The organism is Ferrimicrobium sp. (assembly GCF_027319265.1).
Classification (GTDB): Bacteria; Actinomycetota; Acidimicrobiia; order Acidimicrobiales; family Acidimicrobiaceae; genus Ferrimicrobium.
On sequence record NZ_DAHVNP010000051.1, the window covers coordinates 1 to 42,324 of the forward strand.

The 42,324-nt window shown below is 58.2% G+C and carries 33 protein-coding genes; 13 read left to right on the forward strand and 20 right to left on the reverse strand.

Annotated elements, in window-relative coordinates; genetic code table 11:
* Window positions 1-553: 553 nt before the first annotated feature.
* The gene (locus M7439_RS13060; RefSeq protein WP_367184981.1) at window positions 554-964 is read left to right on the forward strand and encodes an ATP-binding protein; all 411 of its coding nucleotides are present in this window, start codon (window positions 554-556) and stop codon (window positions 962-964) included.
* 238 nt (window positions 965-1,202) lie between these two features.
* Here the strand turns inward: M7439_RS13060 and M7439_RS07955 are convergent, their stop codons facing one another.
* Complete coding sequence (locus M7439_RS07955) at window positions 1,203-1,925, reverse strand: nuclease-related domain-containing protein (protein ID WP_298344467.1); 723 nt, start codon at window positions 1,923-1,925, stop codon at window positions 1,203-1,205.
* Between the two features lie 718 nt (window positions 1,926-2,643).
* Here M7439_RS07955 and ettA point away from each other — a divergent pair.
* A complete protein-coding gene (gene ettA / locus M7439_RS07960; RefSeq protein ID WP_367184982.1) occupies window positions 2,644-4,320 on the forward strand; it encodes an energy-dependent translational throttle protein EttA in 1,677 nt (558 codons plus the stop codon).
* A 227-nt stretch (window positions 4,321-4,547) separates the two neighbouring features.
* On the opposite strand, the gene M7439_RS07965 is transcribed toward ettA, so the two are convergent.
* Both M7439_RS07965 and M7439_RS07970 read right to left on the reverse strand, forming a co-directional pair.
* Window positions 4,548-5,213, reverse strand: a complete 666-nt coding sequence (locus M7439_RS07965; RefSeq protein WP_298344473.1) for a response regulator transcription factor — start codon at window positions 5,211-5,213, stop codon at window positions 4,548-4,550.
* Window positions 5,210-6,475 (reverse strand): sensor histidine kinase, encoded by a 1,266-nt coding sequence (locus M7439_RS07970; protein WP_298344476.1) that lies wholly within the window; start codon window positions 6,473-6,475, stop codon window positions 5,210-5,212. Before M7439_RS07970 ends, M7439_RS07965 begins: the two co-directional genes overlap by 4 nt.
* Before the next feature lie 204 nt (window positions 6,476-6,679).
* Between M7439_RS07970 and M7439_RS07975 the strand changes: the two genes are divergently transcribed.
* Complete coding sequence (locus M7439_RS07975; RefSeq protein ID WP_298344480.1) at window positions 6,680-7,114, forward strand: DUF6069 family protein; 435 nt, start codon at window positions 6,680-6,682, stop codon at window positions 7,112-7,114.
* A 708-nt stretch (window positions 7,115-7,822) separates the two neighbouring features.
* On the opposite strand, the gene M7439_RS07980 is transcribed toward M7439_RS07975, so the two are convergent.
* The gene (locus tag M7439_RS07980; protein ID WP_298344483.1) at window positions 7,823-9,148 is read right to left on the reverse strand and encodes an MATE family efflux transporter; all 1,326 of its coding nucleotides are present in this window, start codon (window positions 9,146-9,148) and stop codon (window positions 7,823-7,825) included.
* A gap of 501 nt (window positions 9,149-9,649) precedes the next feature.
* Window positions 9,650-11,851, reverse strand: coding sequence for a catalase/peroxidase HPI (gene katG / locus M7439_RS07985; protein WP_298344486.1), 2,202 nt, complete (start codon window positions 11,849-11,851; stop codon window positions 9,650-9,652).
* A 970-nt stretch (window positions 11,852-12,821) separates the two neighbouring features.
* Here katG and M7439_RS07990 point away from each other — a divergent pair.
* Together M7439_RS07990 and M7439_RS07995 are read left to right on the forward strand one after the other, a co-directional pair.
* Window positions 12,822-14,390 (forward strand): HRDC domain-containing protein, encoded by a 1,569-nt coding sequence (locus tag M7439_RS07990; protein ID WP_298344489.1) that lies wholly within the window; start codon window positions 12,822-12,824, stop codon window positions 14,388-14,390.
* Window positions 14,391-14,468: 78 nt separating this feature from the next.
* Window positions 14,469-15,956 (forward strand): serine hydrolase, encoded by a 1,488-nt coding sequence (locus M7439_RS07995; protein ID WP_298344492.1) that lies wholly within the window; start codon window positions 14,469-14,471, stop codon window positions 15,954-15,956.
* Between the two features lie 369 nt (window positions 15,957-16,325).
* On the opposite strand, the gene M7439_RS08000 is transcribed toward M7439_RS07995, so the two are convergent.
* Window positions 16,326-16,757: an OsmC family peroxiredoxin gene (locus M7439_RS08000; RefSeq protein WP_298344494.1), complete on the reverse strand. Its 432-nt coding sequence runs from the start codon at window positions 16,755-16,757 to the stop codon at window positions 16,326-16,328.
* Window positions 16,758-17,273: 516 nt separating this feature from the next.
* Here M7439_RS08000 and aspS point away from each other — a divergent pair.
* Both aspS and M7439_RS08010 read left to right on the forward strand, forming a co-directional pair.
* Window positions 17,274-19,043: an aspartate--tRNA ligase gene (gene aspS, locus M7439_RS08005; protein WP_298344496.1), complete on the forward strand. Its 1,770-nt coding sequence runs from the start codon at window positions 17,274-17,276 to the stop codon at window positions 19,041-19,043.
* A 2-nt stretch (window positions 19,044-19,045) separates the two neighbouring features.
* Window positions 19,046-20,179 carry an AAA family ATPase gene (locus M7439_RS08010; protein WP_298344498.1) on the forward strand — a complete coding sequence of 378 codons (1,134 nt, stop codon included), beginning with the start codon at window positions 19,046-19,048 and terminating at the stop codon, window positions 20,177-20,179.
* 5 nt (window positions 20,180-20,184) lie between these two features.
* Here the strand turns inward: M7439_RS08010 and M7439_RS08015 are convergent, their stop codons facing one another.
* The 3 genes from M7439_RS08015 to M7439_RS08025 all read right to left on the reverse strand — a co-directional run bounded on the left by M7439_RS08015 (window position 20,185) and on the right by M7439_RS08025 (window position 23,642).
* Window positions 20,185-21,462 (reverse strand): cytochrome P450, encoded by a 1,278-nt coding sequence (locus M7439_RS08015; protein WP_298344500.1) that lies wholly within the window; start codon window positions 21,460-21,462, stop codon window positions 20,185-20,187.
* 134 nt (window positions 21,463-21,596) lie between these two features.
* Entirely contained in the window at window positions 21,597-23,006 is a 1,410-nt protein-coding gene (locus M7439_RS08020; protein ID WP_298344501.1) for a M20/M25/M40 family metallo-hydrolase, read from the reverse strand.
* An 84-nt stretch (window positions 23,007-23,090) separates the two neighbouring features.
* The gene (locus M7439_RS08025; protein ID WP_298344503.1) at window positions 23,091-23,642 is read right to left on the reverse strand and encodes an MBL fold metallo-hydrolase; all 552 of its coding nucleotides are present in this window, start codon (window positions 23,640-23,642) and stop codon (window positions 23,091-23,093) included.
* A gap of 309 nt (window positions 23,643-23,951) precedes the next feature.
* Between M7439_RS08025 and M7439_RS08030 the strand changes: the two genes are divergently transcribed.
* Both M7439_RS08030 and M7439_RS08035 read left to right on the forward strand, forming a co-directional pair.
* Window positions 23,952-26,036, forward strand: coding sequence for a hypothetical protein (locus M7439_RS08030; RefSeq protein ID WP_298344505.1), 2,085 nt, complete (start codon window positions 23,952-23,954; stop codon window positions 26,034-26,036).
* 398 nt (window positions 26,037-26,434) lie between these two features.
* Complete coding sequence (locus tag M7439_RS08035; protein ID WP_298344507.1) at window positions 26,435-26,932, forward strand: isoprenylcysteine carboxylmethyltransferase family protein; 498 nt, start codon at window positions 26,435-26,437, stop codon at window positions 26,930-26,932.
* Between the two features lie 281 nt (window positions 26,933-27,213).
* Here the strand turns inward: M7439_RS08035 and M7439_RS08040 are convergent, their stop codons facing one another.
* The 6 genes from M7439_RS08040 to M7439_RS08065 all read right to left on the reverse strand — a co-directional run bounded on the left by M7439_RS08040 (window position 27,214) and on the right by M7439_RS08065 (window position 33,660).
* Window positions 27,214-27,834, reverse strand: a complete 621-nt coding sequence (locus M7439_RS08040; protein WP_308464452.1) for a response regulator transcription factor — start codon at window positions 27,832-27,834, stop codon at window positions 27,214-27,216.
* Entirely contained in the window at window positions 27,828-28,892 is a 1,065-nt protein-coding gene (locus tag M7439_RS08045; RefSeq protein ID WP_298344512.1) for a sensor histidine kinase, read from the reverse strand. Before M7439_RS08045 ends, M7439_RS08040 begins: the two co-directional genes overlap by 7 nt.
* 76 nt (window positions 28,893-28,968) lie before the next feature.
* On the reverse strand, window positions 28,969-29,694 hold the full coding sequence (locus M7439_RS08050; RefSeq protein WP_298344513.1) for an ABC transporter permease: 726 nt from the start codon (window positions 29,692-29,694) through the stop codon (window positions 28,969-28,971).
* Complete coding sequence (locus tag M7439_RS08055) at window positions 29,694-30,599, reverse strand: ABC transporter ATP-binding protein (protein ID WP_298344515.1); 906 nt, start codon at window positions 30,597-30,599, stop codon at window positions 29,694-29,696. Before M7439_RS08055 ends, M7439_RS08050 begins: the two co-directional genes overlap by 1 nt.
* A gap of 174 nt (window positions 30,600-30,773) precedes the next feature.
* The gene (locus M7439_RS08060) at window positions 30,774-32,567 is read right to left on the reverse strand and encodes an MFS transporter (protein WP_367184983.1); all 1,794 of its coding nucleotides are present in this window, start codon (window positions 32,565-32,567) and stop codon (window positions 30,774-30,776) included.
* Window positions 32,568-32,868: 301 nt separating this feature from the next.
* Window positions 32,869-33,660 (reverse strand): class III extradiol ring-cleavage dioxygenase, encoded by a 792-nt coding sequence (locus tag M7439_RS08065; protein ID WP_298344519.1) that lies wholly within the window; start codon window positions 33,658-33,660, stop codon window positions 32,869-32,871.
* A 156-nt stretch (window positions 33,661-33,816) separates the two neighbouring features.
* On the opposite strand from M7439_RS08065, the gene M7439_RS08070 reads away from it, so the two are divergent.
* Together M7439_RS08070 and M7439_RS08075 are read left to right on the forward strand one after the other, a co-directional pair.
* Window positions 33,817-34,626 carry a DMT family transporter gene (locus M7439_RS08070; protein WP_298344521.1) on the forward strand — a complete coding sequence of 270 codons (810 nt, stop codon included), beginning with the start codon at window positions 33,817-33,819 and terminating at the stop codon, window positions 34,624-34,626.
* Window positions 34,627-34,675: 49 nt separating this feature from the next.
* A complete protein-coding gene (locus tag M7439_RS08075) occupies window positions 34,676-35,506 on the forward strand; it encodes a sulfurtransferase (RefSeq protein WP_298344523.1) in 831 nt (276 codons plus the stop codon).
* 126 nt (window positions 35,507-35,632) lie between these two features.
* Here M7439_RS08075 and M7439_RS08080 read toward each other — a convergent pair whose 3' ends face one another.
* The 5 genes from M7439_RS08080 to M7439_RS08100 form a co-directional block, all read right to left on the reverse strand.
* Window positions 35,633-36,052 (reverse strand): hypothetical protein, encoded by a 420-nt coding sequence (locus M7439_RS08080; protein ID WP_298344525.1) that lies wholly within the window; start codon window positions 36,050-36,052, stop codon window positions 35,633-35,635.
* Between the two features lie 89 nt (window positions 36,053-36,141).
* Complete coding sequence (locus M7439_RS08085; protein ID WP_298344527.1) at window positions 36,142-37,233, reverse strand: substrate-binding domain-containing protein; 1,092 nt, start codon at window positions 37,231-37,233, stop codon at window positions 36,142-36,144.
* The gene (locus M7439_RS08090; protein ID WP_298344529.1) at window positions 37,230-38,249 is read right to left on the reverse strand and encodes an ATP-binding cassette domain-containing protein; all 1,020 of its coding nucleotides are present in this window, start codon (window positions 38,247-38,249) and stop codon (window positions 37,230-37,232) included. The genes M7439_RS08085 and M7439_RS08090 overlap by 4 nt, the downstream gene beginning before the upstream one ends.
* Window positions 38,236-39,039, reverse strand: coding sequence for an ABC transporter permease subunit (locus tag M7439_RS08095; protein ID WP_298344531.1), 804 nt, complete (start codon window positions 39,037-39,039; stop codon window positions 38,236-38,238). Before M7439_RS08095 ends, M7439_RS08090 begins: the two co-directional genes overlap by 14 nt.
* Window positions 39,029-39,997, reverse strand: coding sequence for an extracellular solute-binding protein (locus tag M7439_RS08100; RefSeq protein ID WP_298344533.1), 969 nt, complete (start codon window positions 39,995-39,997; stop codon window positions 39,029-39,031). The genes M7439_RS08095 and M7439_RS08100 overlap by 11 nt, the downstream gene beginning before the upstream one ends.
* A 208-nt stretch (window positions 39,998-40,205) precedes the next feature.
* Here M7439_RS08100 and M7439_RS08105 point away from each other — a divergent pair, with 208 nt between their 5' ends.
* Window positions 40,206-41,531 carry an FAD-binding oxidoreductase gene (locus M7439_RS08105; protein ID WP_298344535.1) on the forward strand — a complete coding sequence of 442 codons (1,326 nt, stop codon included), beginning with the start codon at window positions 40,206-40,208 and terminating at the stop codon, window positions 41,529-41,531.
* Between the two features lie 13 nt (window positions 41,532-41,544).
* Window positions 41,545-42,147, forward strand: a complete 603-nt coding sequence (locus M7439_RS08110; protein ID WP_298344538.1) for a bifunctional 2-polyprenyl-6-hydroxyphenol methylase/3-demethylubiquinol 3-O-methyltransferase UbiG — start codon at window positions 41,545-41,547, stop codon at window positions 42,145-42,147.
* The last annotated feature ends 177 nt before the right edge of the window (window positions 42,148-42,324 follow it).

Below are 42,324 nucleotides of genomic sequence, written 5' to 3' on the forward strand. Positions count from 1 at the left end.
CCAGGGCAACACCCGCAACTGGGACCCTGTTGTCTCCACCTCATTGGTTCCAGTGAATTCCGAGCCCAAAGCGTCGGCGGTGAGCTGATACCGACTAGGGTCTACAACATCCCCTCCCAGCAAGTACTCTGACGGGTTCCGATCGCGATGCCAATGCTGGGCTCAATATCCGTGACTGGTCGGCTACCAGTCCTGGTCTAGTTGAGGCCAGTGCCCTGTTCGTTCCCGGGCCCTTATCGGGTACAGGCGACAGTTCAGATGATGGGTTGACTCATCACCTGGAGAGAGGATGTAAGACCAGTAACAATGCTGGCCGTACTCGGAGAGGCAAGAACAACTCTTGGACAAGTGAGCATGAGAACCTTGTAAAGGGTGCGTCATTATGAGTGAACTCACTATTAGTCACTCAGGTGCAACGGTCACTCTAGAATCAACCTCGACACCTGAATTCCCGAACTTCGAGCATGAGAACCGTCTGCTGAGTTCCTAAAGCCCGTGGGAATGGGACCGATTCATGCCCTCTTGCGAGGACCCACTTAGTCATCGTCGATGATTGGGGGGGGTCTCGCCGACCTTACCGATCGAACCACTGGGTTCCACCGAGATCTTGGCTACCTTCGATGACCGAGGGGAGAACGGTTCAATCATCTGCTCACAGTTATCCCTCTCGGCACGGGAAGAGAGCTTTGAGGAAAGCACCGTGGCTGGGGCCATCATGGATCGTATGATTCATACCGCAATTCCCGTCGAAGGCAAGGGAGCATCTATGCACAAACAGCCGCGCCAAAGCAACCGCGCCAAAGCAACGGAGCCAAAGAAAGGAGGCGAGCGGACCAACAGATCCTGGTCCAGCGGTACCAAATCCACGACGGTAGCGAACTCTGAGACTGGGTCGTCCCTCCTGGCAGGCCTGGTCGACACCACGAGACGCCATCGCCGTGGAGGAGCCGCAATGATCGCATAACCGGCCTTAACGAGGGCTTTCTCGTACCCATGCGCCTGGAAACCCCGTCGATACGTTCGCCGTCAAGGACATCGACAAATCCCTCTCATTTTGCCTCTCGTGCACCCCACGCAGGCAGACTAGCCACATCCCCGCGTAACGGTTCCCCTTGTAGGGCGCCACCGAACCCTTGGCCAAGGACGTCAATCTTGCCTGCTGACACAAGCCCGATGAGCAACCGTCTTAGACGGATCCTATCTCATGCTGTTGGGAGTCTGGAGGCGATGCGTTCGGCAAGCACGTCCATACGTCGACGCCCAAGTGGGCCAGGTCGAAGTAAGAGTTGGGGCAGCACGGCCCGCCAACACACCACCACACCACGCACCATCCAGGGTCGATGATCAAACCAGCCAACGGTGGCGTCGACAAAACAGAGCGCTGGCCGCACCACCGCTTCACCGAGTAGATCGGCACAGGCCCGTTGCACCGCCTCGACCTGCCAGGTCATGGCGTCGACCAGTCTGGTCTCGTCCCGCCCACCGACGATGAGTCGTTGATCTCGCATGAAGAGGCCACCCTTGTCTACGAACTCAAGACGTTTGCCTGTTCGGACCTTCGTATCGATCACCCACACCCCGGATGACGTCACAACGATATGGTCGATGTTGCTACGACTCCTTGGCTTATGGCGGTCGTTGAGGACGATGATCCCCGGAATCGCGTCAAGCACATCACCGACTTTACCCTCGCCAACGGCACCGGTTGCCCAGACCTGAACATGCGAAGGTGCAGCTCGTATCTGCGCTTTTGGCGTCACGGCAGCGACAAGCCGTCCCGCCAGTGGGTGTTTGGCTTTGATCTGTGTTCGCCACTCTCGGTCAGCAGTGACGCGTGCCTCTTCCTGTCGCTGGTGGCGAACAGATCTTCTCTCTGCCTCCCGGGAGACTGATCGACCAGCCACCCCAGGATCAACTACCGGCACCGAAGGTTCCGCTAAAGCAGGCTCCGATGCCAACCCGGTGTCCGCCCTGGAATCGAGGCACGATCGACACGTCACCTTCTTTGCCACGGCATCCCATCCCGCACGCTCCCCCGCAGCCACGCTATTACCACAGGACACACAGGTGTCCGGCCTCCGCAGGACAAGTTCCCTCATGGCGACAATATCGGCGTAACGTCACTTTGACTGAAGATCATCCGCAGGGATTGGCACGATGAATCGGTTCAGCTGATACCCTTCGAGTCATAGGAAGGTCAGTGACCTCCGTGTCGAGATGATCAAAACTGATCAGATCGACTGGCTGGCGCAGTTCTATGGACGCGGCCCGGTACGCATCGGGCTCATCCATCTTCCGTTATCCCGAGCGTTCCCAAGTGCAACGTCGTAGCGCCTCGTTGGCGGAGACCAGCGACTCTAGAGACTGGGTTGCCTCGACGTGGGCAGATCATCTCTCACCCTTGGCCGGGTAACAGGGCTCTGTGCCGTGTAGCCGATCTCAGCTATCTCACCGATCTCACCAGCGAATCCGCGAGCCACGACGTTCATGTCGCGGGGTATCGCTCACCAAGTGCGGCACTGGACCCCGCATGCCCAGTCCATCCTCGTGGGGAGAGGAACGCACCTCTCCGATCGAGCTAATGCCCAAAGAGTTTTGATCCAGCTGCAGGAGATCTACCCGACACCAGCGAGACTGGTAGGCATGGCTCCTCAATACATCTTCTCGATGCGCGACATCGGTCGCTTCTATCCACCTGACAAGGAAGTCCTCAAAGGGATCAACCTGTCCTTCTACCCAGGTGCGAAAATCGGCGTGATCGGGGCAAACGGATCGGGTAAATCATCCCTCCTGCGTATTATGGCGGGTCTCGATGACGGTTTTAGCGGTGAAGCTCGCCTCACCCCTGGGTTCACAGTGGGCTATCTGCCACAGGAGCCCCAACTCGATCCAACCAAGGATGTCATCGGTAACGTCGCCGACGGCCTGGCCGAACAACGCGACCTGTTGACCAGGTTCAACGAGGTCTGTGAGGCCTTTAGCTCTCCTGATGCCGACTTTGATGCCCTCCTTGCGGAACAGTCAGACCTCCAAACTCGGATCGATGCCATCAACGGTTGGGACCTTGATCGCACGCTTGAGGTGGCGATGGACGCCCTTCGCCTCCCTCCTTCTGACGCCGATGTGACCACGCTCTCTGGAGGCGAACGTCGCCGAGTCGCACTATGCCGATTGCTCCTTGCCAAACCTGACCTTCTGCTCCTGGATGAGCCAACGAACCATCTTGATGCGGAATCGGTAGCATGGCTCGAGCGCACGCTACACGACTACGCCGGCACGGTAGTCGCCATCACCCACGACCGATACTTCCTCGACAACGTAGCCTCATGGATCCTCGAACTGGATCGCGGCAGAGGCATGCCTTGGGAAGGGAACTACTCCTCGTGGCTCGAACAAAAGCAGGCTCGCCTTGCCACCGAGGAGAAGGCAGACCGGGCGCGCCAAGCAGCGCTCGCTCGCGAACTCGAATGGATCCGGATGTCGCCAAGAGCCAGACAGAGCAAGGGTAAGGCTCGGCTCAACGCCTTCAATGAATTGGTGGCGGAGTCCGAGGCAGCCGACCAACGAGGCGACTCTTTGGAGATCGCCATTCCACCAGGACCTCGTCTCGGTGATGTGGTGGTCAATGCAGCGAGCCTTACAAAGGGGTTTGGCGATCGACTACTCATCGAGGACCTGAGCTTCTTGCTTCCCCCGGGAGGTATCGTGGGTGTCATCGGACCCAATGGTGCTGGTAAGACCACCCTGTTCAAGATGATCGTTGGCCAAGACAAGCCCGATGGGGGCTCCATTGAGGTCGGAGGTACGGTCCATTTCACCTATCTCGACCAGTCACGCGACAGTTTGGACGCAACCACTACCGTCTACGACGAGATCACGGGTGGCGTTGAAAGAATTGTCGTCGGGCACAGAGAGATCCATGCTCGAGCGTATGTATCGAGCTTTGGCTTTAAGGGAAGTGCACAACAAAAGAAGATTGGAGAGATCTCGGGCGGAGAACGCAACCGAGTCCAACTCGCAAAGGTGCTACGAAGTGGTGGTAATGTGCTCCTCCTCGACGAGCCAACGAATGACCTCGATGTCGACACACTCCGGGCGTTGGAGGATGGGCTGCTCAGTTTTCCCGGATGCATCGTGGTGATCAGTCACGATCGTTGGTTTCTCGACCGGGTCGCCACCCACATCATCGCCTTCGAGGGAGAGGCGGAAGTCCGCTGGTTTGAGGGCAACTTCTCAGACTACGAAGTCGACCGCCATCGAAGGCTAGGCACCGACGCTGATAAGCCCCATCGGATGAAATATAAGCCACTCACCCGCTAGGCAAACGAGCAGACCAACCCGCTAGATCGCGATCACTCCAGGCTCACGATGCCCTAGAGCTCCGGTCCACAATGATCACGAGGCGCTGGTGCTCCGCCAGTACGACAAGATGCCTCCTCCCGTTCCTTGTCCGACAGCACTATTGCTTCTGGTGAGAGAGACACCTCATGGGTATCTCGTCAGGTTCTGGGCGCAAACGACTCCCAACACCCATGGCCGTTGGATCCTCACGAAAGGGATGGCCGAATCAGGCCAGTCTCATAGGCGATCACGACGAGCTGGGCTCGATCGCGTACCGCGAGCTTTGACATGATATGGCTTACATGGGTTTTCGCCGTCAGCGGGCTGAGGTAGAGTTTCTCGGCAATCTCGGTATTGCTGAGCCCAGAACCAACCAACACAAGCACTTCTCGTTCCCGATCGCTCAAGATATCGAGTGCAGCCTGACTCGTGGGTGCAGGGGTACTTCTACTTGCGATAGTGGCGATCAGTGATCTCGTAACACTCGGGGAGAGTAGCGCTTCGCCCCGGTGGACGACTCGAACCGCATTGATAAGTTCAGAGGGTTCGCTATCTTTGACAAGGAAGCCACTGGCACCATTGCGAATTGCTTCCAGAATGTATTCGTCCTCCGCGAAGGTTGTCAGCACAATGATGCGGGTCTTGGCGAGGTCCGGGTCGCCTGCAATGATTTTTGTCGCTGCGAGCCCATCCAAGGTCGGCATTCGAATATCCATTAGGACCACGTCGATGGGCTGTGCACGCAACAGAGCGATCGCGGTGGCGCCTTCAGCCGCCTCCGCAGCCACCTCAATATCGTCGGCCGACTCAAGAAGTACTCTCAGCCCAGCGCGAATAAGCGCCTGATCATCAACGAGTAATAGGCGAATCATCGGCGACTGTCAGCGTCGCTGGCACCAGAATGCCCGGTATCGCTCAGCGTAAAGGTCGGCTGATCATCCCGGTTTCTCTCTGTATGCAGCGGCAAAACCGCCTCGATCCGAAAACCTCCATCCGCAAGAGGGGATGCAGTGAAGGTACCAGAGAGTGATCGCACCCGTTCCTGAATGCCGACAAGACCGGTGCCGGCTCCTTCCCGGAAGGTAGAGCTCGGACTCGTCGTGGTGTTGTGCACGTCGATCATTAACGAAGTAGGCGTGTAGGCAAGCGTCACGATGGTGGTCGGGTTTTCGGCATGCCGGACCACATTGGTCAGCGCCTCTTGGACAATACGGAAACTCGCCAGCGCAACCGCAGTTGGAAGCTCAGTGGCTTCGCCCTCAACCACCAACGAAGTGGGTACGCCTGCCTGATTCCAGTCCTTGACAAGCCTCCGGATCGCCGACAGATCGGGGACAATTTCGCCGTGATCTTCGTCTTGCCCTGGGGGTCGCATAATCGCCAAGATGGATCTGAGTTCGTGCAGGCCCGTCTTGGACGCTGAGCGAATCTCGGCAATCGCTTCTGAGGCTCGGCTTGGATCACTGTCGAGAAGGAGTTGAGCGGCGCTGGCTTGGATGTTGATCATCGCCATTGTGTGGGCGACGACATCATGAAGCTCACGGGCGATACGCATGCGCTCTCGGTTGATAATCAGGTGGATCTCCTCCTCGCGCGCTCGTTCGGCATCAAGCTGGCGTGCCCGAGCTTCGTCTCGCCACAGGTGTCGTGCCGAGACGACGCTGCCAAGCGCGAATGCGGCGACCATCTCGGGCCACATGGTCAGTCCAGGACCACCGATGAACCCGAATGGCCCCAAAAAGCCGTTGGCGACCCAGAGCGCGATGGTCCCGATCAACCCAAGGAGAGCCGCCTTGCGCCAGCTGTGTTCCTGGGCCACCCAAAACCCGGCCACGAGGATAGGAACGAGAGTCGCTCCGTTCAGCTGCCCAAGCACCGACCACCCGATAGCGGCGACGATAGTAACGAAGAAGACGGCCGTAGAGTGCCGACGCACAAAGAGAAGAGACATAGCCGCTGCGAGTGGAATCGCAAAGGCAACAAGTGGTGGTTGCGTAACAAGATGGAGGCCGGCATAATGATTCTGCGGATGAGCCTCAAACCAGGCCCCAACGAGCGCAAGGATGGCGACGAACCCGGTGCCAATGGGAATGGACCAGAGGCGTGATTGTCGTAGTTTGAAGAAAGTATTCATTGCTTATCTAGCGTAGGCCGCCAATTCGTCTGTCTACTACCACTGACGATGGTCCCTCACCTACTCCCTGAGGAGTACGAGAGAGCTCCACCTGGAGGACCGAGAATCGCATCTCATGGGTCATGACCGATGAGAGCGCTTGCCAATAGGTTATTGCCCAGCGATGCAGTGGGCATTTGCACAAACCCGAAGGAGGGGAAGTCGATGACGATAGTGGCGAATCGCGAGCAGGTAAGTAGTCCCATCAAGATGAGGATCTTTGCCGTTCATAATGCAGTATTGGCGGCAGTTCTTGTGTGGGTGGTCGAGGTACATGTACTTGGAATCCACCTTGGAATCCGCTTCGGTACCGGGACCGCAACGACACTAGGTCTTGCTCAAATAATCGGCGTCAGCCTGATGGTTTCGCTAGCAGGGTGGGCGCTGCTCTCCTTCATGGAGCGAAGGGTATCTCGTGCAGCTACCCTCTGGACGCTGATCGCAGTGGGAGTGGTGCTGGCCTCTCTCGCTCTTCCACTGACGGCAACCACATCTACCACGGCAATGATTGGATTGATTGTGATGCATCTTCTGGTTGGTGCTGGGTCCATCCCATTCATGTACCGCTCAAGTGCAACAAGGTCAGCACGTACCGCATGAGCATCGCTGCGTCACTCTGACGCGACCGGTGCACCGCAACGGCACCAAGTTGTTGTAGACGACGAGCCCTTCGAATGGAAGATCATCAGACTCAGGCATGGTCTGATATCCTCATTCGAAGGGCTCGTCCTTGTGCCGAATGGTCACCGATCGTTCCCGATACGGCATGCTTGACAAAGCATTCTGCTTTGAGAGGCCACACCCCTACCACCTCGGACAGCCAGCCCGCGTCATACATCGTGACCACATAATACATCGTGACCACGGCTCGCGGAGTCGAAACCGCACGAGGGGCGACAGCTCCATCCATCGCACAATCGACCAAGAGGTTCCCATCATCGACTCGCGAGCGGAAAACCGACCGCTATCTGAACCAAACGAACACCCATCAATTCGGGTGCCGCCACTCTCCACATCTGGGTGCACCGCTCTCTGCGGCTAGGAGGTTCCACTACGCGGTGGCCTGTTATCTCCCGCGATCAGAGCGCTCGTTCCCTGGCCATTCCACCTGAACTCGTTTGTCCGCGATGGCATACTGGACGCACCGAGTCTGTCCGTCTCCCCACCCTGGTACCGCCATGAGCGTCGATCCAGCGCCCGCAGCGGTCCGACAGATGCAGATCACCGATCTCGTCAGTCGTATATCCGCCACGAGCCTGGCCGGTTCTTGACCACTAACGTGGTCATCTGATTCGTCGAATGCGCCGATCAAACTGAATCCCTTGTGCCTGGCACCGCCCAAGTTCCACGCGCTGTGCGGAGCATCATCCCGAGAAAACGAATGACGATCGACGCCGCGAGTCCCGCCCAAATACCTCCCAATCCCCAGCCATATCCCAACGCAATCAGCGTCAATGGTACATAGACGCCAATCGTTGCAATGAGCGTGATCGTGCGTAAGAAACCAACATCACCGGCTCCGACAAGAACTCCATCCAGCGCAAAGACCACGCCCGCTACTGGTTGTAGTGCCACCAGCCACGGCCACAGCACCTGGATCTGTTGGCGGACCGGTGACGACGAGGTAAAGGCCAAAGGGACGAGCCACCAACCAGGGATCAGCACGATGGCTAAGGCAATTCCAGCGTAGGCACCATAGCGAGCGACTTGCCAGGCCAATCGTCGCGCTTCACGGGTATCATCTCTCCCCAGCGCGGCGCCTACCAACGACTGGGCCGCGATGGCGAACGAATCAAGAAGCAGTGTGGTCAACACCCAGCACTCCAACCCGACCTGAAAGGCGCCGAGCCTTGCAGTCCCCATCCGAGCAGCCACGCTCACCGCGACAAGGGCCGCCACCTGAAAGCCGACGGCGCGAATGAAGAGATCACCTCCGGTGCGCAGCTGCGCTTTCACGACGTTCATGCGTGGAGACCAGGGGCGTCGCTCAGTTCGAAGCACCAAAAGAAAGAGTACCCCGCCGATGACTTGCGCACCTAGATTCGCAATCGCAGAGCCAACGAGACCAAACCTCAGCGGATAGACGAGCACCGGAGAAGCCACCGCTGAGATAACGTTCGCCAGCACCACAATCTGGACAGGACGACGCGTCTCCTGTACTCCCCGCATCCATCCATTACCGGCCAACACGACAAGCATCCCAGGCACCCCAACGGCCGCTACGCGGAACCAGGTCACTGCGGCCCGGGCAGTGGGGCCGGCTCCACCAGCAAGTAATCGAATGAGTGGTCCGGCGAAGAGCTCACCGATCCCAACGGCGACGATACCCAGAACGAGAGCCAAGAACGTAGCCGCGATCCCCTCATCAATCGCATCACCACGACGACCGGCTCCGAACCAACGAGCTGCACGTCCCGTGGTTCCATAGTCCAAAAAGACGCCAAGCATGGCGACCAACGACACAAGTGTCCCCCCGATACCCAGAGCCCCTAGTGGCACAGCACCAAGATGGCCCACCACCGCAGTGTCCACAAGCACGAAGCAAGGTTCAGCAGCGAGAACAACGAAAGCCGAGGCGGCAAGACGCCACATCGATCCAGAGATCGCCTCTGGTTGGTTCTTATCGGGGCCCATATTCGCGAATCTAACGGGGGCTACCTCCGGTCCAGTGCGAAGGCATTCCGTTCCGTGCATCTTTGCCAAGACGACTCACGGAGATTTGCCGTCCACTTGCTGCTTGACCCAGCCTCGTTTGACTCGTTACCAAGCCAAAACCCGAGATGATTCAGTCTGGCGGACCTGCAGACCTCAGCCTCATCGTCTGGATTTTGGCGAGGTCACAACGGCAGCGGACTTCGGGTATACCGTCGGTTGGTTTGCAAAGCCGTTCCTGTTCCCACCTTCTCAAGGTCTGCAAGGCAACCCCAAATGAGCCTTGGCAGTCCTACTGACGGTGCATCGTTCCCGTTACCACTCATTTGCATCCGGTCTATTGGGGGAGGCCGCTACCGGTGCGAGCACCGCGAGGGGCGGCACCTCGCTGTGTCGGCCTTATCTCCATCGACACGGCCGACGAGGTCCAGCGTCTCGGCGATTGGATCGCAAACTCGTAGCTGCCGCGAGGGGCGAGCCTGGCTAGCGTAGATCGAACCGGTCCAGATTCATCACCTTGTCCCAGGCGGCCACGAAGTCACCTACGAACTTCTCCTTCGCATCGTCGCTCGCATAGACCTCTGCAATCGCTCTAAGTTGTGAGTTCGAGCCAAAGACCAGGTCCACCGCCGTGGCAGTCCATCTCGGCTCCCCCGTCGCCCGATCATGCCCTTCATAGACCTGGTCCATTGTCGTCGATGGTTGCCACTCGGTGGCCATGTCTAACAGGTTGACAAAGAAATCATTACTCAACACCTCAGGCCTCGTCGTGAAGACGCCATGTGGTGCGTTTGCAAAATTGGTGTTCAGAACCCGCATGCCGCCGACCAACACGGTCATCTCTGTTGCGGTCAAGGTCAACAGATCGGCCCGCTCTACCAGTAGATGCTCAGCAGGGAGCTTCTGATCAGCGAGTAGAAAGTTGCGAAATCCATCAAAACGTGGCTCGAGAACCGCGAATGACTCGACGTCAGTTTGCTCATCAGTGGCATCCGCACGACCCGGGGTGAACGGAACCATACATTCGACCCCAGCACTCCTTGCCGCCTGTTCGATGCCCACACATCCACCCAAAACGATCAGGTCAGCAAGGGAGATGCGCGTGGTCCCCGCCTGGGTGGCGTGAAAGTCACGTTGAATGTCCTCCAACGTCGCCAACACGTGAGCTAGTTCTGGAGGGTTGTTGACCTGCCAATCCTTCTGTGGTGCCAACCTGATACGAGCCCCATTGGCACCGCCTCGCTTATCAGTCCCACGGAATGTGGAGGCTGCCGCCCACGCGGTGGTCACCAACTGCGAGACCGAAAGACCGGATGCGCTTAGCATGGCCTTCAGCGTAGCAATCTCTTCGGCATTGACCAATGGGTCTTTTGGCATCGGAATTGGATCCTGCCAAATCTGGGTTTGTGCCGGCACCAAGGGACCAATGTAGCGAGTGACAGGCCCCATATCTCGATGAATCAGCTTAAACCAAGCCCTCGCAAATGCATCGGCGAACTCATCGGGATGCTCATAAAACCGTCTTGCTATCGGTTCATAGATCGGGTCCACCTTGAGTGCGATATCGGTCGTCAACATCACCGGGAAATGACGCTTGGAGGGATCATGGGCATCGGGTACCGCATCGCTGGCACCAGGATCCTTGGGGATCCACTGTTGAGCGCCGGAGGGACTCCGTGACAACTCCCAGTCATAGCGAAAAAGGTTGCCAAAGAAACCGTTGTCCCAATGCACCGGATCGTCGGTCCAAGCGCCCTCCAAGCCACTCGTCCATGCATCGGCACCCTTCCCAGTTCCGTAGAGGTTTCGCCAGCCAAGGCCTTGCTGCTCCAGCGGGGCGCCCTCTGGCTCGGGCCCGATATAGCGCTCTGCGTTCGGAACCGCGCCGTGGGTCTTGCCAAAGGTGTGACCACCCGCCACCAGTGCTACCGTCTCAACATCATCCATGGCCATACGAGCGAAGGTCTCTCGGATATCCTGGGCAGCAGCAAGTGGGTTTGGATCGCCGTTTGGACCCTCCGGGTTCACGTAGATCAACCCCATCTGTGCCGCCCCGAAGGGGTTGGCAAGCTCACGATCGTTGCTATAGCGATCGTCTCCGAGCCAAGTCTCCTCTGGGCCCCAATATGCATCCTCCTCTGGGCCCCAGATATCTTCGCGACCAAAGCCAAATCCGAACGTGCGGAATCCCATTGACTCAAGCGCGCAGTTGCCCGCAAAAACGATGAGATCCGCCCATGAAACCTTCTTCCCATACTTCTGTTTGATCGGCCAGAGCAAGCGACGAGCCTTATCGAGACTGGCGTTATCCGGCCAGCTATTGATTGGAGCAAATCGCTGGTTACCGGTCCCTGCACCACCACGTCCATCGGAGATTCGATACGTTCCCGCATCATGCCACGCCATGCGCACAAAGAGTGGCCCATAATGACCCCAGTCAGCCGGCCACCATGGTTGTGAATCGGCCATCACCGCAACGATATCACGTTGAAGCGCCTCCACATCGAGATCCTTCAATGCATTACGATACGTAAAGTCGGCACCTAAGGGACTCACCGAACGTGCATGCTGCTCGAGAACTCTTAGATTCAATTGGTTAGGCCACCAATCCTGATTCGACCGACTACCAATCGCGGTTGCGGTAGGTAGGACTGGGCACTGCCCTTGATGTTCCAAATCTGCCATGACTATCCTCTCTTATTTACTTGTCTGTGGGTTTACTTGTCTGTGGGGGAAACCGCTACTGGTGCCGCTTCGCTGTCGAAACCCTCACTATGGTCTGTGGTGACGGCACAACTTTGAGTAGGGCGCCTCGGCTTCATCGAAGCGTGAGCGCTGCCTTCAAGAGGCTTGCCGCTGCGAACGCCAGTCCCTCTCTCGTCTGGATCGTGATCACTGGCCAGCGTGGTGGCACCGGTGGTCTGTGTTCTACCCCTCGTCGATGGCCAGCTCCATTCTCTAGGCCAGCCTGGTCTCGACAGAGGTCGCAAGTGAATGAAGCCTAAATTGAGACAAGCCCTCCGCGGGATTCGTCTCAATCCGCCGAACCACGAAGTCTGTCGACTTGCTCTCGCCGGAAGAACGAACGAGTCTTCTGTCCGCGGGGACACCACGGGCCACAAGGCAGCTGATGGTCCAACCACATTCGCATCGCCACTCTCGCAAGTCACCAATCTTGCCTCCACGTCATCCAACTATACCACCTATGTTTTTGGAGTATCACTATTTTTAGAATTCTTCTAATTTTTGCTTTCACGCACTCCCCAGCGGTCGAAGGGCCAATCACTGCGGTATGTCCCTGACGGCCACCATCGACTCCCATCGGCGTCTCGGCGGATGCACTCATTCACGCCTGCTACCAACAACTGTCAGTCAACACCGGGTCATCGGCGTTTCGTCTGCCCAACAACCGGCAGCTGACCACACGGCACCCAGAGCTCACTTGGCTCGCCCCTGAGCACTCTCCCCCACGCGCGTAGAAGCTGTCCCTACAGAGTTCCCATCGCGTGCAAAGCGCTACACCACCGAGTCGAAAGGAGGCAGAACTATCGCACCACGACCCAACGCTTGCTCATCCAGCCAATTACGCAGCCGTGTTCCCGCAGACCACCAATCTGCAAAGGATGCACGATCGTCACCTGGTAGGGTCTCAACCATGCGACAGGCACAGGCACTCGCGAGACTCATCAAAGGCGACTCCGTCTTCTTAACTGGTCCACCAGGGGCTGGTAAATCGTATGTGCTTCGCCAATTTGTGCATCTCGCTCGGCGTCGAGGGCTGACCGTGGCGGTCACTGCTTCGACCGGCATCGCTGCCACACAGATCGGTGGTGCAACCATCCATTCCTGGTCTGGCATCGGTATTCGAGATCAGCTCGCACCCAATGACCTTGCGAACCTTTCTTCGAAAGATCGCCTCGTCCGTAGGTACCTCACCACCGACGCACTCATCATCGATGAGATTTCGATGCTCTCCGGCAACTTCCTTACCATGCTCGACCAGCTCGCTCGGACGCTTCGCGGCACTGATGCACCGTTCGGAGGCCTGCAGATGGTTCTTGTCGGTGATATGTTCCAGCTCCCGCCGATCAATCGGGATTCGAGCGAGATCGATTTTGCCTTCCAGTCCGCAGCGTGGAGAGATCTCGACCCCCTCCCCTGCTATTTAACAGAACAACATCGACAATCCGGTGACGAACTCGCTGAGGTGCTCCATGCGATGAGGGATGGCTCGCTTGGTCAAACGCATCTTGCTATCCTCAACTCCCGCATCGGCATGGTCCCGAATGGCGATCATGAACCGACGCACCTCTACTCCCACAACGTAGATGTCGACGCCATGAATGCCCAGCGACTCGCTCGCATTGGCGGAGAGGTGCACACCTACACCATGGAGCTTCGTGGACCGCCAGCGATCGTCGAACCGATGCGCCGTGGCGTGCTTACCCCAGATGAGTTGGCCCTGAAGGTAGGCGCAGAGGTCATGTTTGTCGCGAACGATCAGAATCTCCGCTACGCCAACGGCTCGCTCGCTCGAGTGGTTGATCTCTCCGGCCCGTGGCCCATCGTCGAGCTAGCTGCTACTTCACGTCGCATGAGTGTCGAACCGCATGCATGGGTACTTGAGGAGGATGGAAGTACAAAAGCAGAGATCCGGCAACTGCCACTGCGTCTCGCCTGGGCGATCACGATTCATAAGAGCCAAGGCATGAGTCTCGACGCGGCAGAGATCGACCTCTCCCGATCTTTTACTCCAGGAATGGGTTATGTCGCCCTTTCACGGCTCCGAAGTCTCAGTGGTCTCTATCTCAAGGGTCTTAACACGATGGCGCTCCAACTCCATCCTGAGATCTTCGACTTCGATCGAGAACTCCGTCGACGCTCCGATCGGCTTGCAGAGGAGACGGACGACATCCTCATTGAGGAGGTCGTCACCGACGAGGCGGTTCCGGCCGTCGACACCACCCCACTCGATCTGAATCTCTTCACCCAGCTCAAAGCATGGCGTCGCGAGCAAGCCAGAACCGAAGGGGTGCCAGCGTATGTGATCGCCCCCGACATGACACTCGCTGACATCGCGACGAAGACACCACAAGACAGTAGCGATCTCCTTCGTATCAAAGGCATGGGGACTACTCGTGTCGCCCGCTATGGCGAAGCCATCATAGCGGTGATACAACGCTCCCTCAACCCGCCACCAACCCAGGATTCGCTCTTTGACTGAGGCCAACGACCTCCCCTAGCGACATGCTCCTTCCGTTCCATGAAGGCATCTTTGCACTCGGGCCTCTAGGGTGCTGCTATGTCAGAGTTCCAACATCCTCGACCCTCAGACGCCGCCGAAGACCTCGCCGCGTCAACCGCTGGCCCCATACTCTCCTCAAGCTTCCTCTCTATTGACCGCTTGTTCCTCAGCTTCTTCGAAGAGTACCGAGTACCCGGTCTGGCTTGGGGGATCGTGGATCGCAGCGGGCTCGTCCACCACGGCACCCATGGAGTCAAGAACGTTGTCAGTCAGCTCGCACCCGCCCACACCGATATCTTTCGCATCGCCTCCATGACCAAGAGCTTTACGGCACTGTGTGCCCTCCATCTTCGAGACCAAGGAAAGCTCACTCTTGCTGACCCCGTCATGCGCTGGCTCCCCGAACTCAACCTCCACACAGCATCATCTGATACGCACGCACCGATCACCATCGGTGATCTCCTCTCCATGTCGTCTGGGCTGGTGGAGGACGATCCGTGGGCTGATCGTCAATTAGCACTGAGTCAAGAGGCCTTCCTTGCGGTGTTGTCCAATGGGATCGGCCTTGACCTTGTACCCGCAACGGCCTTTGAGTACTCTAACCTCGGCTATGCCATCGTCGGAATGATCATCGAACGAGCAGCCGGAGTGCCCCTCTCTGCAGTCGCCACTGAGGCAATCTTCGACCCACTCAACATGGTCGCAACCACCTGGGACCTGTTGGCATCCGACCCGACTCGAGTGGTCTCGGGTCACAGCCTCTGTGACGGGCAGTGGCAGGTCGAACCGCTCTTGGGCGACGGAGCCTTTGGCCCCATGGGGGGCCTTGGGTCGACGATTGAAGATCTCGCAAGATGGGTCGCTCTCCACCTCAACGCATGGGTGGGCCCCCAGCAGTTGGCTCCATCAGTGAAGGGCTCCACCCTTCGCGAAATGGCCGATATCCACCGCGTCATGGTACAGCCCCGACTGACAGGCCCCGATCTCATCGCCCAAGGTTACGGCTACGGGTTGATGGTCGCGCACCATCGGCTACTTGGTCGAGTCGTTGGCCACAGCGGAGGACTACCCGGTTATGGTTCTCGCATGGAGTGGCTCCCGGAGTATGGAATCGGTATCGTTGCACTGGCGAACAGGACCTATACACCTTTGACCGATGTGGTTCGAAGAGGGTTGACCCTGCTCGTCGAGGAGGGTTTCGTGATCGCCACGACTCAGCAGCCTTCTCTAGAACTCCTACAGGTCTATGAAGCAGTCAATAACGCTTACCTAAATCCCGAACAACAGTCGTTGCTCCAGGAGGCAGCGCTCCCTACCTACTTGCTCGATCGAGACGACGAGCGGCGACCGCCAGACTTCCCGTCACTGCGCCAAACTTACGGACAACTCATCGCCGCCGACCCACTCATCCCAACGGGATCGCTCCGTGGACACTGGAGCTTGCGGTGTCAACACGGGATACTCAACGTCGAAGCCATGCTCGGTCCCACCACTCCTCATCGATTGCAGTTCCTGAAGATCAACGCAGACCGGACGTCCGATTGAGCCACGGAAACACAATCAGTCTCGCTCCGACCCATCGTGTCTTGACCATGCACCGTCGAATACCCCGCACCCTAGAAGGCAGACCTTCACGCCAAAAAGCTCTCATAGCTGTTTTGCAACCACACGCCGCTTGGTACTCCGGTACTCCGGTCAGAGGACGTCCTCCACCATGTGGCCACGAACACCCAGTGGTGTCATCGATGGCCCGACCCTACCGATGGCCCGACCCTACCGATGGCCTGACCCTATCGATGGCCCGATCGTGTCGCTCCTTGGTGACAAGTCACTGCAACTCCACCGTGTGCCAGGTCCGCGCACCAAGTCCGTGCATAGACGTACGCCAGCAGTGCTGGACCCAAAGGACGCTGACTACTCGAAGGTCAAGTCGATCTGGGTGCCAGCTAACGCTTTACTGACGGGACAAGTGCGCTTGGCATCCTCGGCGATTCGATGGAACTCGCTCTCATCGATACCTTTGGCTCCTCCGCCTACCGCAAGTTCAATGCGGGGAATTCGAAATCCGCCCTCTGGGTCAGGACCGAGATGAACCTTTGCTCCAATCGTTAAATGGATATCCTCTCCTCCAGCCTCCCCCAGCAGAGCTGAGAACTGCATCGCGAAACACGAGGTGTGCGCAGCGGCGATCAACTCCTCTGGGCTTGTCGTACCCTCGGCGTGATCGGCAGCTCGCTTCGGAAAGGAGACTTCGTAGGAGCCAACACCGGAGCTGGTGAGTGCCACCGTGCCCGTCCCTTGTTCCAGTGATCCACGCCAGGTTGTTTGTGCTTCTCGTATTGGCATATCGTCTCCTTCATCCACTCGCACACTACGACCTCATCTTATTCCGATGGTGTCGAGCGCCGACTCGCCGCTCGACACCATCCACACAAGACAAGCGACACATCGCCCCAATACCACGCTACCCATCTGCGTTATTGGGTAATAAACTGGACAATCAACAACGTCAAGAGCCAAACCGCAACAGACAAAACCGGCCGCACGCATCCGGTCCCATGCGGTCATAGGTCGCGCAAACGCTCCCGGATGGCTCCGGCCCAACGGTTGGCTCCCCTTAATGTCTCTTCGTCACCCACGTGCCATACCGTCTCCACCGATCACGACTCGTCACGGCTCATCATCTTCTCGATATCGAGACGCCACTCATCGTCGACAAGAGGTCTACCACCAGGGTCAAGTATCTCTCTTGCGTAGCACAGCGGAGTTCGTAGTGATCCTTCCTCATGTGAAGTGCACGAAGCGAACAGGCACAAACTTGCCGTAGGATGGTAGATCGATCTACTGGAGGGAACTCGTTCTATGCAACCTTTGGACAACTACGCTGCCGCGCCGGAACCAGCCGGCCTCCGAACGGCCTACGCGAGCTCACTCAACGAGACCCGCATCGGAGAGGTTGTGCAGGTCTGCGGTTGGGTGAATCGAATCCGCGAACACGGCGAGCACCTTGTCTTCGTAGACGTACGGGACTTCACCGGCATCGTGCAGTGTGTGGTACCACGGAGTGAGAACCTGCACCCTGAATGGGTTGTGCAGATCACTGGAACCGTTGCAGAGCGACCGGAGGGCACAGATAACGCTCAGCTCAGTACCGGACGAATAGAGCTTCGTGATCCTAGCGTCCGAGTTCTCGCTGAGGCGGAGCCCATCCCCTTCTCGCTCGACGAACGAGTGGAACTTGACGAGGCAACACGCTTGCGGTACCGTTATATCGATCTTCGAAGGACGCGGATGCAACGCAACCTCCGTTTACGGTCAGTCGTTAATGCCGCAATCCGTCGTTCGATGGAAGAGCAGGGCTTTGCCGAGATCGAGACACCGTTACTTTGGACCCCCACTCCTGAGGGTGCTCGAGAGTTCTTGGTGCCGTCGCGCACGCAACCACAGAACTTCTATGTACTGCCGCAATCGCCACAGATCGCCAAACAACTTCTTATGGTCGCTGGCTTTGACCGTTACTACCAGATCGCGCGCTGTCTACGCGATGAGGACCTTCGGGCTGATCGCCAGTTCGAGTTCACGCAATTAGATCTTGAAGCCTCATTCGTCACCCAAAGCGATATCCTCGACTTTGTCTCGCACGCCATTCGCGCAGTCGTGCAAGCAGTTCGGCCCGAGACCACCATCGAGATCGACACTATCACCTGGCGTGACGCCATGAACCGCTACGGCTCCGACAAGCCAGACCGTCGTTTTGGGGCCCAACTGCATGATGTAACCGCCATCTTTTCCGATACAAATGTGAGGGCACTCACCGCACCGAGCGTCCAGGCTATGGTCGCACCAAGTCCGTTAAGTCGTGCACGCCTTGATGAACTCGTCGACCGGGCGAAGGGACTCGGCGCCAAAGGGCTCCTCTGGTTGCGGGTTGAGGAGACAGATGGCAGACTCTCACTCAACTCTCCTGTCTCGAAGTTCCTCAGTGACACAGAACAACAACAACTGATAGCTGCCCTCGCAGCGAAGGCAAACGATGTCATCTTGATGGTGGCAGATGACTGGGAGAAAGCCGTCACGATCCTTGGGCAAATTCGTCTTGGCCTCGGCAAACCACTGGCGGACCAGGAGATACTCGACTTTTTCTGGGTCATTGACTTCCCTCTCTTCGAAGGTCTTGATGAGTTTGGCACACCGATCTCTGCCCATCATCCCTTCACGATGCCCAACGAGGACGACTTTGCCCGTCTGGATACTGATCCGCTATCGGTACGGTCACAATCGTATGACCTGGTTTTGAACGGGTGGGAGCTTGGATCGGGATCTATCCGAATCCACACGTCCTCCATCCAATCCAAAATCTTCGAGGTCCTCGGCATCGACGAAGAGACCGCTCAGTCACGCTTTGGCTTCCTGCTCGATGCCTTCAAGTATGGCGCTCCTCCACATGGAGGCTTCGCCTTTGGCATCGACCGCCTCAGCGCCCTCCTCGCCGGCGAGGAGAACATTCGAGAATTAATCGCCTTCCCAAAGACGCAGAGCGGTTCGGATCTTATGACGGGTGCACCGAAGAGGATCGCTACCGACGCACTCGCCCAACTCGGTCTTCAGCCGACGGCCCGCGCCAAGGATTAGGCGTGGACGAGCTTTTCCACCAAGAGCTCGATCCACACCGCCTACCGCTTGCGGTACGCATGCGACCGACCTCACTCGATCAGGTGCGAGGTCACACTGCGCTCCACGGCGCCGACGGGGTGTTGACGCGTATCGTGAAGGCACAAACTCCCTTTGCTCTCGTCCTCGCCGGTCCGCCAGGTGTGGGTAAGACCACGATCGGATCGCTCATTGCTGCCGAACGACGAGCAACTTTTATCCCGCTATCGGCGACGACCCTCGGGGTCAAGGACATCAAGGAGCTTGCCCTTGACGGCCAGCGCCGTCGTAATGTCGGTGAGATCGAGCCCGTCTGTTTCATCGACGAGATTCACCGGTTATCACGCACCCAACAGGATGCCCTCCTGAAACCGGTTGAGGAGGGTTACTTCTCCCTCATCGGCGCAACCACCGAGAACCCGTATGTGGCACTCAGCCCCGCACTGCTCTCGCGAATCGAGGTGGTTCGACTCGCCCCGCTCGCCGACGAGGTGTTACGGGCACTGATCCTTGACGCGGCAGCAATGGAGGAGGCATCCATCGACGACGAGGTGACAGCTGCGATCATCTCCCATGCCAATGGTGACGCTCGATCAGCGCTTGGCATGCTACAGCGAGCCATCGAAGTCGCGAACAATCGCGGTCAATCGCATCACATCACATCGCTGCCTTCACCGCCTGAGTCCGTTGGGATCGACCAATCATCCCACTATGAGATGACCTCCGCACTCATCAAGTCGATGCGTGCCTCCGACGCGACCCACGCGATCGACTGGCTCGCCCGTCTACTCGTAGCTGGCGAAGACCCCCGGTTTATTGCCCGGCGGCTAGTGATCTTCGCCGCGGAGGATGTGGGGCCAGACAACCTGGCAACCCTGCTCTATGCGAACGCCGCCCTGACGAGTGCCGAAAAGATCGGCATGCCTGAAGCCAGAATCATCTTGGCAGCCGTCGTTTTGCGCCTCACTGAAGCTCCCAAGTCAAGACGCGCCATCGACGCCATTGATGCCGCGATGCGCAATGTGGCTACTACGCAGCGCGCGACCGTTCCCGAACACCTTCGTGGCACCATCGCCCACATCGAGGCACGTTATCGCCCACCCATCGATGGCGGGTAGTGACGCTAGCCTGCATCGATTGGAAGCCGCTTGATGCCTGCAATAAAGTTCGACACCAACATCTCGGGCTCGCCTGCCACCTGGTGATTGGGCATTAGCGTTACCATCTCTCGCAGAACCGCCACGATCTCAGCGCGCGCGAGATGAGCACCGAGGCAATGGTGGGGACCATACCCTCCAAAACCAAGATGTCGCGTGCCGTCACGGTTGAGAAGAAAACGGTAGGGCTCGACAAAGACCTCCTCGTCTCGATTGGCTGATGGGTACATGAGGAGCACCCGGTCACCCACCTCAAGCGGGACCCCAGAGAGTACCGTTGGCCGTGCGAGCGTTCGACGCATCCAAATGACTGGAGAGGCGAGTCGGACCACCTCGTCAGCCGCTCGCCCAAGCTGATCGACGCTCGGACGCGCGATGAGTTCCTCTCGTACGTCTTGGAACTCTGATAACGCGACCATACCCATACTCAGTGCGTTCCGAGTGGTCTCATTACCTGCGACCAGCAACAGGATAAAAAATGAGGCTAGCTCGCTTGGGGAGAGAGCAACTCCGTCGACATCGGCCGATAACAGAGCACCGATCACGCTATCGCCGTGATGTTCCGAGCGGGCGAGCTCTCCCATAAACTCCGTCAACTCAAGGGCAGCGGTGAGAATCGACTCATCAGGAGTAAAGTCCGGTGGAACAAACTCTGGATCCAGCGCCCCGAGGATGCGCTGAGATCGTTCGAGTACAAACTGATCTGCCTCCTCTGGGATGCCCATAATCTCTCCAATGATACGCAGCGGCAACGGAGCGGCTACAGCACTCACGAAGTCGAAACGTTCCTGCTCTCTCGCGCGCGCGACAAGGCGATGGGACACCAGTGCAATCTCTGCATCCAAACGCTCAATCCGGCGCGGAGTAAAGGCACGCAGCACCACCCGGCGCAAGTGCGCATGGCGAGGATCATCGGTGTTGATCAGCGATCCGAAGAACTCCAAAAACTCCTCGGGCAAATCGATGATCGAGACCGCCCCTCTTCCAGAGATGAAGGTCTCTGGATCGCGCGACGCGGCAAAGACATCCTCGTAGCGCATGATGGCATGGTAGGTACCCTGCTCACTCTCCTCGGTACGCAACCACTCCGGAATTGAGAATTCGGCGACTGGTCGCTCTTGGCGCAACGTTCGAAAGGCTCCCTCTCGTACCCGATACTCTCGCTGCCAAAAGTCGAAATCTGAAAGATCTATCTCCTCCAGAGGTAGTTGTTCAACTGGCTCGAACCAACCGCGGATAGGCATCTCTGTCACCTCTTCTTCGCACTAGCGTTCCTCCCAGAGACTACCAGCCGCCTCTATCAGCTATCCAAAGAGCCGACCCAGAGCCTGGCTTCGCGCCAGGTAGCGGCTCGAACCGCCCCGAGCGACCCAGGTGGTCATCGCGGGACCGCGCCCAGAACGGTCGCTAAGGTGGTGGCAACACCGATAGCGGCTGGCAAATAGAGGGACTCATCTGGACCGTGTGCATTGCTGCCCGGGCCAAGCGCACCCGTTGCGACAAAGTCAGCGTTTGGGAAGCGCTCACCCAGAGTCGCCATGAAGGGGATCGAGCCGCCCTCTCCACAGAAGGCGGCCGGCCTCCCAAACCCCTCTGTTGAACCCTCTTCGAGCGCTGCTGCGAGCCAAGGACTAGGCTCCTTGGCCACCCAACCCTGCGCCGGAGACTCGGTCTCGATCTCGACGTGGGCGCCATAGGGCACCTCCGCAGTAAGCAAGGCAACAAGCTGCTCCTGGGCAAGTTTGGCGTTGACCGTCGGTGGAAGCCGCAGCGAGATCTTGCCGGTAGTAAAGGGGCGTAACACATTCCCACCATCGGGTACCGCAGGAACGCCGTCGATGCCGATAAACGAGAGTGATGGACGCCAGGTCTGATTCAAGATCCTCTCAGCGCCATCAGCGCCCATCAATTGCGTCGCCCCAAGCAACGGAAAGAGGCTGGCCAGTGGATCACCCAAGTCTTGGGAGAGTCGCTTGGCTTGCTCTTGATGGAACGAGGGGATCTCGGCATGGAGGAACTCCGGCAAGATCGTACCAGTCTCTTGGTCCTCGATCCGAGAGAGCAAACTGCGCAGGATGCGAAAAGATGAAGGCACTACACCACCGGCTTCGCCCGAATGGACGCCATTCTCTAATACCGAGACGTTGATCGAGATCACGAGGTTACCTCTTAGCGACGAGGTGACCCAAAGTCGCTGGAAGTCCAGGCCACCTGAGTCAAGACAGACGACCAGGCGCACCTGACCGATGGTGGGTAGCAGTTCTTCGAGATGTGCATCGAGATCAGGGCTCCCACTCTCCTCGCAGGCCTCCACGATCAACACACAATGGGGGTAACTGATCTGTTGGCGTGCTAGCTCCTCCACGACGGCGATGACGAGGGGCGCCGCATACCCATCATCAACCATGCCTCGGCCGAAGAGGTGCTCTCCATGCAGGACACTTTCGAAGGGGCTCAACCCCTCAGACCATGGATCAGTCGCTGGCTGTTTGTCTAGATGGCCATAGAGCAGTACGGTTTCCTGATGTGACGAGGGCTCACTCCCCGGGATATCGACGATGAGTAATGGGGTTCGACCGGCAATACGTTGAATGGAGCTAGTAAGGCCAGGCACGTCACGCGCCTCAATCCAACGCTGATAGAGGCCAAGGGCACGTTCGATGTGTCCACTCTCGACCCAGTTCCGATCAAATGCTGGCGACAGACAGGGTATCGAGCCGTACTCAACGAGGAGGGAGACAACGTCTCGTCGTATGATGGATTCAAGATGAGCGCGCAAGGATTCCATAGTCCCAGTACTCTAGTGGCTCCATGCTCTAGCGGTCCGGTTCCAAAATGGCTCGGTACGCAGATGATCATGGAACCAACCGGTTCAGACCGCTGGCTCCCTGACATCGGGCCGGAATGGTCGTCCATGGCCGGGGATAATCCAGTCGGGGTGAAGATCAAGGATGCGGCGGCGAGAGCCAGCCAACTGGGCAGGACTTGGTGCATAGGGATCCTCGAACGGCCCCTCCTCCGTCCACCACAGATGGGTGTAGACACACAGCCCATCGCTGGTTGCGATAGCTACACTGACATCCTCTCTGGTATGACCAGGCGTCTCGAGAAGGCGCACATTCGGTGAGATCTGGTAGCCCTCCGCCGGGCGACTTGTCCAATCATCACCCCGGTAGATCGCATGATAATCATGGACATTGGCTCGCTCAAAGAGGGCAACATGGAAGGTGTGGTCGAGGTGATGGTGACTCAACACTACCTCGGTCACCTTCTCGGGGCCGATACCGATGCTTGCCATGGGACCAAGAATGACCTCCCGTGCCGAGACCATGCCGGGATCGACCACGATAACCTGATCCTCTTCGAGCAACAGCAGTACCGTGCCTGTTACCTTCGGCTCAAGCGAACCTACGTGGACAATCAAACAAAGGCACTTTTCGCCAAAGACCCCGAAACGTTGCAAAATTCCCTCCCATCACCCGTCAAAGCTTCGAATTCCGTAGCAAAACCCCTAGAGGGTGATCGTAATCAGCTGGGAACGGCGATCTGCCATCCTCCGATTTTGAGATCTCTTCACCACTCACGTCGCCGAGAACAGGGCCCAAGAGTAGCGTTTTGACCACCCAGTGTTCGAGTCACCAAACTGTTCGGTTAAAGCCATGGCTTGCTTGGCAAACCTCGCTATATCGGGCTAAGGTAGCTGGAGAAGAGGCTGATCAACGGGGGGTCCAGAATGAGTTGGCGGGTATTCAAGGGTTCGATTGCGCTCGGACTCAGTTTTGCAGTCGCGACTTCGCTGACACTTTTCGCCACTGAATCAACGAGTTACGCCACTACGCCAACGATTGCTCAAGCTGAAGGAACCGTCGATGGTGCCCCCTATGAGGTCCAGGTTCCACCGAACTTCAACGGAACCCTCCTGCTCTACTCGCATGGGTATGTCTTCGATGGAGCGAAGAACCCAACCCCAATCGACGCCTCAGACCCCATTAGCCAGGGGATCCTTCTCAGTCAAGGGTATGCCCTCGCTGGTTCGAGCTACTCGCAACAAGGGTGGGCAGTCAAGGCGGCCCTGACCGATCAGATTGCCACCTTGAATGTCGCCAAAGCCTATGTCTCGAGCCACAGCACAACGCCCATCTCGTCGGTCATTCCCTGGGGCGTCTCGATGGGTGGCGACGTGACAGCCGGCCTCGTCCAACAAAACATCGGTACCTTCTCCGGAGCGATGATTGCCTGCGGTGTCGACGGTGGTGCGGTTCCAATCTGGAACCAACAATTGACTGCTCTCTTTGCCTTCAAGGAGCTGATCGACCCGAGCCTTCAGATCGTTGACCTCTCCTCCCCTACGGCGGCCGAAACCCAGCTCTTAGCCGCGCTCGAGGCACTTAACACTGCCGCCACTACTCCTGCTGGCCAAGCGCGACTCAGCCTCGTCGCGGCGCTTGGGGACATCCCAGGTTGGTTCTGGAACGGTTCGATTACCCACAAACCGGGAGACACAGCCGCAGGCATCGCCACCCAGCTCACCGACCAAATCGAATGGCTGGCGACGACGGATCTACCCTTCTCCTTCCTCGGCCGTGAAGATCTCGAAGCGAAGGCTGGCGGCAACCCGAGTTGGACCACCGGCGTGCAGTATGCCTCCGTCTTGAAGAAGTCCATCGACGCGAAAGAGGTCGAGGCCCTGTACTCAGCGATCCCCTCCTATGCGGGGGTGAGCCTCGCCGGCGACCTAGCGACGCTACAGGATGCAACCCAGATCAGCGCCGATCCAGCAGCGGTCACCTACCTGCAGAATGCAATCGATATCAACGGCGAGACCGGAGACATCCCCATTCTCACCATGCACACCATTGGCGACGGGCTCGTCTCACCCCAGAATGAGACCGCCTACAAAGACGCACTCGATGCCGCTGGCAATGGCAACAACCTTGCCCAAGTCTATGTCAACAACGCAGGACACTGCGAGTTCAACCCTGCCGAGTTAGTCGCGGGGATCGACACCGTACACGCCCGAATCGTCGCAGGTTCGTGGAACCCCACACCTAGGAGCCTCAACACGTTGGCCAACGCCATTATTGCTAAGGTTTCCACAGCTGCAGACGTCTCCGTTACCAAATATGATCTCGCTGATCCGCTGAAAGACACCTCAGCCCTCGAACCCCATGCCCCAGACTTTGTGTCCTACCAACCTGGTGTACCATTGCGGCCCTATCAGCAGGGTTATACTACCACCAGCTCTCGCGGCCAGCTCTCCTACCACGCAGCTCCTCCCCGTGGCTCGCTCGCACCTGGCACCTCGACAGCGCCGATCATCGGTATCGCCGCGACGCCAGCCGGCAACGGATATTGGCTCGTCAATGCCCATGGGCAGGTCTTCACCCGTGGCAGCGCGAAGTTCTATGGTCAGGTAGCGGCGACGATGCCGAATCCTGGGCATCCGGGATCGCCGCTTATGCCAGGTGCGCCGATGCCGCCTGCGTCCATCGTCGGTATCGCGGCGACTCCGGGGGGGCATGGTTACTGGCTCGTCTCCTCTACCGGTAAGGTTTACAACTTTGGCAGCGCGAAGTTCTATGGTCAGGTAGCGGCGACGATGCCGAATCCTGGGCATCCGGGATCGCCGCTTATGCCAGGTGCGCCGATGCCGCCTGCGTCCATCGTCGGTATCGCGGCGACTCCCTATGGTGCGGGCTATTGGGTCTTTGGTGCCAACGGCGCGGTCTATTCCTTTGGCGGAGCACCGACCTACCCGGCGATGGCAACTTCTCCCGGACCCTCAACTACGCCAGTCACCGCAGCGACGATTGGTTGATCGAACGCTGGATGGCTGCCGTTGCCCAAGGTGACCGATGTGGTCAACGCTGGCTGGCAGGTCAGAGATGGCTGACGGGCCCAAGTGCCTGCGTTGAGAGATCCAGAGAAGCCGGCGGGGAGGCGGTACTTTACGCCCACAGGTGCGCAAAACCTCAATCATCGTAGCTCATTGTACGATCAGTGAAGGAATTGAACTCGACCGACAGAGACTGCAAGAGGGTAGTAACCACATTTCTCCTTGCGCTCGAGAGGGCGTATCGGTGCCGTTCTCAATCTGTCAGAAGTCCTACGAAGGCAGAGGCCTACCTTGGTCCAGTGGGCATCGTTCGCACACAAACCGCTCCATGCCCAGGCCCATCAATACGCTCCTAAGGAACGATCTTCTAGAGTAGATCCATGCAAGTATCTCACCATAAGGACACTGGCGCCCCGCCCATCCCTCCACCGCTCATCGTGCTCGGTGCGACCATAACCGGCGTGATCATCGATCGTCTCGTCGGTGCGAAACGATCACCCTCACCGTTCCTTCGTATCATCGGGTATACAGTGTCGATCCTTGGCGGATCGTTGATGGCCTCGGCCGCTTTTGCTATGCTGCGCAGTGGGAACTCTCCAGATCCACGAACTCCAGTCCAACGGTTGAACCAAAGTGGCGTCTTCCGATGGAGCAGGAATCCGATCTACCTTGGCATGCTCCTCAACCAACTCGGAGTAGGCCTGGTGCGCCGTTCCCTGGCCACGGTGGGTTTGGTCCCAGTGACTCTCGCTCTCTTGGCCCAGAAGGTGATCGCGGGGGAAGAGATCTACCTCGCCTCCCGCTTTGGTGACGAGTATGCCCAATACTGTGAGCAGGTACCCCGATGGTTTCGGGGTATTGGTTCGCGCGCTTCCTGAGCCACCGCAAGCGTGCATCGAAGCTGTGGCGGCGCCGGATACGAACAGCAAGAACCCGATTCGAAGCGGCTGATAGTGGTCCCATCCGGCTTCCCAAAGGCCTTGCCAGGAGACTCCCCTTACGCACACGCCATGGGCAAGGAGCGCCGGGCAGGATCCTCCGGCGCATGCTCGCGCCGAGGTCTGAACGGTCGCTAGAACCTGGTGCTATTGGTCACTCCATGATTCGAAAGCATTGCGGGGTTTGCAGCATCATACGACACTGACAAGGCAAACCTTCCTTAAGGTGACGAAGAGAGCCAGCCAAGCTCCTCGGCCCGTAGCAGTGCGCTCGCACGGTTGTGCGTTCCAGTTTTTGCGATCGCCGAGGAGAGATAGTTGCGCACGGTCCCCTCAGAGAGACACAAACGGGCTGCCACCTCGGCGACTGATGCCCCGTAGCGACAGGCACCCAGAACTTCAGTCTCGCGCGGAGAGAGTGGAGATTGGCCGATCGATAAGGCCTCGCCCGCAAGCACCGGATCGACAACGGTGTGCCCCTGGGCCACCGAACGAATCGTCGCGGCCAACGTTGCCGCCGGAGCGTCCTTGACGACAAAACCTGAGGCCCCCGACTCCATTGCTCGTCGAAGATACCCAGGTCGACCGAAGGTGGTGAGGATAATGATTCGGCAGGCAGGGTAGCGCCGGTGTACTTCGATGGCGGCAGAGATACCATCCATTCCAGGCATCTCAATATCTAAGAGCGCGATCATCGGCCGCGTCCGCTCGACGGCCCCGACCACTTCATCGCCGCGACCAACGGTAGCGACCACATGGAAATCATCCTCAAGTTCGAGAAGCGCTGCCAATGCGGTTCTCACAAGCTCTTGATCGTCTGCGAGAAGTATATCGATCACCATCGACTCCGTTCTGGCACAGCCAGTTTGACCTCCCAACCAAGCGGGTAGTTTGGACCCACCTCCAGCGAACCTCCCGCACGGGCGGCTCGTTCGGCGAGTCCACGAAGTCCACTTCCAAAGAGGACCTCACCCCCGCAACCGTTGTCTCGCACACGCATCGAGGTCGGCCCTAGTTCGATGGTGCAGTTGGTAGCACGCGCATGCCGAACCACATTGGTCACTGATTCGCGGATCACCCAACCGAACAACTCCTCGACTCCGGGGGAGAGCTCGGCACCAGCGTGTTCCACCGTGAGCTCGACACCTGCGGTGGAGAGTAGCGCTCTTGCAGCTTCCAGCTCTCCAGCAAGCGACCTACCTCGATATCCCGCCACCGTTGCCCTTACCTCTGCCAGTGCCTGTCGAGCAAGCACCTCGACCTGGTGGATTTCGCTACGAGCCTGTGCCGAATCTCGATCAAAGATCTTGGTGGCGAGTTCAGCCTTGATGGTGATCGATGTAAGGGAATGGCCGAGCACATCGTGTAAGTCGCGCGCAATCCTAAGACGCTCACTCTCACGAACCACCCGATCGAGTTCATCGCGAGTCTCCACCAGTAGGCAATTGGTCCGAACGAGTTGCGAGAACGCAAGAACAACCAGACTCGCCAGGAGGATCGTCAACGGCATCGATAGATTCCCTGCCACCCTCCAACCTGGTTCAGCAAATGGTAAGAAATAGGACACCAGAATCGCAAGAGCGATGAACGGCCATGCCTTTGTCTTGAACCTCCCGATAATGGGAGCGAGGATAAAGAGCAACATGATCAGCGCGTCATCACGGGCGATCGGCAACTCAACCAGGAAACAGAGAGCCATGACGCCGATGATCGAGGCAAAGAACAAAGGACGGGTCGCGATCCCAGAGAATACCAACACGATATAGAGAGCGCCAAAAAGACCGAGGACTCCAAGCCCGATCGGTAGTCCTACTCCATGACCAAAACTCAGCACGCCACCGGCAACCTGTGCACAGTAGGCGAGAAAGAGAAGAGGAAGTGCAACTCTGCCCCACGTCAAGGGCACGCTCCCAAATGATGCTACCTGGTTACGCCAATCTTGGTCCATCCCACGTCCACCCCTTCCGATGGCGGTATCAGACTCGCGCGGTATCGCGGACATAGACGAGCCGAGCTAGCAGCACAAAGGCTACCGTCCAGATGATCACCACAAGCCACCCCTCCAACTTCCAGGGAGATCCTCCGAGCGAGACCGCTCCTGCCCGAATCAACCAGTAGGAGGGTATCAACTCAAAGAGCTTATGAATCAATCCATCGCCACCAATGTTGCCAAACCCCCCACCGACGAGAAGAAAGAGCGTGGAGAGACCACCAGTGACGGGACCCATCGAGTCCGGTTTCAGGAGGTGACCGATCATGACGCCGATCACGGTGAAGGGCAACAGACCGACGAGAAACAGACCGGTCATGATCAACCAGTGGACCATCGTGAGATGAACGCCAAAGGCGCTGCCAGCGAGATACATGACGATGAGGGTGAGGATCGCAATCATATAACCAGCCAGAATTTTTGCGGCAAAGTAATACCAGGTCGGCAAGGGAGTCAGTCGCATCTGCCGGGTCCAACCCATCTGCCGTTCAACGGAGATCCTCGGTCCAATGGAGATCGCCGCGATGAGGGCACCAAAGCCTGCCATCGCGATCATATAGTACAACGGGAACGGAACCCCTCCGAGCTTGTCATGGCGATCGGCCGAGGTGAAGGCAACGTACAACACCAGTGGGAAGACGAAGGAGAAGATCACAAACCTGCGATTACGCAGGGTGCGCAACAGCTCATAGCGAACATAGAGCAAACCCATCAATCATCTCCCTCTCGTGTTAACTCAACAAAGGCCTGTTCGAGGCTCCCACCCGTGACCTCAATATCCGTCAGTCCCGGATAGGTACCAAGCAGGGCATACAGCACCTGATCCGAATCAGAGCAGGTTAAAATCACGGTGGGGCCGTGCCGCTCGACGTTCACCACCCCATCGAAGGCCCCCAAGTAGCTAACGTCAACATCAGGCAGGGTAGCGCGAATCATCCTCGACCCCACCTTTGCCTTGATCTGGTTAGGAGTCCCATCGGCGACAATCAACCCATTGGCCATAAGCACTACCCGATCCGCAAAGGCATCAGCCTCCTCGAGGTAATGGGTCGCAAACACCACCGTCTTGCGATCCTCGACCACCTCACGCATGGCCCGCCAGAACTCTCTTCTCCCCTCGACATCGATCGCAGCCGTCGGCTCGTCCAAGATCAGCAGATCGGGATCCCCAACCAAGGCGGCTGCGAAACGCACCCGTTGGGCCTGGCCACCTGAGAGCCCGGTGGTGAACTGTCGCTGAAACTGATCACACCCAGTTCTCGCTAATACGTCATCAAGATTGCGCGGGTGGGGATAAAACGATGCCATCAACTCGATCAACTCGCGCACCCGCAGATGATCGAGTGGCGTCCCTGTTTGGAGCATGCCTCCCACCAAGCCGGCCGCGATAGCCTTGGCTGGAGACATTCCAAAGAGCTTGGCCTCCCCCTGATCGGGGTGCACGAGCCCGAGCACCATGTCGAGCGTGGTCGTCTTGCCTGCCCCATTTGGTCCCAGCAGCGCGACAGTCTCCCCTGGTTGGATAAGAAGATCCACGCCACGGACAGCGAGAACGGGGCCAAAAGCCTTGGTGACCCCTTGCAACACAATGGAAGGGGCGTCTTGCATCGTTTTCATGACAGTTACACTAGCAAGTGCCCAATCTAGCCGCTGGTGTGTGCTGGCATAAATTCCCGATGACAACTGTCATACTCGAAGCGATCCACGACGCATCATCTCTCCCTCTAGGAAAAAGCAAGAGGAGGAGCCCTTGAAGGGCTCCTCCTCTTGCTCAAGACAGTGACAAGTACGTCAGTCAGAGAAGGGGGATTTGATCTCTTCGGGCTTCACCGAGTCATCGGCTCCAGCGACGGATTCAATCACACGGTGTTCGGCGGCTGCATGCGCCGCGTGCTCCTCATGAAGGTGCTCCATCGCCTCTTCGGCGTCGGTTGCATTGTACTTACCACCACGCATCCACGACGCGCCAGCGGCGATCAGACAGGCGACCGCGGCGAAGGTAAAGGCCTCCGAGAGCCCATGGCCGAAGGCTGGGGAGATAAGGCTAGGGAAGAAGGAACGGCCCACAAGATAATGAGCGTTGGCCGCTGGCAGGGTGCTAAGGAGCTTGGAGCCCAACAGCTTTGACATCGGGTTGTAACCCAAGAAGGCCGCAAAGAGCGTGCTCACCGGTGGCAGCGCAGCCAACTGCTTGGCCAAGGCGACCGGCACATGCTGCTTGGTCAACCCGGACAGGAGGGCGCTCGAGAGATGAGAACGCAACCCAAAGATCATCAGGCTGAAGAAGACACCGATCGAGAGCACCATCGCCGAGTTCATAAAGGTCGCACTCATGCCTGAACCAACTCCCCGTTGATTTGCTGGCAAGCTATTCATGATTCCAGCGCGGTTCGGTGAGGCGAAAAGTCCCATGGCCAAACCGTTGATCGCTAGCAGAATTGCAAAGTCCATGTAGGAAAAGTCCACCGGCAGAAAGATCAGTCCGATGAAGGAGCCCGCCGCGATAATCATACCTCCAGTCGCAAAAGGCCGTGCACCATAGCGGTCAGAGAAATAGCCCGACACAGGTCCAGCGACGAGGAATCCGATGGTCAAAGGAACGAGATAGATGCCCGCCCACAACGGTGTCTGCGAGTAACTAAACCCATGGGTCGGCAGCCAGATACCTTGAAGCCAGATAATAAGGATGAACATCATGCCACCTCGACCTAGCGAAGCCAAGAGGCTCGCAAGGTTCCCGGCCGTGAAGGCTCGAATTTTGAAGAGTCGCACGTTGATCATGGGTTCATCGAGGCGTAGTTCGAGCCAGATAAAGACGCCGAGGGTGGCGAGTCCCCCAAAGATCGCGGCGATGACGCCGGGGTTCGTCCAACCCATGGTGTGGTCGCCGTAGGGCTGGATTCCATAGGTGATGCCCACCAAGACTGAGATCAGCCCCGCCGCAAAGAGGAAGTTGCCAAACCAGTCGATCTTGGCCTTGATCCGAATACCGGTGTCATGGAGCACCATGTAGGCCCAGATCGTACCAGCGATGCCCACCGGCACCGAAACGAGGAAGATCAACCTCCACGAGATCGGCGCCAAGACACCACCGAGGATCAGTCCGATAAAGGAACCAGCGATGGCGGTTACGTTATTGATGCCAAGAGCAAGGCCACGTTGGTTTGCCGGAAAAACATCGGTCAAGAGCGCCGCTGAGTTCGCAAAGAGCAATGCCCCACCCAAACCTTGGAAGATACGCATCGCGATTAACCACAGGGCACCAGCACTCCCATGCATCCACGTGATGGAGAGCATGATCGAGAAGAAGGTGAAGATCGCAAAACCCATGTTGTACATTCGGGAACGACCAAACATATCACCAAGTCGGCCAAAGTTGACCACCATCACCGCAGTGACGACCAGGTAGCCCATGAGGACCCAAAGAAAGTAGGAGGTGTTCCCAGGGGCCAACGGGTCGAGGTGAATGCCGTTAAAGATCTCCGGCAAAGAGATGAGTGCGATCGACGAGTCGATCATGACCATCAAGACCCCAAGTGTCGTATTCGACAGGACCAGCCACTTGTACTTCGGGTTATCTCGCATCGCAGCGCTTCGCTGCCGAAAGGAGGACTTTCCCTCCAACGTTGCCGCCATTTGCTTCTCCTTTATGACCATCTATTGTTGCCATGACTGTCTGCCATGCAGCGCCGTCACACCGTCTTCGTCGTGTCACTAGCCCGCCCCCAGGCCCTGTGACGGTTCCTCAGGCCAACGCCCAGCTGCTAGCGAAGGCAAACCTCCGATAGCAGCTATCGTTTTGCTACCACAGCCTAGCTGTTAGTTGCTTGCAACCTGCAACTACTTTTGCGACCCGCTTTATTCCCACCTACCGGTGGCAATTTACCTACGCTCCCATCGAGATGGAACGCTTCGCCATACCGAACCAAAAGCCCTCGACCTCGTTGACAATTGGGTCATCGCCACCGGCTCCCAGCGTCACAAACAACGGTGCAAAGTGCTCGGTGCGGGGGTGTGCGATAGCTGCCGCTGGTGCTGCATGCGCGAAATCGAGAAGCTGACCGACCTCGCCGGCCGCAAGGGCGTTCGCTCCCCACTCATCAAACTCCCGAGACCATGACGGCGGATCCGCATCGGGACCAGCGTCCCATCGCAGCTGCCGGAGGTTGTGGGTGAAGAATCCACTGCCGACGATCAGGACGCCCTCATCGCGCAGAGGTGCGAGTGTCCTTCCCAACGCCAGCAACTGGGCGGGCTCGAGCGTCGGCAATGAGAGTTGCATCACGGGAATCGTCGCCTCGGGGAACATGACCATCAGTGGCACCCAAGCCCCATGGTCCAGTCCTCGCGGTTCATCATGGTCGACTGGTTGATGTGCCTGGGCAAGCAAGCGATCGAGAGACGCGCCAAGCGACGCTGAACCAGGAGCGGGGTACTTCAGTTGATAAAAGCGCTCCTCAAAGCCCCAGAAGTCATAGACCAAGGGTACGGATCCCGAGGAGCTTACACTGATCGGATTCGACTCCCAGTGCGCAGAGATCACGAGGATTGACTCCGGAGTCGGTAGACGATTACGCCACTTTTGGAGCTCATCAATCCAACGGGAATCATCGAGCAACGGTGGCGCCCCATGACTGAGATAGAGCACCGGCATGGATCCAGAAGAGGTGACAGACATGTCTCCAGTATAGTTGCAGATGCACACATTCATAGGCTCCTCCAATGACCGGTGGACCTCAACGGCACTTTGTTACCTGCCATTACACTTTCGTTCATGCATTGTTAACCTTGTCTGTACGACGGCGAGGAGGTCACCACGATTGGGATCTGGGTATTGGGGGTTGTCCTCCTTGCCTCCGTCGCTCACGCCACCTGGAACGCACTAGCAAAGTACATCGACGATGCAAGCCTCGCCTTTGCTTGGATCAACCTCACCGTCGCCGGCATTGGTGCGGTCTTCCTCGGGTTCGTCGGCCTCCCCAACCAGGAGGCACTGCCGTTCCTTCTGGTCTCATTCCTGATTCACATCGCCTATAACATTTTTCTCTTGAACTCCTACCGGTTTGGCGATCTCTCGCAGGTCTATCCACTGGCTCGAGGACTCGCTCCGATCCTGGTCACGATTGGAGCATTCCTCTTCGCGGGGGAGAACCTCGACATCGGCGAGGTTCTCGGCATCCTCATCATCGCCGCAGCGCTCGCCTCCATCGCCGAGTTCCGCGCCACCAAGACGCTTTGGCTCTCCATCGCGACCGGGTTTGCCATCGGCGGGTACAGCCTGGTTGATGGACTGGGTGTACGGCATGCGCATTCCTCATTTGCCTACGCAGGGTTGCTCTTCCTCCTCGAAGGAGGGGTACTTGGACTCGGGATCACCTTTTTGCGCATTCGTCAGCACCGCTCGATGCTCACCGCCAAACTCCGCCTTGGCCTCGGTGCTGGCGCTCTCTCCTACCTCGCCTACGCCGCGGTCCTGTGGGCACAGCAACGTGCCCCCTTGGGTGTTGTGTCAGCCCTCCGGGAGACGAGCGTCATCGTGGCAGCGCTGATGGGAGCCTATTTTCTTAAGGAAGGGCTCGGTCGCCGTAGGGCGGTTGCCGCCATCGTCGTCTGCCTTGGTGTGGCGATTCTGGTGTTGAGCTAGCAACGGGTCTGCGCAACTAGTGGAGCCTCGTTCAGCCTAAGGTGGGCCTATGGATCGCGCACCATTCATCGAACACAACCAAATTGAACGTCTCTCCCACCCCGTCGTGCTTGACGTTCGATGGTATCTTGACGGCCGCAATGGCCTCACGAGCTATCTCGCAGGGCACTACCCTGGTGCGATCTTCGTCGACCTTGACACCGTCGCCACCCAGCCCGGTGAGGCGACTGCTGGTCGTCATCCACTCCCATCACCAAAGGATTTTGCCCATTCCCTCGCAGCGCTTGGCGTCGACCCTACCGCTCAGGTGCTCGTCATGGATGACGCTCGCGGTTCGATCGCAGCCAGAATCTGGTGGATGCTCGATGTGCTCGGTATCGAAACCTATGTCTTGTGGGGTGGCATCCAACAGCTGGCAGCCACCGACCTGTGCACCAGACCTTGCCTCCCGGTTCCAGTCACTCCCTGGGTTCCATCACTCGAGCACTGGCCAACCGAACGTATCGCCACTACCGAAGAGATCGCGGCAGCGACCTCCGAGTATCTGTTACTCGATGCCCGTGCCCAGGCTCGGTACCTCGGCGACGAAGAGCCGATTGACCGAGTAGGTGGCCACATTCCAGGTGCTCAGTCGCTTCCGTGGCAGCGCATCCTCGACAGGATCGAGGTTGACATCGATGTCGCTGCAGATCCAGAGCTACAATCCCTCCTCTCCGATGACCGGGTCATCGTCGCCTACTGCGGGTCGGGCGTCACTGCCTGCACATTGGTATTGGCGTTCCGAGCCATTGGCCGTGACATCAAGCTTTACCCTCCCTCGTATTCAGGGTGGTCTAGCGACGTATCCCATCCGATCTGCACCCAGCCGTGCCAGGCATAGATCGCTAGCAACGCACGAACATCGATCGACCCTGTTGCTGCCTTGATGGGGAGGAGAAGCCGGCTCCATGGACAGCGCTGGCTCTATCGGAGACACCGACCGATCGACACCGTCGACAAGGGCGACTCAGAGAAGCGCTACGATGTCAGCGATCACGAGATAGAGGACTAGGCCGATGACCGCCAAATAGATGAAACTCATCTGCCAGCGCCATTTATGGTTCGCGACCCAGAAACGCCGTATCCCCTTCACATCGAAGAAGAGAGCAGCGACACCGATCGGGATCCCAATCTCGGGACCAAAGCCAGCGAGCGCACCGATCCCAAGGGCCGGGAGGATGAATGGAACAATGACGTAGCTCAAGGTGCATCGCAGTCCAGAGATGACCATCGCAAGACTAAAGAGCCGCTCTGCAGCCTCCTCACGGCGCACCGTGGGCCGAACGTCGGGGATGCGAAGAATCTTTCTCGCCAAAGCATCGTAGCGTGACGCTGATGGGGATTGATTAATCATGCACTGTTGATTCGCCGCGATAGCCTCGTCCATGCTTTTATCATAGCGACCCATCAACTACAGACAAAGTCCAGGGATGACAACACCCACAGCTTGGCATCAGATCTTGGAGTTGTCGCCCGTCAGCCGATCGGCTCGCCACTACGCTCGACCTCAAGATAGCCCCGAATCGCCCCCAGCTGGGATCGCAGCTCTTGGCTCGTCAGTGCTCGAAAAAGCGCTCTGATCTCAGGCGTCGAGATGAGGTCAGCTGGGATCGCAAGTAGAAAATCTTCGGTCGCACGCGCCTGGAAATTGAGTCCAAACTCAAGTGCCACTGGCTCGATCGTGACGCCAAAGTCCGCAACTCGTGACACCAGCGCACTGCCGACCAGTGCATGAGCCGAAATCGACGAGTGATAACCGGTCACCCCTTCATCCAACACCCCCAACTCGCTGAGGACCTCGTCCACCATGCGACGCGCCTCCGAACCCGGTTGCCGATTCGCTAGGCGGAAGCCTTGTTCGATCCTCGCTGGCGTTGGAGCCTCTGATCGATAGGCCAACCCCTCGCGCCATCGTGCGAAACGGAACAGTTCAGCGTCAACCTTCGGGTAGGGGGCACCATCAGCAACATGAAATCCGGCCACATGGATGAGACCATGGGCCAACAACTCCATCGCCTCACCATTCGATGCTGGCCACCAGAGACACTCGATTCGCGGGTCAACGTTGGCAAAAATACTGGGTAACAGCGCCAATGCAGGGTCACAACCAGCGATAATCAGCGCAGGAGAGACCTCACGATTCGGATAGAGGGTGACGTCACCGGAACGGCGCGGACTCGCATGTCCAGACAACAAGGCACCGTGATCCGGGATCGCCGGCGAGATGGTCGCACCAGCGGCCCCAAAACCCACGTTGAGGCTGTGATCACCCGCGAGTGGCAGTGCAACGACACGACCATTGACCCGGGAAAAGTCGGCTCGCGAGGCCATGAGCTCTGGCGCGAGAGAGGTCGCCACCACCTCAGGGTACTGCACGGCTGCGGAGAACAACTCCTCCACCCCGGCTCCCAACGCTCTTGCCAATGCGATCGCCGACTTGAGTGATGGATCAGAGAGACCAGCCTCGATGGCAGCGATCGCCTGACGCGACACCCCAACCTGGGCAGCCAACTGCTGTTGGGAAAGACCCAAACCAATGCGAGCAAGCCGCATCCGATCGCCTTTCATCGGTCGCTCCTTTGATAGCCGAGCGCCGCTACAGTGGAGGACCACCGCCCGAGACATCGATCGTCATGGCCAAACACCGGGGGGTCCACTACCGTCACGCTTGGCTGATCGGCCTCGACCAGCCGATTATCGGCAAAAGTCACGAGGAGCTCTTGGTCTGCGAGTTGCAGACGATAACGCACTCCAGTGCCGACGTCGCGTGCGGACAGAATTGAGACGGGGAGCACACACCCACGTGCTGGATCCGCCTGCGCGATGACACGGTCCGGACGAACCCCGATGCGAGATACTTCGTCGATAGCGACAAAACTCGTATAGCCCAGTACCTTCGCCATCGAAACGCTCGACGGCTCTCGCAACAACGCAGCAAGCGCTCCCGATCCCAACGCATGCCCATGTTCGACCACAACGAGATCATCGGCGAACTGAGCGACAAGCTCCAATTCGTGGGCCACCACCACAATCGGAATCTCAAGGGGGCTTAGCAGGTCATCGAGCAAAACAAGCAACTCTTGACGCAGGCGGTCGTCGAGTCCCTGGAAGGGCTCGTCGAGCAGGAGCGCCTGATTGGATCGTCCAAGGGTGCGAGCGATGGCGACCCGTTGCGCCTCGCCTCCCGAGAGTTGGCGAGGCCGTGCGGAGAGGAGGGGTCCCAACTCCAACCGCTCGATCATCGGCATCAACGGCGCCAGCGCGCGCTGGTCCTTGCCGTAGAGCAGGTTATCACGCACGCTGAGATGGGGGAACAGTTGCGGACGTTGACTGATGAGACCGATCCGGCGCTTATGCGGCGCCACAAGAACGCGTTGGTCCGTGCTACCCAACTGTGTCAGCACACGTCCACCGAGTGTCACATGGCCCGTCGTTGGGATCGCAAGCCCGGCGGCGATCTCCACTGCGGTGGTTTTCCCCGCGCCAGAGGGGCCAAAAATCCCCAGTATTCGCCCAGATTGGGCCTCGAAGGAGTACGCAATGGTCTGTTCCTGTCGAGTGATCGCGAAGTCAACCGCGAGCACGTCGACTCCAGAAAAATGCGAGCAAGGGAAACGGCAACGAGACAACCAAGAGGACGAGCGCATAGGGTAGCGCCCTCTGCAGGCCCACCTCGTTGAGTGTCGTCCAAACCTGCATCGGTAGACCATACGGGTGATAGGCGATAATAATGACGGCGCCAAACGCTCCGATCGCCCGCGCCCATGCAATGGCGAGGCTCGAGGTGAGCTGTGGCAGCGAAAGTGGCAATGAGATCCGAAAAAAGCGCTGTCTTGGGGTGTCACCGAGGAGAGAGGCTTGGTCGAGCATGCCCTGATCGATACCGACAAAAGTCGACTGGGCCCCAAGCACGTAGTATGGGGCGGCCTCATACACCTCGGCAACGATGAGGGCAAAGAAGGTGTTCGTCGCGGACAGATGGACGTGGGCCAACAGGCCACCCAGCGGCGTGAGCGGGCCCAGCATAAAGACAAGAAGAAGCCCGATGACGAGGGGAGGCATCAACAACATCAACAGCATCCCCGCCTCTAACCAACGGACTCCGCGCCTCGGAGATCGTGCCAAGGTATACGCGAGCGGCGTACCCAACAATACCAGGATCAACAGGGCGATGAGCGCCGAGCCGATAGAGACCCCGAGTGGTGATAGTGCTCCTGGTTGGCGCAGCGCCGTGACGATCTCGGATGGCGAGACCTTCAACAACAAAGTGACAAGGGGTCCAACAAGAACCAACCAGATCACGATGGTGGAAGCAACTGCAAGCCACGACGCCCACGACGTACGTCGCAGCAACGGGTGGACGTTAGTCTGCATTCCGAACAGATCGTGGGACATCAGTACCTACGAAGATTGGCTCAAAGACGGTGTAACCAGCGTGAATGAATGCCCGCCGACCTGAGGATCGAAGCTGGTATCGTACAAAAGCGTCGGCGGCGCGCGCGTCGTGATGTCCCAGTACCGTTGCATCGACAAGCAATGGTACTCCATGGACGACAGTACCATCGGTCAAGGTGAGGTGTGCGCTGGCATAGTCCTTGGCAAGACGCGGATCCCCGAAGTTGATCGTAGCAGGCAACGCTATATAAGGTAGGTGCAGTTGGATAGCCTGTGACTGGAAGGCACTCGCCGCATCGAGTTGGCCAGCCTCTAATCGTGACTCAAGTGAGGTCTCCGAAAAGACCTCGGCCGGGTTGTCGAGAGCGCCAAGGATCCCCTTCACCAGGCTCGATGGGAGATGCATGCGTCCGACGGCGAGTTCGACCATCTCATAGAAGGCCTGGCCCTGGGGATCAGTATTGGGGTTGGTGCGGCCGAGGAGGAACCCCTTCGAGTCGAGGAGGCTAAAGAGTCGGGAGAGCGGAAGCTTCCCTTGGCTAATCTTCGCAAGAGTCGGGGCATACGAGGTATGCGGGTTGTAGACCACCACGATCGGAGAAGCGGCGAAGGAGACATACCAGGAGGTCTTCGACGGCTCGAGTTCGGTGATCGGAGCGGCTCCGATACTCTCGAAGACATTCGGGGTGATCTCTCCAGCAGCGATCTCCTTAGCCAGACCAAATGATCCAGCACCCCTCCCAAGATAACCATATCCACTGGTCGTAGCAAAGGCGGGGCCAATGGTCCCTTCATTCAATAATTGCAGCGATCCCGCGTAGGCGACGTTCGCTGTCTGATGCGAGACAGGCGACGCCCCCGTTGAGGCCCCGCACGCACCAAGCACCAGGGCGCTCACCCCCGTCGCTACCACCATTCGAATTCGAGAACTCTTCACGCAATCTACAATAGCAGATAGCAATTTCTACTTGCACTTACCGAGCATTTTCCTCATCACCAGGGATACGCAATGAGTACATCGGTGGAGTTCTCCAGCTCTTGGATAAGGTGCGCCATCGTGTCGCCTGGATCGCGAATGGGTCTCAAATGTCTCGGCAGGCCGCATCGAGACAAAGAGCAATCTCGGTCTCCACTAGAGTAAACCCGTGACACGACCGCTCGATCTGCCGACCTCCTTCGCTGACAAGGTATGCGTGACCGATCCGGACATCATTGATCAGTACTGCAGCGACTGGACTGGCCGCGTCATCGGCACAACCGACCTGCTCCTGCGCCCCAGCACCCACCATGAGGTCGCCCAATTGGTGCAGGCCGCACGCCAACACCATGCAACTCTTCTCGTGCAGGGAGGTAATACCTCGCTTGCCGGTGGATCCGTTCCGCTTGCTCATGAGATGCTTCTCACCACCAAACGCCTTGATACGATCGCTGTCGATCCAGCGTCGATGACGGCGACGGTCGGAGCCGGCGTAACGCTCGCCCGGCTCCAGACGGAGATCGCCCGCTACGGATTCACCTTTGGCGTCGATATCGCCTCCCGGGGCTCCGCGACACTTGGTGGCATGACGGCAACCAACGCTGGAGGGATCCACGTGCTCCGCTACGGACCAATGGCCGACAATGTCGTCAACCTTTCCTGTGTTTTTGGCGATGGTTCAACAATCGAGCGTCGCGACACACTGCTTAAAGACGCAACCGGTCCATCGTTGCAACGCCTGCTCATTGGCTCCGAGGGTATCTTTGGCGTGATCACCTCGGTAACCCTACGGTTGCGAACACAATCACCACGTCGCTCGGTGGCCATCACACCTTTGGAGTCGATCGACGAGGGTGTGGACATCAGCACGCTGCTCCGTGGCAAGCTAGCATCGGTGAACGCCATAGAGTACCTCGGACCTGAGGCGATTGCCCTCGCTCCCTCTCATCCACCTTGGGAGCATGCGGTTGGCGGGGCACTCCTTGTTGAGGTGCTCGAAACGGCCTCCGCGCTAGCGGATACCCTCGACAATCTCAAGCTTCATCGAGAGTGGGTGATCGCCGAAACCGAACGGGAGATCCAGGGGCTCTGGTCCTGGCGCGAAGACATTGCGACGTGGGTGGCCCGAGTTGGCAAACCGCTCAAACTCGACCTTGCCGTACCTATCAACCGCATCGGCGACCTCTACCGTATGGCGCAGATGGTGGCAAAGGATGCCCGCATCCAGTGCGTCTGCTTCGGACATCTCGGTGACGGCAACCTCCATGTTAACCTCGTAGGCGACGATCATGCCCTCGAGGCATGCTCTCGAGCGATCTATCAGGCGACGGTTGATCTCGGTGGCTCCATCAGTGCCGAACACGGCATTGGCACCCTCAAGAAGGAGGTGCTCCCCCTGATGCGGTCCGCCAGCGAACGTCATCGTCTCTCCCAGCTGATTGAACTCTTCAACCCAGGAAGGATGATCAATCCAAATGTTATGCTGAACTCATAACAAGGAGGCAGATATGAGTGAGGCAGACCAGTGGAACGAGCGTTACCGTGAGAGCGACCGGCTCTGGATCCCAGACGCGGACGCGTCCCTCAAAGAGGCAATGGCCACGATCGCGCCAACGACTGCACTCGATCTTGGCTGCGGAGAGGGTCGCAACGCGCTGTACCTTGCCCGGGAGGGCTTCCAGGTAACCGCCGTAGACTTTGCTGACGTCGCCTTAGAACGACTGCGCACCGTTGCGGCGAATGAGGGTCTGACCATTGAAACCATTTGCGAAGACATGTACTCGTACCTCACCTCTCCGCATCGCTTTGGCCTCGTGATCCTTGCAAACATCCATCCTCCACGTCCCGCGCGCCTCGATCTCTACGCTCGCCTACGTGAAATCGTGACTCCTGGGGGTCATCTCTACATCATCGGTCATCACGTCGACTCCTTCGGAGTGACCGGTCCACCCGACAGAGATCGTCTCATCGATGAGGACGAGATCCGGTCAGCCTTTGACGGGTTCACCATCGAAACCCTCACAAAGGTCTCTGACATCGCCGACCACGGCCACGCGGCACCATCCCTTGTCGCGCTCCTGCAGCGCCCGAGCGACCCTACCACGGCATAACCTTCCGAGCACATCTGGCTTTCCGCAAGGCTAGCTCCCCCCCTCAGTGCCACAAGTCCCACCCCTTCGGTGTCCAAGGCCACTGGGCGTTGTCTGGTTTCATCCCTAAAACGATTAGGTGAAGCCCGGGTGGGCTGGGGATTGAAGGGAGTTCTGATGACCAAGTTCATGCACCAT

Bases quoted from the DNA above. Each gene is read 5' to 3' on its own strand.
- ettA (WP_367184982.1), top strand. From the start codon at position 2,644: ATGGCTCCTCAATACATCTTCTCGATGCGCGACATCGGTCGCTTCTAT.
- M7439_RS07965 (WP_298344473.1), bottom strand. From the start codon at position 5,213: ATGATTCGCCTATTACTCGTTGATGATCAGGCGCTTATTCGCGCTGGG.
- M7439_RS07970 (WP_298344476.1), bottom strand. From the start codon at position 6,475: ATGAATACTTTCTTCAAACTACGACAATCACGCCTCTGGTCCATTCCC.
- M7439_RS07975 (WP_298344480.1), top strand. From the start codon at position 6,680: ATGACGATAGTGGCGAATCGCGAGCAGGTAAGTAGTCCCATCAAGATG.
- M7439_RS07980 (WP_298344483.1), bottom strand. From the start codon at position 9,148: ATGGGCCCCGATAAGAACCAACCAGAGGCGATCTCTGGATCGATGTGG.
- katG (WP_298344486.1), bottom strand. From the start codon at position 11,851: ATGGCAGATTTGGAACATCAAGGGCAGTGCCCAGTCCTACCTACCGCA.
- M7439_RS07990 (WP_298344489.1), top strand. From the start codon at position 12,822: ATGCGACAGGCACAGGCACTCGCGAGACTCATCAAAGGCGACTCCGTC.
- M7439_RS07995 (WP_298344492.1), top strand. From the start codon at position 14,469: ATGTCAGAGTTCCAACATCCTCGACCCTCAGACGCCGCCGAAGACCTC.
- M7439_RS08000 (WP_298344494.1), bottom strand. From the start codon at position 16,757: ATGCCAATACGAGAAGCACAAACAACCTGGCGTGGATCACTGGAACAA.
- aspS (WP_298344496.1), top strand. From the start codon at position 17,274: ATGCAACCTTTGGACAACTACGCTGCCGCGCCGGAACCAGCCGGCCTC.
- M7439_RS08015 (WP_298344500.1), bottom strand. From the start codon at position 21,462: ATGCCTATCCGCGGTTGGTTCGAGCCAGTTGAACAACTACCTCTGGAG.
- M7439_RS08020 (WP_298344501.1), bottom strand. From the start codon at position 23,006: ATGGAATCCTTGCGCGCTCATCTTGAATCCATCATACGACGAGACGTT.
- M7439_RS08030 (WP_298344505.1), top strand. From the start codon at position 23,952: ATGAGTTGGCGGGTATTCAAGGGTTCGATTGCGCTCGGACTCAGTTTT.
- M7439_RS08035 (WP_298344507.1), top strand. From the start codon at position 26,435: ATGCAAGTATCTCACCATAAGGACACTGGCGCCCCGCCCATCCCTCCA.
- M7439_RS08040 (WP_308464452.1), bottom strand. From the start codon at position 27,834: ATGGTGATCGATATACTTCTCGCAGACGATCAAGAGCTTGTGAGAACC.
- M7439_RS08050 (WP_298344513.1), bottom strand. From the start codon at position 29,694: ATGGGTTTGCTCTATGTTCGCTATGAGCTGTTGCGCACCCTGCGTAAT.
- M7439_RS08055 (WP_298344515.1), bottom strand. From the start codon at position 30,599: ATGAAAACGATGCAAGACGCCCCTTCCATTGTGTTGCAAGGGGTCACC.
- M7439_RS08060 (WP_367184983.1), bottom strand. From the start codon at position 32,567: ATGCGAGATAACCCGAAGTACAAGTGGCTGGTCCTGTCGAATACGACA.
- M7439_RS08065 (WP_298344519.1), bottom strand. From the start codon at position 33,660: ATGTCTGTCACCTCTTCTGGATCCATGCCGGTGCTCTATCTCAGTCAT.
- M7439_RS08075 (WP_298344523.1), top strand. From the start codon at position 34,676: ATGGATCGCGCACCATTCATCGAACACAACCAAATTGAACGTCTCTCC.
- M7439_RS08080 (WP_298344525.1), bottom strand. From the start codon at position 36,052: ATGGACGAGGCTATCGCGGCGAATCAACAGTGCATGATTAATCAATCC.
- M7439_RS08085 (WP_298344527.1), bottom strand. From the start codon at position 37,233: ATGAAAGGCGATCGGATGCGGCTTGCTCGCATTGGTTTGGGTCTTTCC.
- M7439_RS08095 (WP_298344531.1), bottom strand. From the start codon at position 39,039: ATGCAGACTAACGTCCACCCGTTGCTGCGACGTACGTCGTGGGCGTCG.
- M7439_RS08110 (WP_298344538.1), top strand. From the start codon at position 41,545: ATGAGTGAGGCAGACCAGTGGAACGAGCGTTACCGTGAGAGCGACCGG.